The organism is Mesorhizobium sp. M0029 (genome assembly GCF_040323735.1).
Classification (GTDB): Bacteria; Pseudomonadota; Alphaproteobacteria; order Rhizobiales; family Rhizobiaceae; genus Mesorhizobium.
The window spans coordinates 1-57,252 of record NZ_JAMYVF010000025.1 but is presented as its reverse complement, the minus strand read 5'-3'; the positions used below and the strand labels follow the sequence as shown (position 1 = coordinate 57,252).

52 protein-coding genes and 1 pseudogene (1 of these 53 only partly in view) are annotated in these 57,252 nt (G+C 63.7%); 19 read left to right on the top strand and 34 right to left on the bottom strand.

Annotated elements, in window-relative coordinates:
* The 10 genes from NKJ76_RS28810 to exbB all read right to left on the bottom strand — a co-directional run.
* Positions 1-1,596, bottom strand: partial view of an ABC transporter ATP-binding protein gene (locus tag NKJ76_RS28810; RefSeq protein ID WP_023698727.1) — the 5' portion only. Its footprint begins 186 nt before the window's first position; the window shows 1,596 of its 1,782 coding nt (coding positions 1-1,596); the start codon lies at positions 1,594-1,596; its stop codon lies off the left edge, out of view.
* 187 nt (positions 1,597-1,783) lie between these two features.
* Complete coding sequence (locus NKJ76_RS28805; RefSeq protein ID WP_352538945.1) at positions 1,784-2,728, bottom strand: acetamidase/formamidase family protein; 945 nt, start codon at positions 2,726-2,728, stop codon at positions 1,784-1,786.
* Complete coding sequence (locus NKJ76_RS28800) at positions 2,718-4,313, bottom strand: ABC transporter substrate-binding protein (protein WP_444849001.1); 1,596 nt, start codon at positions 4,311-4,313, stop codon at positions 2,718-2,720. Before NKJ76_RS28800 ends, NKJ76_RS28805 begins: the two co-directional genes overlap by 11 nt.
* A 76-nt stretch (positions 4,314-4,389) precedes the next feature.
* Positions 4,390-5,310, bottom strand: a complete 921-nt coding sequence (locus NKJ76_RS28795; RefSeq protein ID WP_023698726.1) for an ABC transporter permease — start codon at positions 5,308-5,310, stop codon at positions 4,390-4,392.
* Between the two features lie 13 nt (positions 5,311-5,323).
* Positions 5,324-6,226, bottom strand: a complete 903-nt coding sequence (locus NKJ76_RS28790; RefSeq protein WP_023693235.1) for an ABC transporter permease — start codon at positions 6,224-6,226, stop codon at positions 5,324-5,326.
* The gene (locus NKJ76_RS28785; RefSeq protein WP_023715884.1) at positions 6,204-6,803 is read right to left on the bottom strand and encodes an ANTAR domain-containing response regulator; all 600 of its coding nucleotides are present in this window, start codon (positions 6,801-6,803) and stop codon (positions 6,204-6,206) included. Before NKJ76_RS28785 ends, NKJ76_RS28790 begins: the two co-directional genes overlap by 23 nt.
* Positions 6,800-7,894 carry a transporter substrate-binding protein gene (locus tag NKJ76_RS28780; RefSeq protein ID WP_023732923.1) on the bottom strand — a complete coding sequence of 365 codons (1,095 nt, stop codon included), beginning with the start codon at positions 7,892-7,894 and terminating at the stop codon, positions 6,800-6,802. The genes NKJ76_RS28785 and NKJ76_RS28780 overlap by 4 nt, the downstream gene beginning before the upstream one ends.
* Positions 7,895-8,065: 171 nt before the next feature.
* On the bottom strand, positions 8,066-9,025 hold the full coding sequence (locus NKJ76_RS28775; protein ID WP_352538944.1) for an energy transducer TonB: 960 nt from the start codon (positions 9,023-9,025) through the stop codon (positions 8,066-8,068).
* Positions 9,022-9,480: a TonB system transport protein ExbD gene (gene exbD / locus NKJ76_RS28770; protein ID WP_352538943.1), complete on the bottom strand. Its 459-nt coding sequence runs from the start codon at positions 9,478-9,480 to the stop codon at positions 9,022-9,024. The genes NKJ76_RS28775 and exbD overlap by 4 nt, the downstream gene beginning before the upstream one ends.
* Before the next feature lie 6 nt (positions 9,481-9,486).
* Positions 9,487-10,476, bottom strand: coding sequence for a tonB-system energizer ExbB (gene exbB, locus NKJ76_RS28765; RefSeq protein ID WP_352538942.1), 990 nt, complete (start codon positions 10,474-10,476; stop codon positions 9,487-9,489).
* A gap of 345 nt (positions 10,477-10,821) precedes the next feature.
* On the opposite strand from exbB, the gene NKJ76_RS28760 reads away from it, so the two are divergent.
* Complete coding sequence (locus NKJ76_RS28760) at positions 10,822-11,490, top strand: cysteine hydrolase family protein (protein WP_023686098.1); 669 nt, start codon at positions 10,822-10,824, stop codon at positions 11,488-11,490.
* An 87-nt stretch (positions 11,491-11,577) separates the two neighbouring features.
* On the opposite strand, the gene NKJ76_RS28755 is transcribed toward NKJ76_RS28760, so the two are convergent.
* Positions 11,578-12,531: an LLM class flavin-dependent oxidoreductase gene (locus tag NKJ76_RS28755; protein WP_352538941.1), complete on the bottom strand. Its 954-nt coding sequence runs from the start codon at positions 12,529-12,531 to the stop codon at positions 11,578-11,580.
* A 158-nt stretch (positions 12,532-12,689) separates the two neighbouring features.
* The gene (locus NKJ76_RS28750) at positions 12,690-12,845 is read right to left on the bottom strand and encodes a hypothetical protein (RefSeq protein WP_023670454.1); all 156 of its coding nucleotides are present in this window, start codon (positions 12,843-12,845) and stop codon (positions 12,690-12,692) included.
* A gap of 233 nt (positions 12,846-13,078) precedes the next feature.
* Between NKJ76_RS28750 and NKJ76_RS28745 the strand changes: the two genes are divergently transcribed.
* Positions 13,079-13,846 (top strand): SDR family NAD(P)-dependent oxidoreductase, encoded by a 768-nt coding sequence (locus NKJ76_RS28745; RefSeq protein WP_352538940.1) that lies wholly within the window; start codon positions 13,079-13,081, stop codon positions 13,844-13,846.
* 210 nt (positions 13,847-14,056) lie between these two features.
* Here NKJ76_RS28745 and NKJ76_RS28740 read toward each other — a convergent pair whose 3' ends face one another.
* From NKJ76_RS28740 to NKJ76_RS28705, 8 genes are all read right to left on the bottom strand, one after another.
* Positions 14,057-15,001 (bottom strand): ABC transporter permease, encoded by a 945-nt coding sequence (locus NKJ76_RS28740; RefSeq protein ID WP_352538939.1) that lies wholly within the window; start codon positions 14,999-15,001, stop codon positions 14,057-14,059.
* Entirely contained in the window at positions 14,998-16,053 is a 1,056-nt protein-coding gene (locus tag NKJ76_RS28735; RefSeq protein ID WP_023831836.1) for an ABC transporter permease, read from the bottom strand. The genes NKJ76_RS28740 and NKJ76_RS28735 overlap by 4 nt, the downstream gene beginning before the upstream one ends.
* 281 nt (positions 16,054-16,334) lie before the next feature.
* Entirely contained in the window at positions 16,335-17,846 is a 1,512-nt protein-coding gene (locus NKJ76_RS28730; RefSeq protein WP_023756509.1) for an ABC transporter ATP-binding protein, read from the bottom strand.
* Positions 17,847-18,020: 174 nt separating this feature from the next.
* Positions 18,021-19,046 (bottom strand): BMP family protein, encoded by a 1,026-nt coding sequence (locus tag NKJ76_RS28725; protein ID WP_023670460.1) that lies wholly within the window; start codon positions 19,044-19,046, stop codon positions 18,021-18,023.
* Positions 19,047-19,172: 126 nt separating this feature from the next.
* Entirely contained in the window at positions 19,173-20,120 is a 948-nt protein-coding gene (locus NKJ76_RS28720; protein WP_352538938.1) for an ABC transporter permease, read from the bottom strand.
* Positions 20,121-20,122: 2 nt separating this feature from the next.
* Complete coding sequence (locus tag NKJ76_RS28715; protein WP_023694460.1) at positions 20,123-21,094, bottom strand: ABC transporter permease; 972 nt, start codon at positions 21,092-21,094, stop codon at positions 20,123-20,125.
* A 1-nt stretch (position 21,095) separates the two neighbouring features.
* A complete protein-coding gene (locus tag NKJ76_RS28710) occupies positions 21,096-22,613 on the bottom strand; it encodes a sugar ABC transporter ATP-binding protein (RefSeq protein WP_352538937.1) in 1,518 nt (505 codons plus the stop codon).
* A 48-nt stretch (positions 22,614-22,661) separates the two neighbouring features.
* Entirely contained in the window at positions 22,662-23,675 is a 1,014-nt protein-coding gene (locus NKJ76_RS28705) for an ABC transporter substrate-binding protein (RefSeq protein WP_023683930.1), read from the bottom strand.
* Between the two features lie 203 nt (positions 23,676-23,878).
* On the opposite strand from NKJ76_RS28705, the gene NKJ76_RS28700 reads away from it, so the two are divergent.
* From NKJ76_RS28700 to NKJ76_RS28660, 9 genes are all read left to right on the top strand, one after another.
* Entirely contained in the window at positions 23,879-26,299 is a 2,421-nt protein-coding gene (locus NKJ76_RS28700; protein WP_352538936.1) for a glucan 1,4-alpha-glucosidase, read from the top strand.
* Between the two features lie 42 nt (positions 26,300-26,341).
* Positions 26,342-27,355 (top strand): phosphogluconate dehydrogenase (NAD(+)-dependent, decarboxylating), encoded by a 1,014-nt coding sequence (gene gnd / locus NKJ76_RS28695; protein WP_352538935.1) that lies wholly within the window; start codon positions 26,342-26,344, stop codon positions 27,353-27,355.
* A 23-nt stretch (positions 27,356-27,378) separates the two neighbouring features.
* Complete coding sequence (gene zwf, locus NKJ76_RS28690) at positions 27,379-28,752, top strand: glucose-6-phosphate dehydrogenase (protein ID WP_352538934.1); 1,374 nt, start codon at positions 27,379-27,381, stop codon at positions 28,750-28,752.
* 117 nt (positions 28,753-28,869) lie between these two features.
* Positions 28,870-29,574, top strand: a complete 705-nt coding sequence (locus NKJ76_RS28685) for an ROK family protein (RefSeq protein WP_352538933.1) — start codon at positions 28,870-28,872, stop codon at positions 29,572-29,574.
* Between the two features lie 214 nt (positions 29,575-29,788).
* Complete coding sequence (locus NKJ76_RS28680) at positions 29,789-30,253, top strand: Ros/MucR family transcriptional regulator (protein WP_023687743.1); 465 nt, start codon at positions 29,789-29,791, stop codon at positions 30,251-30,253.
* 133 nt (positions 30,254-30,386) lie between these two features.
* Positions 30,387-31,487: an aminotransferase class I/II-fold pyridoxal phosphate-dependent enzyme gene (locus tag NKJ76_RS28675; RefSeq protein WP_352538932.1), complete on the top strand. Its 1,101-nt coding sequence runs from the start codon at positions 30,387-30,389 to the stop codon at positions 31,485-31,487.
* Positions 31,488-31,645: 158 nt separating this feature from the next.
* Positions 31,646-32,887 carry an MFS transporter gene (locus NKJ76_RS28670; protein ID WP_023670472.1) on the top strand — a complete coding sequence of 414 codons (1,242 nt, stop codon included), beginning with the start codon at positions 31,646-31,648 and terminating at the stop codon, positions 32,885-32,887.
* A gap of 354 nt (positions 32,888-33,241) precedes the next feature.
* Complete coding sequence (locus NKJ76_RS28665) at positions 33,242-34,348, top strand: efflux RND transporter periplasmic adaptor subunit (protein ID WP_023687741.1); 1,107 nt, start codon at positions 33,242-33,244, stop codon at positions 34,346-34,348.
* Positions 34,345-37,548, top strand: a complete 3,204-nt coding sequence (locus NKJ76_RS28660) for an efflux RND transporter permease subunit (RefSeq protein WP_352538931.1) — start codon at positions 34,345-34,347, stop codon at positions 37,546-37,548. The genes NKJ76_RS28665 and NKJ76_RS28660 overlap by 4 nt, the downstream gene beginning before the upstream one ends.
* A 30-nt stretch (positions 37,549-37,578) precedes the next feature.
* Here NKJ76_RS28660 and NKJ76_RS28655 read toward each other — a convergent pair whose 3' ends face one another.
* From NKJ76_RS28655 to hemC, 8 genes and pseudogenes are all read right to left on the bottom strand, one after another.
* Positions 37,579-38,214 (bottom strand): LolA family protein, encoded by a 636-nt coding sequence (locus NKJ76_RS28655; protein WP_352538930.1) that lies wholly within the window; start codon positions 38,212-38,214, stop codon positions 37,579-37,581.
* 56 nt (positions 38,215-38,270) lie between these two features.
* Positions 38,271-38,534, bottom strand: a complete 264-nt coding sequence (locus NKJ76_RS28650) for a YMGG-like glycine zipper-containing protein (RefSeq protein ID WP_023670477.1) — start codon at positions 38,532-38,534, stop codon at positions 38,271-38,273.
* Positions 38,535-38,726: 192 nt separating this feature from the next.
* A pseudogene (locus NKJ76_RS28645) lies at positions 38,727-39,432 on the bottom strand (glutamine amidotransferase).
* Between the two features lie 14 nt (positions 39,433-39,446).
* Positions 39,447-39,926 carry a tellurite resistance TerB family protein gene (locus NKJ76_RS28640; protein WP_023702389.1) on the bottom strand — a complete coding sequence of 160 codons (480 nt, stop codon included), beginning with the start codon at positions 39,924-39,926 and terminating at the stop codon, positions 39,447-39,449.
* A 76-nt stretch (positions 39,927-40,002) separates the two neighbouring features.
* The gene (locus tag NKJ76_RS28635; protein WP_352538929.1) at positions 40,003-41,604 is read right to left on the bottom strand and encodes a heme biosynthesis protein HemY; all 1,602 of its coding nucleotides are present in this window, start codon (positions 41,602-41,604) and stop codon (positions 40,003-40,005) included.
* Between the two features lie 10 nt (positions 41,605-41,614).
* Positions 41,615-43,105: a COG4223 family protein gene (locus NKJ76_RS28630; RefSeq protein WP_352538928.1), complete on the bottom strand. Its 1,491-nt coding sequence runs from the start codon at positions 43,103-43,105 to the stop codon at positions 41,615-41,617.
* Between the two features lie 112 nt (positions 43,106-43,217).
* The gene (locus NKJ76_RS28625) at positions 43,218-43,931 is read right to left on the bottom strand and encodes a uroporphyrinogen-III synthase (protein WP_352538927.1); all 714 of its coding nucleotides are present in this window, start codon (positions 43,929-43,931) and stop codon (positions 43,218-43,220) included.
* Between the two features lies 1 nt (position 43,932).
* Complete coding sequence (hemC, locus tag NKJ76_RS28620) at positions 43,933-44,856, bottom strand: hydroxymethylbilane synthase (protein ID WP_023736796.1); 924 nt, start codon at positions 44,854-44,856, stop codon at positions 43,933-43,935.
* A gap of 101 nt (positions 44,857-44,957) precedes the next feature.
* On the opposite strand from hemC, the gene tsaD reads away from it, so the two are divergent.
* Positions 44,958-46,043 (top strand): tRNA (adenosine(37)-N6)-threonylcarbamoyltransferase complex transferase subunit TsaD, encoded by a 1,086-nt coding sequence (tsaD, locus tag NKJ76_RS28615; protein WP_352538950.1) that lies wholly within the window; start codon positions 44,958-44,960, stop codon positions 46,041-46,043.
* Complete coding sequence (locus tag NKJ76_RS28610; RefSeq protein ID WP_352538926.1) at positions 46,040-47,056, top strand: NAD(P)H-dependent glycerol-3-phosphate dehydrogenase; 1,017 nt, start codon at positions 46,040-46,042, stop codon at positions 47,054-47,056. The genes tsaD and NKJ76_RS28610 overlap by 4 nt, the downstream gene beginning before the upstream one ends.
* On the opposite strand, the gene NKJ76_RS28605 is transcribed toward NKJ76_RS28610, so the two are convergent.
* Positions 47,053-48,819: a DUF7056 domain-containing protein gene (locus NKJ76_RS28605; protein WP_352538925.1), complete on the bottom strand. Its 1,767-nt coding sequence runs from the start codon at positions 48,817-48,819 to the stop codon at positions 47,053-47,055. The genes NKJ76_RS28610 and NKJ76_RS28605 overlap by 4 nt on opposite strands.
* A 242-nt stretch (positions 48,820-49,061) precedes the next feature.
* On the opposite strand from NKJ76_RS28605, the gene NKJ76_RS28600 reads away from it, so the two are divergent.
* Positions 49,062-49,910, top strand: coding sequence for a class I SAM-dependent methyltransferase (locus NKJ76_RS28600; protein ID WP_156931600.1), 849 nt, complete (start codon positions 49,062-49,064; stop codon positions 49,908-49,910).
* A 178-nt stretch (positions 49,911-50,088) separates the two neighbouring features.
* Here the strand turns inward: NKJ76_RS28600 and NKJ76_RS28595 are convergent, their stop codons facing one another.
* From NKJ76_RS28595 to NKJ76_RS28580, 4 genes are read right to left on the bottom strand one after another with little or no spacing between them, the layout of a single operon-like run.
* Complete coding sequence (locus tag NKJ76_RS28595; protein WP_023705009.1) at positions 50,089-50,718, bottom strand: class I SAM-dependent methyltransferase; 630 nt, start codon at positions 50,716-50,718, stop codon at positions 50,089-50,091.
* On the bottom strand, positions 50,715-51,215 hold the full coding sequence (locus tag NKJ76_RS28590) for a GtrA family protein (RefSeq protein ID WP_352538924.1): 501 nt from the start codon (positions 51,213-51,215) through the stop codon (positions 50,715-50,717). The genes NKJ76_RS28595 and NKJ76_RS28590 overlap by 4 nt, the downstream gene beginning before the upstream one ends.
* 4 nt (positions 51,216-51,219) lie before the next feature.
* Positions 51,220-52,224 carry a glycosyltransferase gene (locus tag NKJ76_RS28585; protein ID WP_245260377.1) on the bottom strand — a complete coding sequence of 335 codons (1,005 nt, stop codon included), beginning with the start codon at positions 52,222-52,224 and terminating at the stop codon, positions 51,220-51,222.
* Entirely contained in the window at positions 52,214-53,443 is a 1,230-nt protein-coding gene (locus tag NKJ76_RS28580) for a glycosyltransferase family 2 protein (RefSeq protein WP_023709450.1), read from the bottom strand. The genes NKJ76_RS28585 and NKJ76_RS28580 overlap by 11 nt, the downstream gene beginning before the upstream one ends.
* A gap of 379 nt (positions 53,444-53,822) precedes the next feature.
* Here NKJ76_RS28580 and NKJ76_RS28575 point away from each other — a divergent pair, with 379 nt between their 5' ends.
* From NKJ76_RS28575 to NKJ76_RS28560, 4 genes are all read left to right on the top strand, one after another.
* The gene (locus NKJ76_RS28575; RefSeq protein ID WP_352538923.1) at positions 53,823-54,119 is read left to right on the top strand and encodes a YciI-like protein; all 297 of its coding nucleotides are present in this window, start codon (positions 53,823-53,825) and stop codon (positions 54,117-54,119) included.
* Between the two features lie 88 nt (positions 54,120-54,207).
* Positions 54,208-54,633, top strand: coding sequence for an EVE domain-containing protein (locus tag NKJ76_RS28570; RefSeq protein WP_023683904.1), 426 nt, complete (start codon positions 54,208-54,210; stop codon positions 54,631-54,633).
* The gene (locus tag NKJ76_RS28565; protein WP_352538922.1) at positions 54,588-55,286 is read left to right on the top strand and encodes a class I SAM-dependent methyltransferase; all 699 of its coding nucleotides are present in this window, start codon (positions 54,588-54,590) and stop codon (positions 55,284-55,286) included. Before NKJ76_RS28570 ends, NKJ76_RS28565 begins: the two co-directional genes overlap by 46 nt.
* A gap of 102 nt (positions 55,287-55,388) precedes the next feature.
* On the top strand, positions 55,389-55,808 hold the full coding sequence (locus NKJ76_RS28560) for a DUF1761 domain-containing protein (protein WP_352538921.1): 420 nt from the start codon (positions 55,389-55,391) through the stop codon (positions 55,806-55,808).
* 15 nt (positions 55,809-55,823) lie between these two features.
* Here the strand turns inward: NKJ76_RS28560 and gcvA are convergent, their stop codons facing one another.
* The gene (gene gcvA, locus NKJ76_RS28555) at positions 55,824-56,744 is read right to left on the bottom strand and encodes a transcriptional regulator GcvA (RefSeq protein ID WP_023683901.1); all 921 of its coding nucleotides are present in this window, start codon (positions 56,742-56,744) and stop codon (positions 55,824-55,826) included.
* Positions 56,745-56,878: 134 nt separating this feature from the next.
* On the opposite strand from gcvA, the gene NKJ76_RS28550 reads away from it, so the two are divergent.
* Complete coding sequence (locus tag NKJ76_RS28550) at positions 56,879-57,118, top strand: hypothetical protein (protein ID WP_023670491.1); 240 nt, start codon at positions 56,879-56,881, stop codon at positions 57,116-57,118.
* Positions 57,119-57,252: the final 134 nt, after the last annotated feature.

Sequence of the window (57,252 nt, the reverse complement as noted above, 5' to 3'; positions counted from 1 at the left end):
GTTGGAAAACACCTGGTCGCGCGTGCCCATCTCGACGATCTGGCCGAGATACATGACGGCAACGCGGTCGGAAATGTTCTCGACCACCGCCATGTCGTGCGAGATGAAGAGATAGGCGACGCCGAATTCGCGCTGCAATTCCTTCAGCAAATCGAGCACACGCGCCTGCACCGAGACGTCGAGCGCGGAGACGCTTTCGTCAGCGATGATCAGTTTTGGTCGTAGCGCCAGCGCTCGGGCGATGCAGACGCGCTGGCGCTGGCCACCGGAGAATTCGTGCGGGTAAAGCTCCATCTGGTCGGCCGACAGGCCGACGCGCTCGAACAGCGCCCCCACCCGTTCGCGGCGCTCGTCCTTGGAGGCGATGCCATGGATCACCAGCGGCTCGGCGACGAGCTCGCCGACGCGCATGCGCGGATCGAGCGAAGCGAAGGGATCCTGGAAAATCATCTGGACGTCACGGCGCACCGCCTTGCGCTCGTCGCGGCCAAGACCGGAGAGATTGCGCCCGCCAATGACGATGTCGCCGCTATACGGCGCCAGTCCGGCCAGCGCCTTGGCGGTCGTCGACTTGCCGCAGCCGGATTCGCCGACCAGAGCAAGCGTTTCGTTGGGCGCGATCGAGAAGCTGACGCCCTCGACGGCGTGGACGCGGCGGGTGACCCGGCCAAAGATGCCGCCACGCAGATCGAAGCGGACATGCAGGTCGTTGACCTCGGCGACATTGGCCGGTTTCAAGACGTCAATCGCATCCCTGGATTTCTGTCGACCGACACCACTGCCGATGCGCGGCACGGCAGCCAGCAGTTCGCGCGTATAGTCGGCCTGCGGGCGGGCAAAAATATCCGATGTCGTGCCTTCTTCGACCATGCGGCCGTCGCGCATGACGATGACCCGGTCGGCCATTTCGGCAACCACGCCCATATCGTGGGTGATCAGGATGACGCTGGTGCCATGCTGGCGCTGCAGGTCGCGCAACAGCTCCAGCACTTCGCCTTGCACGGTGACGTCGAGCGCCGTCGTCGGCTCATCGGCGATCAGCACGTCGGGCTCGAGCGCCAGCGCCATGGCGATCATCACCCGCTGGCGCATGCCGCCGGAGAGTTCGTGCGGAAACTGCTTTAGCCGGCTTTCCGCCTCCGAAATGCGCACCGCCTTCAACGCCTCGATCGCGCGCTGGCGGGCTTGCGCCGACGACAGGCTGGTATGCGCTTCGATGGATTCGGTCAGTTGCCGGCCGATCGACAGCACCGGATTGAGCGAGGTCATCGGCTCCTGGAAGATCATGGCGATGCGGTCGCCGCGAATGCGCCGCATCTGGCGTTCGTCGAGGGTTGCTAGGTCGGTGTCGCCCCGATTCCCATCCCGAAGACGGATCATGCCTGACGATATGCGCGCCGCCGGCTGCGGCAAAAGCTGCATGATCGCCAGCGCGGTCATCGACTTGCCGGAGCCGGATTCGCCGGCAATGCAAAGCGTCTCACCGCGCGCCAGCGTCAGCGACAGGTTGGAGACTACATTGCGCTCGCCGTCCTCGCCGCGCACGCTGACGGAGAGGTTGGCGATGGAGAGGACGGGGGTGTCGGCGAGGGTCATTGTGGGTGGAGCCCTGCGACGGATTGGTTCCGTCGCACCATTCGCACAAACCTTGGCGCTGCCCCCCACCCGGACCTCCGGTCCGACCTCCCCACAAGGGGGAGGTAGGGTGGCAGCGCTTTACCCTCCCCCTTGTGGGGAGGGTCGCTGCGAAGCAGCGGGGTGGGGGTGCGGCGCCGACGTACCGTCATTCAAACACGCAACGCGGAAAATAGAACGACACCACCCAGTTCGGCATGTCGACGATCTCGCTGATGCGCAGGTCCCCGCACACCGAGGCCAGCATATAGGCCTCGACCGGATCGATCTGGTAACGCCCAGCGAGCAGATCGACCATCTGCGCCACCGCCTCCTTCGCGCCCGCCATCAGATCCGGCCCAATCCCCGTCGTCACCTCGTAACCCTTGGCGTCGAGATGGCGCGTCACCGGGCCCGGCGTGGTGAAGCGCGGCGTCTTCAGCCTGGCGTCCTTGACAAGGTCGAGCTTGAGCACGACGTCCATCGGGCTCTCGATCGCCGTGCCGCAGACCTCGCCATCGCCTTGTGCGGCGTGCGTATCGCCGACCGAGAACAGCGCGCCGGCCACCTCAACCGGCAGATAGAGCGTCGTGCCGGCAGCGAGATCGCGGATGTCGAGATTGCCGCCGACCCGCCGTGGCGGCACCACCGAGTGAAGCCCCATCTCAGCCGGCGCATTGCCGATGGTGCCGGCGAACGGCTTCAGTGGCACGCGCGCGTTTTTCCCGAACAGCGCCGGTTCGAGCGCGGCTGCATCGTATTTCCAGATGTTCAGCGCCGGTTCCGTGAAGTCGTCGGCGAGCAGGCCGAAACCGGGAATGTTCGCCGTCCAACCGAAGCCGGACGGTTTGAACATCTCGATCGTCACCCTGAGCGCGTCACCCGGCTCGGCGCCCTCGACGAAGATCGGCCCGGTCACCGGGTTGACCCCGGCGAAGTCGAGCTTGACGATTTCGGCGACCGTGCTGTCGGCGTTCAGCTGGCCGCCGGCGGCATCGAGGCACTGGAACTCGATGGTCGCGCCGGGCGCCACCCGCTCGGCCGGGATAAAGGAATTGTCCCAGCCGAAATGGTGATGGCGCCCATGGATGGTGTAGTCGCAGCTATTGCACATCTTTTACGTACACATTGTCATAGTTGATCGGGATATGGACCGGGTCGACATAGAGGTTGTCGGCGCCGCCCATTCGGGCGGATTTCATGGTGAAGCGCTGTTCGTTGAAGACCGGCGCCCAGGGCGCGTCTTCCATCACCTTGTCGTAGATGGCGCTCCACATCTTGTCGCGTTCGCCGGCCTTTGCCGGGTCGACCACAGAATCCGCCTCGGCCGCCTTGGCGTCGAGGTCCTTATTGCAGTACCACGACCAGTTCCAGCCGCCCGGCACCGCGCCGGCGCAGCCGAGGATCGGGCCGTAGAAATTCGACGGATCGGGGAAGTCGGCGATCCAGGCCATGCCGCCCGACCAGATCATCGGCGCGCCGGCCTTGTCACCGCCGGCGGCGATGACATTGGCCTGCGCCAGCGACTGGATGCTGGCCTTGATGCCGATGGCCGCCAGGTCCTGCTGGATCGCCTGGGCAATGCGCGGGTTGGGATCGGTGTTCATGGCGAACAGCTGCGTGTCGAAACCATCGGGATGACCGGCCTCGGCCAGCAGCGCCTTGGCCTTGGCTACGTCATAGGGATAACCTTTGTATTCCTTGTCGTAGCCCGGCATCGACGGCGGCAGCGGCTGGTTGGCCGGCACGGCGCGGCCGTTGATGATCTGGATGATGCGCGCCTTGTTGAGCGCCATGTTGACGGCCTGACGCACCTTCACATTGTCGAACGGCGCCATGGTAGTGTTCATGGTGACGTAGCCGGTGTGCAGCTGACCGCCTTCGACGACGCGCGCCTTCTGCTCGGGATCGGCCATCACCTCCTGGAATTTTGCCGGCGGAATGCCGTCGCCGGGCACATCGATCTCGCCCTTCTGCAAGCGCAGCAGCGCCACGATCGGTTCCTGGCCGATCTCGAAGGTGATCTTGTCGAGATGCGGCAGGCCCTTGTGCCAGTAATCCGCATTGCGCTCGAAGACGATGCGTTGGCCGAGTGTCCACTCGGCGAGCTTGAAGGCGCCGGTGCCCACCGGATGCTTGCCGAAATCGGCGCCATATTTCTCGACCTCTTCCTTCGGCACGACATGGGCGAAATTGATGGCCATGACATGCAGGAAGGTGGCGTCGGGCCGGGTCAGCTCGAACTTCACCGTGTAGGGATCGACGACGGTGACGCCGGAAAGGCCTTCGGCCTTGCCGGCGGCGACATCGTCATAGCCCTTGATCGAGCCGAAGAAGCCAGCGCCGGGGCTCTGCGTCTTCGGATTGGTGACGCGGTCAAGCGAATATTTCACGTCGTCGGCCGTCATCTCGCGGCCATTGTGGAATTTCACGCCATGGCGCAGCTTGAAGGTGAAGGTCTGGCCGTCGGGCGAAATCTCGTAGCTTTCGGCGAGGTCGGGCTTCAAATTGGTGGTGCCCGGCTCGTAATCCATCAGCCCATCGAACAGGCTCTTGATCATCGACCAGTTCTGCCAGTCATAGCCGATCGCCGGATCGAGGGTCGCAACATCGTCCTTGTAGGTGATGGTGATGGCGCCGCCTTGCTTGGCGTTGGGATCGACCGTGTCTTCGGCGCGGACGCTTGTCATGCCGAGCATGAGGGCCAAGGCGGATGCCGCGACTGTGGATGCGAGAAACTTTTTCATTGTTGTGTTCCCTTTCTCTGTTTCATTTTCATCTGAGCTTGATGCGGGGATCGATGAACGGCGCGATGATGTCGGCGAGCAGATTGCCGAGCACGATGGCGAAGGCCGACACCAGCGTGACGCCCATGATGATCGGAATGTCGACGCGCTGGATCGCCTGCCACGCCAGCTGACCGATGCCGGGCCAGCCGAACACGCTTTCGACGACGACGATGCCGCCCATGAAGATGCCGATGTCGATGCCGATCATGGCGATGACCGGCAGGATGGCATTCGGCAGTGCGTGGCGGAATATGATGGCGCTGCGCGCCAGGCCCTTGGCCCGCGCCGTGCGGACATAATCCTGGCGCAGGACGTCTATCATCGACGAGCGCATCATGCGCGCATACCAGCCGGCGCCGAGTACGCCCATGGTCAACGACGGCAGCACCAGATGGCGCCATGTGCCGTAGCCGCCGATCGGAAACCAGCTTAGCCGCACGGCAAAGACGTAGAGCAGCAACAGGCCAACCACGAATTGCGGCGCCGAGACGCCGACGAAGGAGGCGACCATCAGCGTCTGGTCGGTGGCGGTGCCGCGCTTGACGGCCGCGATCAGGCCCATCGAGAGCCCGATCAGCAATTCGCAAAGGATGGCGCCGACCATCAAAAGCAGGCTGGCCGGCAGCCGCGAGACGATGAGTTCGGTGACCTCCGAGCGCTGGATGTAGGAGCGGCCGAGATCGCCGCTGAGTAGCTTCGTCAGATAGTGCCAGTACTGGACCACGAAAGGCTGGTCGAGGCCGAGTTGCTGGCGGATGTTTTCCACCGTCTGCGGCGTGGCACTGCGGCCGGCGATCTGCCGCACCGGGTCGGCCGGCAAGAGGTAGAGCAGCGCAAAAGTGATCAGCGAGACGCCAAGCAGGATGAGCAGCGACTGGATCAGCCGGCGGCCGAGATAGGCGATCATGACCGGCCCCCCATTATTCCCGGCCCCTTTGCGTCGGATCGAGGATGTCGCGCAACGCGTCGCCGATCAGATTGAAGGCCAGCGCCAACGCGAGGATTGCGGCGCCGGGGAAGAACACCAGCCAGGGCGCGGCCTGGAAATAGGTCTGGTTCTCGAAAATGATGTTGCCCCACGACGCGGTCGGCGGCTGCACACCGATGCCGAGGAAGGAAAGCGTCGCCTCGAGCAGAACCGTGGTCGAGATGCCGAGCGTGCCCCAGACGATGATGGTCGGCAGCAGATGCGGCAGGATGTGGCGAAATAGGATGCGCGGCGCACTCGCCCCGATGCTGCGCTCGGCATCGATGAACTCGCGCTCGGCCAGCGATGAGGTCTCGGTGTAGATGACACGCGCCGTCTGCACCCAGTTGACCAGCGCGATGACCATGGCGACGATCCACAGACTCGGCTGAAACACTGCCGCCAGGCAGATGGCGAGCAGCAGCGCCGGGAACGCCATCATCAGATCGGTGAAGCGCATCAGCGCACTGCCGATCCAGCCGCGGAAATAGCCTGCGGTGACGCCCACCAAAGTGCCGATCAAAAGCGCCACGCCATTGGCGACGATGCCGATGATCAGCGAGGTGCGGGCGCCGTAGAGGATGCGGGTCAAGAGGTCACGTCCGAGCAGGTCGGTGCCGAGCCAATACTGGGCGCTGGGCGGCAGCGGCGAGCCCTCGATGGTCAGGCCGTCGAACATCTGCTCGTTGGGATCGTAGCCGGTCAGCCGGGGCGCCAGCACAGCGCCGGCGACAACAATGGCGACGATGACCAGCCCGAGCAGCGCCAGGCGGCGTTTGACCAGCCGACGCCAGACGCCGGCGCGCGGTTTTGCCGGCATGCGTACCGGGAGATCAGGCGCGATGGGACTGGTCATCGCCGCCTTCCTCATCCGTCATTGCCACGATCCTGCGCGCGGCATCCTCGACGCTGATCTGCCAGCTCATCGCCAGCGATCGCAGTTGTGCATAGGCACGCTCGTCATCGCTGCCTTTCGACAGCGCCGTCACCGCGCGCACAATGGTCTGGCGCTCGGCGACGCGCTGGCGCAGCGACGCTATCTCGCCGGCTAAATGCTTGCGTGCCTCGAAGCTCTGCCTTGCGATCAGCAATGCGCTGTACACACCGGCATTGCCGACCGGCTTCAGCAGCTGCGCATCGGCCTTGTGCGACAGCGCCCATTCGATACGCCCCGGCGCCTCGGAACCGATCAGCGCCACCAGCGGCATCGGCGCCTCGCCCGGCTTCCACGGGAATTGCTCGTCAAAGCCGAGATCGGCATCGAAGAAAACGAAATCGGCGGCGAGAGCTTCCGGCGGCAATTCCGGCCAGCAGTCGATCGTAGCCAGGCCGATGGCCGACAATTGCCTGGTGATGGCCTGCACCGTCGGATGCGGGCGATGCAGGATGAAAGCCCGCGCGCCGCCGAGATTGGGGATGCGCGTCCGGGTCATGACACCACCCTCAGGCGCGGACGGCCGAATGTCTTGGCGGGGTCGTAGCGCGACAGATAGGGATCCGGCGCGACCTCATCCTCCTGGCTGACGACCTCGAAGAAGCCATCGGCGATCCGGCCGATGATCACCGGCAGCGTCGCGTGCTGGGAGTGGGCGTCGATGGCGATCGGCCCGAGCCGGGTGGAGAAGCGTCGCTCGGCGAAGGCTTTGGAAAATTCCGCCGGGCCGGCATCAGTGTCGCGCGACAGCACGTCGGCCATCACCTGCACCGAGGCATAGGCGGAGGCCTCGAAGGACGAAGCGAAGGCAGCCGGCCGGGGCGCGAAATAGGGCCCGACCGACAGATGCCCTTTCCCTGTCTCGCCGATCGCCGGCAACTCGCCTTCGGTGAGGTTGCAGGAGATGACGGGGCAGTTTTCCGGCCTGAATGCCGCATCCTCATCGCCCAGCTCGCGGTAAGCCGCCAGGAAGGCGTAGGATGAGGTGCCGATCAGATTGTTGAGGATGAAGCTCGGCCGCGTCGCCCGGACCTCGGCGATCAGCCGCGACACGTCGGTCTCGCCGATGCGCAGATAGCGCTCGCCCAGCACTTTGCCGCCGGCATCCGCGATCAGGTCGCGCGCCACGCGGTTCATCTCCCAGCCCCAAATGTAGTTCGAGCCGAGCAGGAAGCCGTTGGCGCCGAAACGCGGCACGACATGCGCCATCAGCGGAACCAGATGCTGGTTGGGGCAGGCGTGCATGTAGACGACATGCTCGTTGGCCTCGAACCCTTCATAGGGGCAGGCATACCAGAGCATGCCGCCGGCCTTCTCCAGCACCGGGATGGTTTCCTTGCGGCTCCACGAGGTGACGCAACCGACGACATGGCGCGCGCTGCTGGTCCTGAAAATGTCCTCGCACAAAGTCGCGTAGCGATCGGCATTACTTTGCGGATCGCGCTCGACCGGAACCACTTCGATGCCATAGCTCCGATCGGCATTGATGTCGGCGATGGCGCGCATGGCGCCCATCCGGCACGCATCGGAGACCAGCTGGTAGCTGCCCGAGCGGGAATACAGGATGCCGATCTCGATACGCCGTTTCAAACCGATCCTCAGAAATGACAATGCCCCGCAGCCAGCGCCGGAGGGCGAGGCATACGAGGCATATTTGCCGCCCGGCGACCAAGGCCGGTATTTTGCGCTAGCGTATTCGGTCCGGCGGGTCAGTCAAGCGGGAAAGTACGTGGTCATGGGATCGGCCTTGTCCGGCTGCTTCTAGTTCCGCAGCGTGAACATCAAAGGCGCCACGACAGCCGTACCGGCCTTCTCAGGCGGTGGCGCGGGCACCGTCGCACCCTGCAGAATGCCGAGCGCGGCGCGATCGAGATCGGCGTCCCCCGAAGATCGTGTCAGCCGGACGGAGGTCACCTTGCCCGAAGCGCTGACGACGAAGGTCACATTTGCGGTACCCACGGCGCGCCGCGACCTTGCCGCGCTCGGGTAGCGCTTGTGCCGATTGATCCATCCGATCAGCTGGGAGTTCCATTTGCTTGCATTGACTGATGATCCACTCGATTGCGAAGCCTTCGGCGCCGACGCCTTCGCCGCTGCCTTTTGATCGACACTGGCGGTCACGACCGCTTTCGCCGGCGCGGCCTTTTCCTTCTTCTCTTTCTTTGCTTTCGGCTTGGGTTTTTCGGCAGCCTTCTTTGCCTTCTCGATCGGCTTGGCCTCCACCGGCTTGGTCTCCGCCGGCTTGGTCTGGGGCAGCGGAATGACCACATCCGGCGCTATGGTCGGGACGATGTCGGGCACCACCTCATCCAGCGGCGGCGCTTGATCGGGCTGCTCGGCCGCTGCCGTCTCGATCGGAGCGGCGGGTTGAACCGCTTCCGTCTTCTCGGTGACCGGCTCCGGCTGACCGGGCTCGGGCTCTACGACGGGCTTCAGTTCGGCAACCGCCTCCTCGATCTGGTTCGGCGGCTCGGGCGTCACCACGTCGGCCGCTGAGTCCACCCGCACCGCCGGCGCCACCATCATCGGCGACAGCTCGATAGCCACAGCCGGCGGCGGGCCGCCATCGGCCATGTTGGCCAGGCTGAAGCTCTGGACGGCATAGGCGATCGCGACATGCGCGCCGACAATGACAATGACCGCAGCCGCCCACAAACCGATCTCGCGCGCGCCGGCGCGCGGCGGGTCGGCCGCGGGGGCGGCGGCGGCCAGTTGCGTCACGGGGCGGCGCCCGGGTGCGGCGGGGATGCGTCCGCTGGCACCCTCTCCAGCCCGACCAGCGCGATCTTCAGATAACCGGCGCCGCGCAGCAGGTTCATCACCTCCATCAACTCGCCATAGCCGACCGCCTTGTCGGCACGCAGGAAGATGCGGGTCTGCTTATCGCCCTTGGTTCTGCCGTCGAGCACGGAGGCAAAAGCCTGGCGCGGCACGCTGTCATTGCCGATCGCGAGCGTCAGATCGTCCTTCAGCGTCAGGAACAGCGGCGTTTCCGGCCGCGGCGCCGGTGTCGCGGTCGAACCCGGCAGATCGACATTGACGTCGACTGTCGCCAACGGGGCAGCGACCATGAAGATGATCAGCAGCACCAGGATGACGTCGATGAACGGCGTCACGTTGATCTCGTGGCTTTCCTCGAGATCGCCGTCGACAGTCTCGCGAATTCTAGCCGCCATGGCCCATCACTCCGCCGCCAGCGCGGGCGCCTGCGGCACCGTGCGGAAATCGAGATCGCGGCTGACCAGCCGTTCGACCCCGGCCGAGGCATCGGCAAGGAGCTGCCGGTAGCCGGCTATCGACCGCGCAAAGACGTTGTAGATGACCACCGCGGGAATGGCCGCGACCAGGCCCATCGCCGTGGCGAGCAGCGCTTCGGCGATGCCGGGCGCGACGACCGCGAGGTTGGTGGTCTGCGCCTGCGAGATGCCGATGAAGGCGTTCATGATGCCCCAGACGGTGCCGAACAAGCCCACGAAGGGCGCCGTCGAGCCGATCGTCGCCAGCACGCCGGTTCCGCGCGACATGCGCCGCGCCGCCGCCGCTTCGATGCGCGACAGGCGCGACGTCACGCGTTCCTTCAGCCCGTCGCCGGTGACATGGCCGAGCGCACCGGCCGAAAGGGCAGTCTCTTCCTCGGCCGCCCGCACCAAAAGCGCACCGGGGCCGCCACTGTTGCCAAGCGCGCGCCCGGCCTGGCGCAGCGTGGCGGCATTGCCGACGGCGCGCGCAGCGCGACGGGCGCCGAGCTTGCCGAAGAGAATCTCCAGCGATTTGGCCAGCCACACCGTCCAGGTGACCAGCGAGGCGAAGGCCAACCCGATCATCACCGCCTTGACGATGATGTCGGCGGCCATGAACATGCCCCAGGGCGACAGATCGTGCGGCAGCGTCAGCGATATTGCCGAAGGCTCGGCCTGCGCGGATGCACCGGGCTGGGTTGCCGGCTGTGGCGCGGTCGGCGCCGCCTGCCCGGCAGTTGGCGAAGCCGGCGCGACAGGCGCAGCCGGTGCGGGCCGCTCGACTGCGACCGGGGAAGGCTGGGCCGCCGACCGGGCAGCTGCAGCGGGTTCCGTCGTCACCCTGGGCTGCGTGTTTGGCTGCTCTTGCGCAGCAGCGCTGCCGGCCGACAGCATGACCGCGGCCAGCGCCGCCAACAAACCATTTCTGGACACGCTTCGTCCTCGCTTCGTCATTGCACGTTACCGATCGGCTGGTCGGTGACGGGATGCGGGAACACCCCCATCTCGACCCCGAAAACTCCAGCCACGGATTCTGGCTTCTCTCAAACGCGGCACCGCCGCTGGAAAACAATTCAGGCGGCCGAGTGCCCCTGCTTGACTATAAAACATGAGCTTTGTAGTCAACAAACAAGATGGCTTTTTGGCCGACGATTGTGGGCGCGATGTCTCAACGGCACATCGTCCTGGCATCGGTCTACCTGGTGTCGTCGCACTGAGGGATGGACGGCCGCAGGGTTGCTGGGCCACGATACCGGGCAGCAATTGAGGCAGGCTGCGATGATCAAGGCGATACCGTTCGATTTCCCCTATGACGGCCGGCTGGTGCCGGCAAACACCGCGCTGCTGGTCATCGACCTGCAGGAGGATTTCCTCTCGCCGACCGGCTATTTCGCCAGGAAGGGTTATGACCCCGCGCCGCTGCGCGCCATCCTGCCGACAGTCAACCGACTGATATCAGCGGCACGCGCGGCCGGCCTCACCATCATTCACACCAGGCAGGGATATCGCGGCGACATGGCCGACATGACGCCGTACGAGAGATGGCGCCGCAAGCGGGCGGGTCTCGAAGGCACCGACGTGCTGCTGCGCTCCGGCCCCGGCTTTCAGATCGTCGCCGACATCGACGTCGCGCCGCACGACATCATCGTCGACAAGACCTGCAACAGCGCCTTCACCTACACCGACCTGGAACTTGTGCTGCGCGCACGCGGCATCACCCATCTGATCTTTTCCGGCTGCACGACCGATGTCTGCGTGCACACGACGCTGCGCGAGGCCTGCGACCGCAATTTCCAGTGCCTGACCATCGCCGATGCCTGCGCCAGCGGCGACCAATACGCGCATGACGCGGCGCTGCATATGGTGACGGTGGAGGACGGGGTATTTGGTACGCTGACGGAATCTGACGCGGTGCTGGAGGCGCTGGCAGTGCTGAGTGGTGATTAGACGCTGGCGGGACAGCCCCCTCTGCCCTGCCGGGCAGAGGGGGGTGTGACGGAACGCTACGAAATAGCTTTCATTCCACCCGCAAATTCACCCTGCGTGAATGTCCCCACCCGCCCGCGCAAACGCGCCGGGCTGCGGCACCTCAGCCTCACGGCGTGCCAGCGAGTTGCGCAAGAGCGCGATCGTCTCGCGGCCGACGCTGGCGATCTCGCGCGGCCGGTCGACACCGACGATCATGAACTCGCTGATGCCCAGCGCTGCATAGGGCAGCAGCGACAGGGCGATCTGCGCCGGTGGTCCGGAAAGTTCGACCGCCTTGTGTCCGACGGTAGAGCCGCCACCCTCCGAGCGGACCCGGACCGGAAGCGCAAAACGCAGCTTGCCGGCGCGGCCATGCTCGGCGGCGGCGCTGCGCGCCCGTTCCATCAGCTGGCGGATCTCGTCGAGCGAACCAGCCGTGAGTTCAAACACGTCGGCATGGCGGCCGGCGACCTTGAGCGCGGTGCCGGACTGGCCACCCATGCGGATGATCACGTCGACGCCATGCGGCCCCTTGCGCGGTACGTAGCCGCCCTTGATGCTGTAGAAAGCACCTTCATGGTCGAAGGGCCGGTCGTTCGACCACAGCCGCTTCAGCAGCACCAGATATTCGTCGATGCGCTGCCAGACCACGGTGTGGCCGACCGGACGCGTCTCGGCATCGTCGTCATCCAGCGGCTCGCTCAGCATCCTCAGCGCCAGCCGGCCGCCGCTCCTGGCGTCGAGCGCCGCCAGTTGCCGCGCCGCAACGGCTGGCGCGATCACGCCGGCCCAGTGCGTCAGCACCACTTCCAGCGACGAGGTGCGGTCCAGCGCCTGGGCGGCGATGTCCATATTGGTCAACAGCCCGGCCGGGTCGTCGACGACGATGTTCTGGAAGCCGGAATCCTCGATCAGCGACAGCTTGGTCGCCGTCTCGACGAAATCATAGAAGAACGGTACGGCCGAACCGGCATCGGCGGCGTGCGTTTTACCGGGAACATGCGTGAACTCGATCGGCATTGCCATCGCCTCCATCACGTTGGATGTATGTCGCCCCCGGTTTTGAGACGACGACATGCGTAAAAACAAGCATCAGCGCCAAAGCGCGTCCGCGTTCGGTTCATCAACTCCGGTCACTCACTGAAAGCGCTAGGTCGCCACCCCTTCGGCCTGATCGGTCAGGGAATCAAGCCGAGCACGACTGCCCCGGTGAACACGAACGCAAGGGCAAAGACGAGATAGGCGAAAGCGCCGGCATAGGCCGGGCGAAAAGCCTGGCTATTGGCCAGCCTCTGGCTGGTGCGGTCCGTCTCGGCGTTCTGGATATAGGACATATCGACCTCCGTCTTGCGGATTAATCTATAAAATCAGTAGACTTTGTCGAGTGCTATTTTTTGGGGATATGTAGAACGATTTTCTCAGTATTCCTTATTATTTGGTTTGGCATTGCTGGGAGCCCCCTGTTGGCGACAAGCGAGCGACAAGCTTGGCCGACGTCTGCATAGGCGATAGCATCGCCATTCCGGCGTAAATGCGGATCATTTCGATCGGGAACGGGGAACAGAACATGGGTACAAGACTAGCCGGCAAGATTGCAATCATCTCGGGCGGCGCGACCGGAATGGGCGGAGCGGCCTCGGAATTGTTCGCCGCCGAAGGCGCCAAGGTGGCGATCATCGACCGCAATGGCGAGGCGGCGGGAGCCACTGCGGCGGCGATACGCGCGCGGGGACATATCGCCGAACACTGGGTGGCCGACGTCTCGGACGAGGCGCAGGTCGAGGCCGCAGTGAAGGCGGCGACTGCCAGGCTCGGCCCGGCCACGGTGTTGTTCAACCATGCCGGCACCATCGTGATAAAGCCGTTCCTGGAGACGACAGTGCAGGAATGGGACTGGCTGCATGCGGTCAATGTCCGCTCGATGTTCCTGATGACGCGCGCCGTGTTGCCGGGCATGATCGCTGCCGGTGGCGGTTCGATCGTCTGCACCTCGTCGATCTCGGCTGTGGCGGCCACACCCATGGAGGTGCTCTACGACACCACCAAGGGCGCCTGCCACATGTTCGCGCGCGCCATCGCAGTCGAATTCCGCGACCGCAACATACGCTGCAACGCCGTCTGTCCCGGCTTCATCCGCACGCCGCACGGCCTGCGCGAGGTCGCCGATCTCGGCAAGCTCGGCGTCGACGTGTCGGACGCCGCATTGGCCGCACAGCAGGGCCGCATCGGTGAGCCGGAGGAAGTGGCCAAGGCAGCGCTGTACCTCGCCAGCGATGAGTCCAGCTTCGTCAATGGCACGCATCTGTTTGTCGATAATGGTTTTACGGCGATGTGAGTATCCCAGGCTTGGCGCCCTTCCTCTCCCCCGTCGATCGGGGGAGAGGTGTCGAGCGCAGCTCGCCGGGGGGGGGGCCGACCCTTGGCGCAAGGAAGATTCATGCGCACCCGTTGGCAACAGTGGCGAGGTGGTTCCCCGCTCCGTCGCTGCTTCGCAGCGCCACCTCTTCCCCCGGAGGGAGAGGAAGGGCGCCAAGTCCTACTCGCCTTACCGCTCTTCTCGTCGAAACGGCTTCAGCAGCGCCGACGGCGCAACCGCGTTGCGTGACATCACGGCCATCGCGACGATGGTGAAAATGAACGGCAGCATCAAGAACGCCTCATAGGGAATATGCCCGAGGCCGCTCGCCTGCATGCGCAATTGTAGCGCATCGACGAAGGCGAACAGCAGCGCCGCGCCCGCAGAGCGCCACGGGTCCCAGCGGCCGAACACGACCAGCGCGATCGCCACCCAGCCACGGCCCGACACCACACCAAAGGTGAAGGCGTTGAACTGTGCCATGGTGAGGAAGGCGCCCGCAAGCCCCATCAGCGCACCGCCGAGGATGACCGCCTGGAAGCGCGTGGCGATGACGCTGACCCCAGCGGAATCAGCGGCGCGCGGGTTCTCGCCGACCATCCGCACCGACAGCCCCCAAGGCGTGCGGTAGAGCACGAAAGCAGCGAGCGGGATGGCAATGATTGCCAAGTAGACCAGCGCAAACTGGTTGAAAACCGCTGACCCCAGAACCGGAATATCCGACAGCAGCGGGATCGGCAGCGTCTGAAAACCCTTGATGCTGGGCGGCACCGATTGCTGGCCGAAGGTCAGACGGTAGAGGAAATAGGCAAGGCCGGACGAGAACAAAGTAACGCCGATGCCGCAGACATGCTGGCTGAGGCCGAGCGCCACCGTGAACAGCGCATGCAGCGCGCTCATCGCCATGCCGGTCAACACCGCGGCCAGCACCCCGAGCCACAGGCTGCCGCTGAGGCTGGCGGCGGTGAAGCCGGTCATCGCGCAGAGCAGTATGATGCCTTCGATACCTAGATTGAGCACGCCGGCCCGCTCGGAGAACATCTCGCCCAGCGTGGCAAATGCCAGCGGCGTGGCGATGCGGATAATGGCGGCGAGGAAGCCGACCTGAAAAATTTGTTCGAACACCGCGCTCATAAGGCGGCACCGACGCGGCGGATGCGATAGGCCGTGAACAGCAGCGCCACCAGCATGGCGAGCAGCGCCGTGCCCTGGATGACATCGCTGAGGAACGCCGGCACGCCGGTGGCGCGCGACATCGCTTCGGCGCCGGTCATCACGGCGGCCAGGAAGATCGCCGCCGGTACGACGCCGAGCGGATTGAGCCTGGCCAGCATGGCAACGACGATGCCGGAATAGCCATAGCCCGGCGAAATGTCGCTCATCACCTGGAAATGCACGCCGCCGACCTCGCCGACGCCGGCAAGCCCGGCCAGCGCGCCCGACAGCAGCGCCGTCGAGATCAGCACCCGCTCGACATGTATGCCGCCATAGCGGGCGGCTTCCGGGCTTTCGCCGGTGACCCTGATCCGGAAGCCGAGCGTGGTGCGCACGATCAGGAACCAGATCAACGGGGCCCCGATCAACGCGGCGATGACACCCAGATGCAGCCTTGTGCCTTCGAGCAGCACCGGAAAATTCGCCGAATCCTCGATCGGCGGCGAGATCGGATAGCCGCTGAACGAGTCCTTCCACGGCCCCTCGATCAGCGCCATCAGCGCATAGTAGATGACCGAGTTGAGCAGCAGCGAGCTGACGACGTCATCCACCTTGAATTTGACCCTGAGCGTCGCGGGCACCAGCGCTACCGCGGCACCGGCAGCAGCGCCCGCCAGCGCCATCGACAGGATCGCCAGCGCGCCCGGCATCGGGATGGCGCCGACGAAGCAGCTGGCCACGGCGCCGGCCAGCAATTGGCCCTCGGCGCCGATGTTCCAGAATTTGGCCCGGAAGGCGACGGCCACAGCCAGCCCGGTGAAGATCATCGGGGCGGCGCGCACCAGCGTTTCGGTGATGGCATAGCTGTCGCCGAACGAGGCCGACAGCATCACGCCATAGGCCTCAAGCACGCCGGCGCCGGCCAGCGCGATGAGGCCGCTGCACAGGACCAGCGCTGCGCCGATGGCCAGCAGCGGCAAAGCGAGATTGAACCAGGCGGGGGTGGAACTGCGGGCTTCGAGGCGGAACATCAGCTATGCCCCTCCGCCGCCCAGACGGTCGCGCCGCCCTTCATCCGCCTGCCGGCACCTTCTCCCCGTATAGACACGGGGAGAAGGGATCTGGGCCCTATGCAACTCCCCTCTTGCAGCTGTGGTGATTGGCGAAACCATGGGTGAGAGCCCCTCTCCCCGTCTCTATACGGGGAGAGGATGCCGGCAGGCAGGTGAGGGGCAGCGCTGACGCTTAAAGTCAGCCAAAAGCGGGCAGTATTATTTGAGGTTTCTGCGAGGAACCGAGTGAGAAAGTCCATCTAGGCTCTGCCCTCCGCCCCGGTCATCAGCAGCCCAAGCCGCGCGATGTTCGCATCGGCGCTGTCCAGCGTGCCGGCGATGCGGCCCTCATACATCACCGCGATGCGGTCGCAGAGCACCAGCAGCTCTTCGAGATCCTCGCCGATGACGATGATCCCGCAGCCCTTCGCGCGCATGTCGAGGAATTTTTCGTGGATGAAGCGGGCGGCGCCGATGTCGAGGCCGCGCGTCGGCTGCGAGACGATCAGCACCTTCGGGTCGAAAGCCAGTTCGCGCGCCAGCAGCGCCTTCTGCAGATTGCCGCCCGACAGCGCGCCGGCGCGGGTCATCGGCCCGGGGCACCTGATGTCATAGGCCTTGATCTGTTCTTCGGCGAAGGCGCGGATCGCATCTGGCTTGAGCAGGCCCCGGCTGCTGAAAGCCGCAGTACCAATGCGCGGCAACACCATGGAATCGGCGAGCGGCAGATTGGTGACCAGCCCGGTCGTCATACGGTCTTCCGGGATGCGGCCAAGGCCGAGCGCCTGCACCTCGCGCGGCGAGAACCGCGTAGCAGGTTTGCCGGCTATCGTCATCGCGCCGGCGTCGGGCGCGCGCGTGCCGGAAATCACCTCGGCCAGCGCCCGCTGGCCATTGCCGGAGACCCCGGCAATGCCGAGGATTTCGCCCGCGCGAACGGCAAGCGATACGTCGCGCAGCGGCGTCCCCGAATGCCGTGAGGTGGAAATACCGTCGAGCGTCAGCACCGCCGCGCCTGGGGTCGAAGGTCCTCTTGCCGGCGGCACGATCTCATGGCCGCACATCAGCTGCGCCATTTCTGCCGATGTCGTGTTCGCCGGATCGTCGACACGGCCGGCGACGCGGCCGTGCCGCAATACGGTGCAGCGATGGGTGAGCGCCCGCACCTCGTTCAATTTATGCGAGATGAAGATGATGCCGAGCCCCTGCGCCGCCATCGAGCGCAGCGCCGAAAACAGCCCGTCGACCTCGCCCGGCGCCAACACCGCCGTCGGCTCGTCGAGGATTAACAGCCTGGCGCCGCGAAACAGCGCCTTGACGATTTCGAGCCGCTGCTGCTCGCCGACCGACAGCGCGGAGACAGGCAGGTTGGGGTCCAGCGTCAGCCCATGCTGACGGCTGATGTCGGACAACCGGGCAAGTCCGCCGGCGCGGTCGATGCGGCCGGATTTGCCGGGAATGCCAATCAGAAGGTTTTCCAGGACCGTCAGCCTTGGCGCCAAATGAAAATGCTGGTGCACCATGCCGATGCCGGCGGCCAGCGCATCGGCCGAACTGGTGATCCGCACGGTCTTGCCCTGGATAAGAATTTCGCCGGCATCCGGCGCATAGGCGCCGAACAGCACATTCATCAGCGTCGTCTTGCCGGCGCCGTTTTCGCCCAGCAGGCCGAGGATCTCACCTGGGGCGACGCTTAGATCGACAGCCTCATTCGCCTTGACGGCGCCGAAGCTCTTGGTGATGCCGCGCATTTCGATGAGAGGGGCGGACAAGGATGCTCCTGCGGAGATACCCCTCCCCCTCGAGGGGAGGGTGCCGAGCGAAGCGAGGCGGGTGGGGTCACCTCAACTGCCTCAACCCATGACTTAGCAGGATGGAGCACTTCGCGGAGGACCCCACCCGGCCCTGCGGGCCACCCCCCCTCAAGGGGGAGGGGGTGCGCCGAGCTAATCCGAAACCGGCGTGTTCTCATCCACATCCACCCGGAAATTGCCTTCCAGGATCTCGGCCTTCTTCTTCTCGACCAGATCCTTCACATCCGCCGGCAGCGTCTTGTCGAATTTATGGTAGGGCGCCAGGAACGACCCGCCCTTGGCCATGCGCGAGAAATCGCCATAGTCCTGCGCGGTGAAGACACCGGCCTTGACCAGCTTGATCGCCTGCTCGACCGTCGGATACATGTCCCAGACCGGCCCGGTTATGACCGTGTCGGGGCCGAGGCTCGACTGGTCGGACATGTTGGAGATGGCGAGGATCTTCTTGTCCACCGCCGCCTCGATGACGCCGAAGCGCTCCGCATAGATGACATCGACGCCGGCATCGATCTGGGCGACCGCCGCTTCCTTGGCCTTGGGCGGATCGAAGAACGAGCCAATGAAGGCGACCTTCTTCTTGATGTTGGGATTGACCTCCTTGGCGCCGGCAAAGAAGGCGTTGACCAGCCGGTTCACTTCCGGAATGCCCATGGCCGCCACCGCGCCGATCGTGCCCGACTTCGACATCTTGCCGGCGATCATGCCGGACAGGTAGGCCGGCTCGTGGATCCAGTTGTCGAAGACGCCGAAATTGGGCTCGGCCGGCCCGGCGCCCGAGCCGAACAGCCATGCCGTCTTCGGGAACTGCTTTGCCGTGCGGCGCGATTCACGCTCGGCGGCGAAGGCGTCGCCCAGCACCAGCTGATACCCGCCTTGCGCATATTCGCGCATGACGCGGCTGAAATCGGCGGTCTGCACCTTTTCCGACCATTTGTATTCAATGCCGAGTTCCTTCTCGGCCTTCTGCAGGGCGACGTGGATCTGGTTGTCCCACGGCTCCTCGATCGGCGTGGCGAAGATCGCCGCCACCTTCAGCTTCTTGTCCTTGGCGAAGGCTGCACCCGGCAGCATGGCTGCGGCCAGGCCAAGTGCGCCGAGTTCCAGCACGTCGCGCCGCGACAGGCCGGTCGATTGCGATTTGTTTTTCCGGTTTTCCATCTAGTGCCCCTCTGTTTGACAGCCGTGTCGAGCCGGCTGTTCCGAAATCAGACGCGGAACTATGGAACGGGTGCGGACTTTTGTCCACATGGTCAAATTTGGCCGTGTCGCTGGCAGGAGCCGGCGCTAGCGTACCGCTTTCTCGCCGCCGGCTACGGTGATGACGCCGACGATGATCAGCCCGGTCAGCAACAGCCGAACGCCGGCGCTGACGCCGAACGTGTTGAGCATGGTCAGAAGCAGCACCAGGAACAGCGCCGCGCCCCAGACACCGGGAACATTGGCCTTGCCACCGGCGACCGAGGTGCCGCCGATGACGACGACGGCGATCGAGGCCAGCAGGTACTCGTTGCCGATATCGACATTGGCGCCGCGGAAATAGCCGGCGAGCAGCGCCCCGTCCATGCCGCCGAGCGCGCCCGACAGCGTGTAAGTCAGGAAGCGGGTGCGGCCGACATTGACGCCGGCAAGCCACGCGGCGCGGATGTTCTGGCCGATCGCCAGCACCGAGCGGCCATAGATCATGCGCTGCAAGGCGATGGCCGCACCGATGCTGAACAATACGGTAAGGATCGCCAGCACTGGAATGCCCAGGATTTGCCAGTTCGCAAAATCGGCAAAGCCGGGCGGCGGCTTGATCTGCAGGCCACGCCCATAGCTGATGTCGATCGACTGGATGATGAAGCTGGCCGACAGAGTGGCGATGATCGGCGGGATCCTCAGCGCCCAGATCAGGAGATAGTTGACGGCACCGATGGCGGCGCCGCAGGCGAGCGCGGCGAGCAGCCCGACCACGATCATGGAATCGCTGCCGCCCATGACCTTCATGGCGACGGCACTGGCGAGCCCGATATTGGCCGGCAGCGACAGGTCGACATTGCCTGGCCCGAGCGTGATGACGAACATTTGGCCGACTCCGACGATGACGGTGAACACCGCCAGCGACAGTGCCGCCGTGACCATGCCACCGCCGCCATAGCCGCCGGTGAAAGCGATGGTCGCCAGCCAGACGAACATCGCGCCGATGAACGACCATATCCAGGGTTTGGCGGCCAGCGATTTAACCAGCGTCATCGCTACCTCTCCCTGCGGCTGATCAGGACGCGGGCTGCCAGCACGATGATCAGGATGGCGCCGTTGGCGGCGACCTGCCAATCCGGCGGAATGTGCATGAAGGTGAGCAGAGGCGATGCCGCCAGCGCCAGTGTCAGCGCGCCGAGCACGGCGCCGATCGGCGACACCCGGCCGCCGACGAACTCGCCGCCGCCGAGAATGACGCCGGCGATCGCCAGCAGCGTGTAGCCATTGCCGATATTGGCGTCGGCCGAGGTGGTGATGCCGATCAGCGCCATGCCGGACAGAACGCCGAATAGGCCGGTCAGCGCAAACAGCACGATCTTGGTTCGAAGCAGCGACCAGCCAGCGCGCCTGAGCGCCGCCGGATTGCCGCCGGATCCCCGCAGGATGACGCCATAGGAGGTGCGCATCAGCCCAAAATGCACCACCGCTGCGATCGCCAGCGCGGCGATGATAGGGAACGGAATGAAGGGCGGCTTGAAGGCCATCAGCGACAAGAGCCAGTCCGGCGCCTTGCCACCGGGCTTGGGCAGCACCAGAATGGCAAGCCCCTGCCAGACGAAGCTCATGCCCAGCGTCACCACGATCGACGGCAGATTGCGCAGATGGATCAGTGCGCCGAGCAGCGCATAAACGCCTATGGAGCCGAGCAGGATGATCACGCCGAGCAGCGGCGCGTCCTTCAGCCAGGTCGCGGTGACGCAGCCGACAAAGCCGACAAAGGTGCCGATCGACAGATCGAGCTCATTGCCGGCGATGACGAACATCTGGGCGATCGTCGCCAGCGCGATCGGAATAGCGAGGTTCAACATCAGGCTGAAGCCGAAATAGCTGATGGCGCGTGGGTTGAGCCAGGCGATGGCGATAACCACCAGCGCCAGCGACAGCGCCGGCAACAGGCTGCGCAGCAGGCGCGCGCGGGCCGCGCTGCTGCGCGGCGAGGACGTAGGGCCGGGAGCGACTGCCGTCATCTCAGGCCGCGTCGCCGAATGAGGACTGGATGATCTTTTCCTCGGTCAGCTCGTCGCGCGTGAGATTGGCGACGATGCGGCCGTTCTTGAAGACATGGATGTGGTCGCAATTGTCGAGCTCTTCGGTCTCGGTGGTGTACCAGAGGAAGGTCCGGCCCTTGGCCGCCTCCTCGCGCACGAGATCGTAGACCTCAAGCTTGGTGCCGATGTCCACGCCGCGCATCGGATCGTCCATCAGCACGATCTGCGCATCGGAACCCAGTGCGCGGGCAAACAGCGCCTTCTGCTGGTTGCCGCCGGACAGCGAGAAGATGTTGTTGGTCATATCAGGCGTGCGGATGCCAATCTTCTGCTTCCAGAACTCGGCAAGCTCGGCCTCGCGCTGCGGCGAGATCAGCAGCCCTTTGCGCAGCTGCGCCAGCGAGCGGATGCCGATGTTTTCGGCAATAGACCATTGCGGGAAAATGCCGTCCGATTGGCGGTCTCCGGCCACCAGCGCCACCGGGGCGGTCACCTCGATATCAAGCCTTCTACGCGTCGCGGCGGCAAAGATCGCCAGCAACAGGTCGGTCTGGCCATGGCCGGCAAGCCCGGCAAGCCCGATGATCTCGCCGGCGCGGGCGACAAGCTCCTTGCCGTCCTGCTGCCGCTCGGGCCGCGCCCGCACCCTGAGCGGGCCCGCCGCCGGCCTGGCGGCGATCTCCGCCGCGATCTTCTCGCGCGCTTCCGCGCCGCCCATGGTGGCCACCAGCCGGTCGCGGTCGAACGCTTTTGCAACGTCCGTGGCGACCACCTTGCCGTCGCGCATGACCACGATGCGGTCGGCATTCTGCAGCACCTCGCCCAGCACATGCGAGATCAGGATGCAGCTGCCCCCGGTGGCTACGAAACGGCGCACGAAGGCAAGCAGCTGGCCCGCAGTATGCGCGTCCAGCGAAGAGGTCGGCTCGTCGAGAATGACCAAGTCGAGCGGATCGCGCGTCACCGTGAAGGCGCGCGCCACCTCGACCATCTGCCGCCGGCCGATGGAGAGATCGCCGGCAATGTCGTCTGCCGAGATGCCGTGATCCGGAAAGATTTCGTCCAGCTTGGCGGCAATGAGAGCAGCCGCCTTGCGTCGCCAGCCGAAGCCGGTGAGCGCCGGATGGTTGATGCGCGTATTCTCCGCGATACTGAGGTTAGGGCAGAGCGACAGTTCCTGGAACACGCAGCGTATGCCGAGTTTCAGCGCGCGCGCCACCGAGTAGTCGGTTTCGGCATTGCCACGCACCGCGATCTCACCGCCATCGGGCTGCAGCGTACCGGCCACCATATGCATCAGCGTCGATTTGCCGGCTCCGTTGTGGCCGACCAGCCCGACGCATTCGCCTGATACAACATGGAAGTCGACGCCGTTAAGCGCCCGAACGGCGCCGAAATGTTTTTCGGCGCCGTTCAGCCTGATGATGTCCAAATGGGCGGCGCCGAAATGTTTTTCGGCGCCGCCCAGTCTGATGATGTCCGTATTGGCCTCAGGCATGCTCAACGATATCCGGTCGGTCATGCTGCTGGCAATGAATGCAATGCATCACTTGATATTGGCTTTGATCGCCGCGATTGCGTCTTCCTGGCTGTATTCGTGGGTGGCGACGCCGCCCTCCTTGATTTTCGGCAGCTCGGTCTCGAAATTGTCCTGGGTAAAGGCGAGATACGGCACCAAAAGGTCATGCGGAATGTCGGTGCGGCCGTCGAGCACCTGCTGCGCCACCCAGAAGGCCAGCGACGACACGCCGGGCGCGATCGAGGCCGACCAGGTCTGGTAGCCATCCTTGTCCTTCTGCTCCTTCCACCATTTCAGCTCGTCCTGGCGGTTGCCCATGATGATGGTCGGACGCGGCTTGCCTGCGGCGGCAAAGGCTTGTGCCGCGCCATAACCGTCACCGCCCTGGTCGACGATGCCGACGATGTCGGGCAACGACGGCAGGATCGTCGCGACCGCCTTCTGCGCCGTCGTCTGGTCCCAGTCGCCGGTCACCGAACCGACGATCTTGAACTCGGGATGGGCGGCGACGCCTTCGAGGATGCCGGCATGGATGGCATCGTCGATCGAGGTGCCGGCAAGGCCGCGGATTTCCAGGAGATTGCCGCCCTTGGGCTGGAATTTGGCCATCTGCTCGACTTCCTGCTTGCCCATGTCCTTGAAGTCGACGACGACGCGGTAGGCGCAAGGTTCGGTGACGGTCCCGTCGAAGGAGACGACGACGATGCCGGCATCGCAGGCCTGCTTGATGGCGCCGTTCAGCGCATCCGGCGATGCGGCATTGATGACGATGGCGTCATAACCCTGCAGGATCAGGTTCTGCACCTGGGCAGCCTGGGTCGGCACTTCCTTGTCGGCGGTGGTGAAGATGTCGGCGGCGCCGACGATCTTATCCTCAACCGCCTTCTTGGTGACGATGCCGTAGCTGTCGAGCATCGCCTGACGCCACGAATTGCCGGCGTAATTGTTGGAGAAGGCGATCTTCTTGCCGCTGGTGTCGGCAAGCGCCGTGCCCGAGGCGAGCATCGCCGCCAGAGCGCTCAGGACGAGCAGTTTCTTCATGTCATAATCCTCCCATGGATTGTCGGCCCCGCCGACTGTTGCTGATGGTTTTGGCGTTGGCTGCCTGTTTTTTATCTATTGTCAGACAAATGCAGATGAGCTCGCTTGTCAACTGCGATCGGTTACACCTTGGCGATCAACTTCAGGTGCGGCGGTTGAAAAGCCTTCGCCTGCTGGTCTAGGGAAGGGCCAGGAGACCATGCATGGCAGCGACGCCGCCGACCCTTCCCCCCAGTGCACCCAAAAGAATGGGCCCGCCCGGAATTCCGGCGCGCTGGACGTCAAGCGCCAAGAGCGGCGTAGGTGCCGCGCTTTCGCCGGCGAGCCGCGTCTGGTTCACGCTCAGCCATGGCATCGTCAATGAAGTCTACTATCCTGGTCTCGACAGCGCCTGCACGCGCGACATGGGACTGCTGGTCACCGGCCCCGGCGGCTGGTTCTCCGAGGAGAAGCGCGACGCCACGCATGCCATCGAGACATTCGAGGACGGCGTGCCCGCCTACCGGCTGGTCAACGCGACGGCGCGTTACCGGATCGAAAAGCGCATCCTGGCGGATGCGGCGCGCCCGGCCCTGCTGCAGGAAATCAGCTTCACGGCACTCGAGGGCGTGGCCACGGACTACCGCGTCTACGCCCTGCTGGCGCCGCATCTGGTCAATGCCGGCATGGGCAACACCGCCTGGATCGGCGAGCACAAGGGCAAGCCGATGCTGTTTGCGTCCGGGCGCGGCACCTGCCTGGCGCTTGCCTCCTCGCTGCCCTGGGGTGATTGCTCGGCCGGCTATGCAGGCTTTTCCGACGGCTGGCAGCAACTCAGCCGCGCCGGCCGGCTCGATCCGGCCTGCCAAAGGGCGGAGGACGGCAATGTCGCGCTGACCGGCGAGATCGGCTTTTCCTTGGCTAACAGCAAAGCCTTGCTTGCGCTTGGGTTTGGGGCAACGCCGGATGAAGCGGCGGAAAACGCCGCCGCCAGCCTGAAACGCGGTTTTGAGCCGGCGGCAAAGGCCTATGTCGCGAAATGGCGGAAATGGCAGGCAGGCCTGACGCCGCTCGACCACCATGATGCATCCGGCCTCAACACCTACCGCGTCAGCACAGCGGTGCTGGCGACGCACCTGTCGCTGGCGAGGCCCGGTGCGGCCGTTGCCAGCCTGTCGATCCCGTGGGGAGCGAGCAAGGGCGACGACGACCTTGGCGGCTATCATCTGGTCTGGCCGCGCGACCTCGTGGAAACCGCGGGCGGCTTCGTCGCCGCCGGCGATCCGGCGCAGGCGCTTGAGATCCTCGCCTATCTTCGTTCCATCCAGCAGCCGGACGGCCACTGGCCACAAAATGTGTGGCTCGACGGCTCGCTCTATTGGCCGGGCATCCAGATGGACGAATGCGCCTTCCCGCTGCTGCTTGCCGATGCGCTGCACCGCGCCGGCCACCTGCCGCGCGCCAAGCTCGCCGCCTTCATGCCGATGATCGAGAAGGCCGTGTCCTATGTCGTGCGCAATGGTCCCGTCACCGGGCAGGACCGCTGGGAAGAGGATGCCGGCTACAGCCCATTCACGCTCGCCGTCGAAATATCGGCACTGCTTGGCGCCGCCGATCTGTTCGACGTTGACGGCAAACCGGAGGCGGCTAACTATTTGCGCGAGGTCGCAGATTGCTGGAACGACCAGATCGAGCGCTGGACCTATGTCAGCGGCACACCGGAGTGCCACGAGGCTGGCGTCGACGGCTACTACATCCGCATCGCGCCGGCCGACGGTTCAGGCGCCGCATCGCCGAAGGACGGCTTCGTACCGATCAAGAACCGTCCGCCGGGCGATACCGACAAGCCGGCCGAAGCGATTGTCAGCCCGGACGCGCTGGCGCTGGTCCGCTTCGGCCTCAGGGCCGCGGACGATCCGCGCATCGTCGGCACGGTCAAGATCATAGACGCGCAACTGCGCTGCGACCTGCCGCAAGGGCCTCTCTGGTATCGCTACACCAGCGACGGTTATGGCGAACACGCCGACGGCGCGCCCTTCGACGGCAACGGCCAGGGCCGGCCCTGGCCGTTGCTGGCCGGCGAACGCGCCCACTACGAGCTGGCCGCCGGTAACAAGGACAAGGCGGCAAGCCTGCTCAGGACATTCGAGGCTTCGGCTGGCGTGGGCGGTCTGCTGCCGGAACAGGTCTGGGACGGCGCCGACATACCGGAGCGCGAATTGTGGCTGGGCAGGCCGTCGGGCAGCGCCATGCCGCTGGTCTGGGCGCATTCGGAACACATCAAGCTGTTGCGCTCGCTCCGCGACGGCGCCGTCTTCGATATGCCGCCGCAAGGCGTCAAGCGCTATGTCAGGGACAAGACCGGCTCGCCGCTGAGGATATGGCGCTTCAACAACAGGCTGCGCACCATGGAAGCCGGCAAGACGCTGCGGGTTGAACTGCTGCAGCCGGCACTGATCCGCTGGAGCGGCGACCAGTGGCAGACCAGCCATGAAATCAACACTTCCGTGAATGTCTTTTGCGTCCATCTGGCGGATCTGCCGGTGGCCGATATTCCGCGAGGTAATACGATCGTCTTCACTTTTTTCTGGCCCGACGGCGACCGTTGGGAGAATGTCGACTTCACCGTCGGCATTGAGAACTAACTCGCCAGCAATTTTCTTTCCTCAAGCGACTAGGACAAGACCATGCAGATCGGAATGATGGGACTAGGCAGGATGGGCGCCAACATGGTGCGCCGCCTGATGCGCGACGGCCATGAATGCGTCGTCTACGACATCAACCCGGCAAGCGTTGCCGGCCTGGTTGCCGATGGCGCCATCGGCGCCGCATCGATGGAGGAGTTCGTCGGCAAGCTTTCCAAGCCGCGCAGCGCCTGGCTGATGCTGCCAGCGGCGATCACCGGCAGGATCGCCGACCAGGTGGCGGCGCTGATGGAACCCGGCGACATCATCATCGACGGCGGCAATTCCTATTATCACGACGCGGTCGACCAGGCGGCCGAACTCGCGGCCAAGGGCCTGCACTATGTCGATGTCGGCACCAGCGGCGGCGTTTGGGGCTTGGAGCGCGGCTACTGCCTGATGATCGGCGGCCCCGATACGGCGGTCAAACACCTCGATCCGATCTTCGCCACGCTGGCGCCCGGCGCCGATGCCGGCGCCACGCCCGACAAGGCGGGCGGGACCGCACCCTTTGGCTACCTGCATTGCGGACCGAGCGGCGCCGGCCATTTCGTCAAGATGATCCACAACGGCATCGAATATGGCGTCATGGCCGCCTACGCCGAAGGCATGAACATCCTGAAATCGGCCAATGCCGGCAAAAGACAGCGCACTGCCGACGCCGAGACCAGCCCTTTGGAAAACCCGCAATACTATCAGTTCGACATCGACCTGCCGCAGGTGGCCGAGGTCTGGCGCCATGGCAGTGTGATCGGCTCCTGGCTGCTCGACCTCACCGCCGGCGCTCTGAAGAGCGACCCGGCATTGGCCCAGTTCGGCGGCCGCGTCTCCGATTCCGGTGAAGGCCGCTGGACGCTGAAGGCGGCGATCGACACCGGCGTGCCGGCGCCGGTTCTGTCCTCGGCTTTGTTCGACCGCTTCTCCTCGCAGGGCGAATCCGAATTCGCCGACAAGCTGCTGTCGGCCATGCGCTATGCCTTTGGCGGCCATGTCGAAAAGCCGAAGGCCGGCAAGTGAAGGCCGCAGGGGAGACTCGCAAGATGAGCCCGGAACGGTCCGACACGCTGGTGCTCTTCGGAGCAACCGGCGACCTTGCCCACAAGAAGATATTTCCGGCCCTCTACCAGATGGTAGCCAACGGGACGCTGACCGAGCCGGTGATCGGCGTCGCCTTCGATGCCTGGGACATCAACCAATTGCAGGCGAGGGCCCGCGACGGCATCGTCAACGCTCTCGGCAAGATCGACGAAAAGATCTTCGCCAAATTCGCCAGTCTGCTGCGCTATGTCAGCGGCGACTACCGCGACGGCGCGACCTTCGAGAAGCTGAAGACGGCGCTCGGCTCGGCGCAGCGGCCGCTTCACTATATGGCGGTGCCGCCGACCATGTTCGAGACCGTCGTCCAGGGGCTGGAGCAATCCGGTACCGCGCATGGCGCGCGGCTGATGGTGGAAAAGCCGTTCGGCCACGATCTCCAATCGGCGCGCTGGCTGAACCGCGTGCTGCATCTGGTGTTCGAAGAGCAGTCGATCTTCCGCATCGACCACTATCTCGGCAAGGAGGCGATCCAGAACCTGCTCTATTTCCGCTTTGCCAATTCCTTTCTCGAGCCGATCTGGAACCGCAACTTCGTCGAAAGCGTACAGATCACCATGGCCGAGGACTTCGGCGTTGAAGGCCGTGGCAAATTCTATGACGATGTCGGCGCTATCCGCGACGTGATCGAGAACCATCTGCTCAACATCCTTTTGCTGCTCGCCATGGAACCGCCGGTCGGCCGCTCGGCCGACGATCTGATCGACGAGAAGGTGCAGGTGCTGCGCGCCATCCGCACGCTGACCAAGGACGACGTCGTGCGCGGCCAGTTCACCGGCTACCTCGCTGAACCCGGCGTGAAGCCGAACTCGCCGGTCGAAACCTTTGCCGCGGTGCGCTTCATGGTCGACACCTGGCGCTGGCAGGACGTGCCCTTCTTCATCCGCACCGGCAAGAACATGCCGGTGCATGTGACCGAAGTGATCGTGCGGCTGAAGCGGCCGCCGCTCGACGTCTTCGATCCGATCAAGCCCAGCGACGCCAATTACGTGCGCTTCCGCATCGACCCGCAGGTGGCGATCTCGATCGGCGCGCAGCGCAAGGCGCCCGGCGACGACATGGTCGGCGAGCAGGTCGAGCTCACCGCGCTCGACGATTCGAAGGGCGACATGCCGCCCTATGAGCGGCTGATCGGCGATGCCATGAACGGCAATGGCCAATTGTTCACCCGCCAGGATGCTAGCGAGCTTGCCTGGCGCATTGTCGGCCCGGTGCTCGGCGACACCACGCCGCCGCATATGTATGAGCCGAAGACCTGGGGGCCGGCCGACGCCATGGCCAGCTTCGGGCCGCCCAACGGCTGGATCAATCCGAGTTGAGCAATTCCAGGAAAGTGCGAGCGGTTTTTCCGTCCGGAATTGCGTAAAAACAAAGACTTGGAGCATTCCCCCGTTTCCCTGAAACGGGGAACGCGCCAAGTGAGCGGAGGAAACGACATGGCCAAGGCAGCCAGGCCCGCGAAGGCCAAGGCGGAACCGATCGTGCTGACGATCGATGTCGGCGGCTCGCACGTAAAAATCCTCACCAGCGCAGGCGGCGAGATGCGCCGGGCCGATTCCGGACCGGATCTGACGCCGCAGCAGATGGTCGCCACGGTGAAGACGCTGGCCGAAGGGCTGCCCTATGACGTGATCTCGATGGGCTATCCCGGCCCGGTCAGGCACAACAGGCCTTCGCTCGATCCCGCCAATCTCGGCAAGGGCTGGGACGGCTACGATTTTGCCGCCGCCTTCGGCAAGCCGGTCAAGGTCGTCAACGACGCGCTGCTGCAGGCGATCGGCAGCTACGATGGCGGGCGCATGCTGTTCCTCGGCCTCGGCACCGGCCTGGGCGCGGCGATGATCCTCAACAATGTCGGCCAGCCGATGGAGCTGGCGCATCTGCCGTACCGCAAGGGCGGCAGTTTCGAAGATTATGTCGGCGAGCGCGGCCTGGAGAAATACGGCAAGAAGAAATGGCGCAAATACGTTTTCGACGTCGTCGGGCGGCTGCGTGCGGCGCTGCAGCCGGATTATGTCGTCATCGGCGGCGGCAATGTCGACAGACTGGATGAATTGCCCGCCATATCCAGGCGTGGCGACAATACGCGCGCCTTCGAGGGCGGTTTTCGACTATGGCGCGACAAGGCGCTGATCGTCTGATAGTATTAAAATTCAGTATAGTTGTTCAAAATGACGTGTGGCGCGATACGAAGTCATTGCGTTACGCAGATTTGGCGATTAGATCGGTGGCACCGGATGGAATCATCTGGCGCAACCGCACATATGCGGCAAGACAAATGACTAGAGCGGATTTCCGGCTCCGCTGGGACCGCTCTGGGAGTTTCCGCCACCCCCCTAGCGACGGAGAGATAAATTGGCCGACGACAGCAACGACTCTGACAAGGACATCGACCTGCTCGAGCTTACCGCCCATATCGTGTCCGCTTACGTCGAGAAGAACCGCTTGCCCGTTGCCGGCCTGAGCGATCTCATCGCCAGCGTTGCGGCGTCGATCGGCGGGCTCAGCCAGCCGCCGGCCCCAGTGGCGGCGCCGCAGATCCCGGCCGTCAATCCCAAGCGGTCGGTGACGCCGGATTACATCATCTGCCTCGAGGACGGCAAAAAATTCAAATCGCTGAAGCGCCATCTCGGCGTCCATTTCAACCTGACGCCGGAAGCCTATCGTACCAAATGGGGCCTGCCGGCCGACTATCCGATGGTTGCCCCCAACTACGCGGCGTCGCGCTCCGAGCTGGCCAAGTCGATCGGCCTCGGCCGCAAGGCTGCAGTGGCCGCGCCGGCGAAAGCCAAGGGTCGGAAGGCCAAAGTTCCGGCCTGAGTGGGATCAGCGCCTCGGCCCTGAGCCAATCGTTTGGACGACTGGAACAGAAGCCTGCCGGCGAATGAGCCTTGGCAGGCTTCGTGCTTTTATGGCTTGTACCTCTGAGTGTCAGGACTTTGGGGGAGCAGCCATGAACTACGCCAGAATGGTGATCGAGAAAGAGGCGCCGGAGGAATACGGCTACGATCGCATTCGGTTCAATCTCTCCGAAAGCTCGATCGCCGATCAGAAACTCTCCGACGTCGGCCTGTCGCTGCCGGATCTCACGCTGTTCTACGGCGAGCATCGCGGCGACAAGGAGTTGCGGGCGCTGATCGCGGCGCAGGATTCCGGCATTTCGCCTGACGATGTTCTTGTGACCGCCGGTGCGGCGGGCGCGCTCTTCATCATTTCGACCTCGCTTCTGTCGGAGCGCGACCACCTTGTCGTCGTCCGGCCGAACTACGCCACCAACATCGAGACCCCCAAGGCGATCGGCTGCGCCATCTCCTATGTCGATCTCGATTTCGACGCAGGCTTTGCCATCGATTTCGGCCGCGTCGCCACCAGCATGCAACCGAACACCAAGCTGATCAGCGTCACCTGCCCGCACAACCCGACCGGCACGATGATGGGCCGGGCCGATCTCGACGCGCTGATTGCGCTGGCCGAAGCGAGCGGCTGCCATCTGCTGGTCGACGAGACCTATCGCGACCTCTCCTATGGACAGCGCCTGCCGGCGGCGGCTTCTCTCAGCCCCAAAGCGATCAGCGTCTCGTCGCTGTCGAAAGCCTTCGGCATTCCCGGCATCCGCATTGGCTGGCTGATCACCAGCGATGCCGAACTGCAGGAGCGCTTCCTCGCCGCCAAGGAGCAGATCGGCATTTGCGGCAGCGTCATCGACGAAGGCATTGCGCGCGGCATGCTGGGGCGCCGCGACGCTTTCTTGGGCGCGCTGCTGCCCGAGATGGCGAAACGCCGCGACATCGTGCAAGCCTGGATCGACCGCGAGCCGCTGGTCGACTGGGTGCGGCCACAAGGCGGCGTCGTCGGATTTCCAAGGCTCGTTGTCAGTCCAGACTTCGACCTCGACCGTTTCTACGTCAATCTCTTGGAAAACCACGGCACCTATGTCGGTCCCGGCCACTGGTTTGATATGCCCAAGCGCTTCTTCCGCGTCGGTTTCGGCTGGCCGAAAGAGGCGGAATTACAGGGCGGCCTCGACGCCATTTCCGCCGCGCTGAGGCAGTAACGTCCGCGTGCAATCGGGCGAGCGGCTTGAAAACCGCTTGATCCGGGCCCGATTTTCACGCATACGCGCCCCGAACTTTGATAAGTTTCATTGGCCGGAACAGCGCCCATTTCCGGGAAGTGCCCCGCCGGCCAATGCAAGCAACGGGGCCTGTATCCATGACATCCCATTCCCATACACCGCCTGACCGGCGTTACGCCGCCTTCCGCCATCGCTCCTTCCTGAGCTATTGGGCGGCGCGTTTCCTGACCACCTTCGCCACCATGATCGTGTCCGTCGCCGTCGGCTGGCAGATCTATGATCTGACGCGCGATCCCTTCGATCTCGGCATTGTCGGCATCGTCCAGTTCCTGCCGTCGCTGCTGCTGGTGCTGGTCACCGGCGTTGTCGCCGACCGTTTCGGCCGCCGCCTGATCATGGCGCTGGCGACGGTAGTCGAGGCAGGTTGTGCCCTTGTCCTGTTGTACTTCACGCTGCGCGGTCTCGTCAGCCCGCTGCCGATCTTCATCGTGCTGGCTATGTTCGGCCTGGCGCGCGCTTTTTATGGGCCGGCCTCGTCGTCGCTGTTCGCCAACCTTGTTCCGCCGGAAGATTTCGGCAATGCGATCGCCTGGAACTCGTCCGCCTGGCAAACGGCGACCATTGTCGGCCCGGTCGCCGGCGGCCTGCTCTATGGCGTCTCGGCCGAAGCCGCTTACGCCGTTGCCTCCGTGCTGATGCTGGTGGCCGGTCTGCTGATCTTCACCATTCCGAAACCGGCCCAGCAGAGCGCCACCGACAAGCCGACGATGGAGACGCTGTTTGCCGGCTTCCGATACATCTGGAGCGAGAAGATCGTCCTGGGCGCCATCTCGCTCGACCTCTTCGCCGTGCTTCTGTCCGGTGCCTCGGCGCTGCTGCCGGTCTATGCCCGCGATATTCTGGAACTCGGCCCGTGGGGCCTCGGCCTGCTGCGCTCGGCGCCCGGCATCGGCGCCATCTGTGTCGCGGTCTGGCTTGCCGGGCATCCGCTGCGCGACAGTGCCGGCAAGATCATGCTCGGCTTCGTCGCCGGGTTCGGCGCCTTCACCGTGCTGTTCGGCGTCTCGACCATCACCTGGCTGTCGATCCTGGCCCTTGCCGGCCTCGGCGCCACCGACATGTTCAGCGTCTATATCAGGGAGACGCTGATCCAGCTGTGGACACCCGACGAGGTGCGCGGCCGCGTCAACGCCGTCAACCAGGTCTTCGTCGGCGCCTCCAACGAAGTCGGCGAGTTCCGCGCCGGCACCATGGCGGCGCTGATCGGCACCGTGCCGGCGGTGGTGATCGGCGGCGTCGGTGCGATTGCCGTCGCCGGACTGTGGGCGGTGCTGTTTCCGCAACTCCGAAGGGTGCGGCATCTCAACAGCCGCAACTGATCGAGTAAGCCGCTGGATCCGGTCCAAATCAGCTTGCGCCGATGACGGCTGAGATGGGTCGGAAGCGGACGGGCCGGTACTGGGCGAACTAGCCAGATGGCGGGGCAGCCACAGGGTGGACATTTCAGTCCATATGGAAAATGATCATGTTGCCATGCACAATACTGCAGTGCTCTGGTCTCGACGAGAAACCTTAAATATAGAAGAGAACCACCCGACCTCCGGGTCCAGCGAGCGGGGACGCAAATGGACACTTCAGGGAATCGGCAATCGCATCGCGACGCAAGCGGGCGACCCAGCCGATGGGCCGGCTGGCTGGCCCGCGCCGCCGTCCCAGTGGCATTCCTGCTCGGTATGGCTTTCAGCAGCAACGCGTTTGCGCAGGACCAGCAGCTGCCCGTGGTGACGGCGGCCAAGCCGGTGGTGCGTGAAATCGTCGAAGACGACGAGTTCGTCGGGCGCTTCGAAGCCGTCGACGAGGTCGCCATCCGTTCGCGCGTCAGCGGCTATCTGGACAAGATCAGCTTCCAGGACGGCGCACTGGTCAACAAGGGCGACCTGCTCTTCACCATCGACCAGCGTCCGTACCAGGCGGCCTACGATGCCGCCAAGTCGCAAGTGGACGTCGCCAAGTCCCTGCTCGAATTCTCCAAGATGCAGCTGGATCGCGCCGATGAGCTCGCCAAGACCGGCAATATCTCGGCCGCGACGGTCGACGACCGTCGGCGGGAATACCTTTCGGCGCAGGCGCAGATGCAAGGCGCGACGGCTGCGCTGACGACGGCCAACCTGAACCTGGAGTTCACCGAGATCAAGGCGCCCTTGTCCGGCCGCATCGACCGCCGGCTGGTGTCGGTCGGCAACCTCGTGCAGCCGGATTCCACCTTGCTGACGACTATCGTCACGCGCGATCCGATCGACTTCTATTTCGACGTCGATGAGCGCCTGTATTTCAGCTACGCCCGCGACGCGAAGGAGCGCGGCGGCAGCATGCAGGAAGGCGCCGGCGGGCTCGAGGTGGTGGTTCGCGTCGCCGACCGCGCGGAGGCGGTATTCAAGGGCAAGCTCGATTTTGCCGAGAACCGGATCGACAACGCGACCGGCACCATGCGGGTGCGTGCAAGGTTTGCCAACGCCGACGGCGTTCTCCAGCCAGGCATGTTCGGGCGCATCAACGTGCCGGGGTCGCTGCCGCATAGCGGCGTCCTGGTGCCCGACGAGGCGGTCGGCGCCGATCAGGATCGCCGCATCGTGTACCTGGTGGATGAGGCCGGGATGGTGTCGGCGAAGCCCGTGCGCACCGGCCCGCTTCTCGACGGCTACCGGGTGATCCGCGCGGGCCTGACCGGCGACGAGACGATCATCGTCAACGGGCTGATGCACGCCAGGCCCGGCACCAAGGTGAAAGTCGAGATGGTGACGTTGCCGCCCAAGGTCGAGACCGCCGGGTTGCAGCAATGAGGTTCGCCCATTTCTTCGTCGACCGTCCGATCTTCGCATCGGTGGTTTCGATCGTCCTCCTGATCCTCGGCGGGATTGCTTATACCCAGCTGCCGATCGCGCAATATCCCGAGATCGCGCCGCCGACCATCGTCGTTCGCGCCCAGTACCCGGGCGCCGACGCCGAGACGGTCGCAGCGACGGTGGCAACGCCGATCGAGCAGGAGATCAACGGCGTCGAGGGCATGCTTTACATGTCGTCCTATTCGTCCGGCGACGGGGCGATGGCGCTGACCATCACCTTCAAGCTAGGCACCGATCTCGACCAGGCGCAGGTGCTGGTACAGAACCGCGTGTCGGTCGCCGAGCCGCGCCTGCCCGAAGAAGTCCGCCGCCTCGGCATCACCACCATCAAGAGCTCGCCCGACCTGATGATGGTCGTGCACATGCTGTCGCCCGACAATACCTACGACCAGCTCTACGTCTCGAACTACGCCCGCTCGCGGGTGCGCGACATACTGCTCAGGTTGGACGGCGTCGGCGACCTCATCATCTTTGGCGAACGCGAATATTCGCTGCGCATCTGGCTCGATCCGGAAAAACTGTCCGCCCTGGGGATGACCTCGGGCGATGTGGTGCAGGCGCTGCGCGACCAGAACGTCCAGGTGTCGGGCGGCTCCATCGGCGCGCCGCCGACCAATACCGGCACGGCGTTCCAGTACACGGTCACCACGCAAGGCCGCTTCAACGACGCACGCGACTTCCGATACGTGATCGTCAAATCGGCCGAAGACGGCCGCCTGATCCAGCTGCAGGACGTGGCGCGCATCGAGCTCGGCGCCAAGGATTACGTCACCAACTCCTATCTCAACGGCAAACCGGCGGTGGCGCTCGCCATCTTCCAGCGGCCAGGCACCAATGCGCTCGCCGCAGCCGCGGAGATCCAGGACAAGATGAAGGAGCTTTCCCAGGACTTCCCGAAGGGATTGAGCTACGACATCGTCTACAATCCGACCGAGTTCGTCGCCGAGTCGATCCAGGAGGTCTACAAGACGATCCTCGAGGCGATGGTTCTGGTCATCATCGTCATCATCGTCTTCCTGCAATCGTGGCGCATGGCGATCGTGCCGATCGTGGCGATCCCCGTGTCGCTGATCGGCACGCTGGCGGTGCTTTACGCCGCCGGCTTCTCCCTCAACATGCTGACGCTGTTCGGCCTCGTGCTGGCCATCGGCATCGTCGTCGACGATGCGATCGTCGTGGTCGAGAACGTCGAGCGAAATATCGCCAGCGGGCTGGCGCCCAATCCGGCGTCGCATCTGACCATGGACGAAGTCGGAACGGCGGTCATCGCGATCTCGCTGGTGCTGATAGCGGTGTTCGTGCCGACAGCCTTCATTCCCGGCATTTCCGGGCAGTTCTACCTGCAGTTTGCGATCACCATCGCGGTGTCGACGGCGATCTCGGCATTCAATTCGCTGACGCTCTCGCCGGCCTTGGCCGCGCTGCTGTTCAAGCCGCACCACACTGCTGCGGCGCCGCCGCGCTTTTTCCTGGCGCGGTTCGGACGGGCGCTCGCCGACGGCTTCAATGGCGGCTTCGACAAGGTCGCCCATTGGTATTCGAGCATCGTGCGCGTGCTGGTCGGCTCGCGAATAGCGATCGCCGCCACGCTGGCCGTTTTCGCGGCCCTCATCTACGCCACGGTCTATATGGTGCAGACGGTGCCGCGCGGTTTCATTCCGTCGCTCGACCAGGGCTATGCGATCGTCGTCGTCCAGTTGCCGGACGGCGCCTCGCTATCGCGGACCGATGCGGTCATCCAGCAGGCGTCGCAGATCATCCAGAAAACGCCGGGCGTCGACTACGCGGTCGCCTTCGCCGGCTTCTCCGGCGCCACCTTTACCAATGCCAGCAACGCGGGCGTGATCTTCGCCAGGTTCAAGCCGTTTGACGAGCGACTGGAAGCCGGCCAATCGGCGACCCAGGTCATCGGCAATCTGTTCGGCAGCCTGCAAAGCATCAAGGAAGCCTTCATTATCGCACTGCCGCCGCCGCCGATCCGCGGCGTCGGCAATGCCGGCGGCTTCAAGCTGCAGATCCAGGAGCGCAACAGCGCCGACATGCGGCAGATCCTGGCGCTTGCCTATGAAATTGCCGGCAAGGCCAACAAGACGGCGGGGCTGACCGGCGTGTTCACCACCTTCTCCGCGTCCAGCCCGCAATTCTTCCTGGCGATCGATCGCGACAAGGCGCGCATCCTGAACGTGCCGATCCCCAACATCTTCGAGACGCTGTCTATCAATCTGGGCACCGCGTACGTCAACGACTTCAACGCTTTCGGGCGCGTCTACCAGGTGCGCGCGCAGGCCGACCAGGCGTTCCGCCTCGATCGCGCCGACATCTTGAAACTGAAGGTGCGCTCGGCGACCGGCGCGCTGGTTCCGCTGGGCACGTTGATCGAGATCCGCGACGTCACCGGCCCGGCGCTGGTCCAGCGCTACAACATGTACGTCTCGGTGCCGCTGCAGGGCAACGCCGCGCCCGGCGTTTCCACCGGCGATGCGCTTGCCAAGATGGAAGCGATCACGGCACAGACGTTGCCGGCCGGTACCTCCTACGAATGGACCGAACTCGCCTATCAGGAGCGTAACACCGGCAATGCCGCTGTCTATATCTTCGGACTTTCGGTGCTGTTCGTGTTCCTGGCGCTGGCGGCGCAATATGAAAGCTGGGTGCTGCCGTTCGCCATCGTGCTGGTGGTGCCGCTCGGCGTGCTCGCGGCGTTGCTCGGCGTGTCGTTCCGAGGGCTGGACAACAACATCCTCGTGCAGATCGGCCTCATCGTGCTGATCGGACTTGCCGCCAAGAACGCGATCCTCATCGTCGAGTTCGCGCGGCAGGCCCAGGAACGCGGCCTGTCGGCGGCCGAGGCTGCCGTCGAAGCCTGCCGGCTCAGGCTGCGGCCGATCCTGATGACCGCCTTCTCGTTCATCCTCGGCGTCGTGCCACTGATGATCGCGACGGGCCCGGGCGCGGAAATGCGCCAGTCGCTTGGCACCGCGGTGTTCTCCGGCATGCTGGGCGTCACTTTCGTCGGCCTGTTCCTGACGCCGGTGTTCTACGTCACGCTCAGGTCGCTGTTCTCACGGCGCAAGCCGCACGCCGAGGCCGAGTCTTCGGCACCGGCAGAGGTGCCGTCCGAGACGGCCGCCGAGTAGTGTTACACGGGCAGTTCGTGGCGCTGCCGACTATTTCGTTTTGGTGTTGAATTCACGGTTTGCAGCATAGTCGATAGTGAAGGTGCCCGCAGGAGCGCGAACGCCCTGCTTCACGTTGGATATGGTGACTGTCGAGGTAAGGCCCCTCTCGTCAGTCAGGGTCCATCTGCGTAGATCGAGCGATTCCCTGTCAAACACCATAGTGATATTCGAATTGCCGAAGGCCGACTTGTCGGCCAGCCTGATGATCACCTGGGCGCCATCGTCCTTGATACTTTTGAGGCGATTGCCGGAAAAGTTGACCTGATTGTCGAGGAGCAGCTTGAGCGGCGTCTTCGAGAGAGCATAAAGCCGCGATGTCTTGAGCTTCTTGTTATAGACCACCAAGGATTTTCCATCTGCAATTACGCTGACCCCTGATTGGCCTGCATAGTTGAACCGGATCTTGCCCGGCCGCTGGAGGAAAAATTTCCCTTTGGTCCTTTCCGCTCTTGGGCCCGACTGGACAAAGTCCCCGGACATGGACTTTACCGATGAGAAGTGATCGGCAATCGTCTTCGCTTCTATAGGTGCGGCCAAGGCCGCGGTCGAAAGTTCGGCGTTTATCGCGACAGCGCTGACAACGGCTAACCAGAAAGCCAGCAGTCTTTTGCTGTTATATGCCATTCAGTTATCCTACCCCGAGCAGGCGCGTGATCGAAAGAGATCACGCGCCTCTGAGATCAGTAGCCGTCCGGGCACTGAGCAACGTAAACTCGACCGTTCCGACCGCGATATCTGCACTGGCCGGCTTCGCTGGCGTGCCCGATGACCGCCCCGGCCAGCGCTCCGACCGCCCCGCCAACAACCGCCCCTTTTACCGGGTCGCCGGCCACTGCTGCGCCTACAGCTGCGCCACCCAAACCACCGACGGCAGCGCCTTGTTCGGTGCGGGAGCATGCCGCGAGCGGAATGAGTAGGCTCAAAATGAGCAGTGTCTTCTTCATTGGTTCTCTCCTGGGGCCGTTATTAGCCGAAGCTTAAATGCGCCACGGAGTTTTTCGATCCATCGGAGTGTTTGGGGCGCAATCCATCTGCGGGAACGGGCTAAGGTCCCGGATCCATCGTACACGCCTCCCAGAGGTAAGTCGTCTTTGGGCAAGCTCGGCCGTTCAGAGTAGTTGGATTTTGCTCTATCCCTAAGTAGGCTTGCCGAAGATCAGGCTCAAAAATTCGCTCAGCCAGCGCTTGAGGTGCATATCCCAGATCAGCCGGCCGCCGAGATGGTCGCGGCCGGGCTGCGCGCCCGGCAATTCGAAACGGTGTGCGCCGCGCACCACCCAGCGCTGCATCATCATCCTGGTCAGTTCGCCATGGAACTGGATGCCCCAGGCATTGTCGCCATAGCGAAACGCCTGGTTGGGGTAGGTTTCCGCCGTCGCCAGCAGCGTCGCATCCCTGGGCAGCGAAAAGCCTTCGCGGTGAAACTGGTAGACCATGTCAGGCCAGGGCAGCAGCTTCTTGCCGGCTTCGGTCGGCTTCAGCGGATACCAGCCGATCTCGACCAGCCCCTCGCCATGCCCCTCGACCTTGCCGCCGAGATGGTTGGCCAGCATCTGCGCGCCAAGGCAGATGCCGAGGAAGGGCCGGTTCTCCTTTAGCGGAACATTGAGCCACTTGGTCTCGCGGCGGACGAACTCATCTTCGTCATTGGCGCTCATCGGCACGCCGAACGGCGCCGGCGTGTCCCTCGAGCGTCTCCGGCAGGCTGTCGCCGAGAGGCGGCCGGCGGATGTCGAGGTCGAAACCTTCCTCGAGCAGCATGTGGCCAACCCGGCCGGGGCTCGAGGTCTCCTGATGCAGCACGATCAGGATTTTTGGTTTCGAGCTCGGTCTGGGCGGCATGGAAAGGCGGAATCCTATTCGTCGCTCGACGTCCCGCTGGCGCCGGGCGCGGCGGCCGCCGCCTTGCGGCGCGCCTCGACGCGATCCTGGCGCTCGACGCCGATCAGTTCGGCGACGCGCCAGACGGTGTTGTCCTCCAACTCATGCAGTTCGCCGTCGGCATAGACGATTTCCCACATCAGGCCGATGAAAGCCTTGCGCGCCTCGGCGTCGAGATGGCGCTTCAAGACGCTGGTGAAGGCATAGAGGTCGATCGCCTCATTGTCGGCGCGCTCGCCGGCGGCAGCCAGTGCATCGAGCTCGTCGCCGCTGATCGAATAGCTCTGCGCCAGCACCTGCTTGAACCGCTCCCACTCGACATCCTGGCGCACGCCGTCGGCATTCATCACGTGATAGAGCAAAGCCGACGCCGCAACGCGCGGATCGTCCGCATTGGCGCGAGCCCCAGCCCCGGAGGGCAGGTCTTTCAGAAAGGCCAGGACGCGTTCGAACATGGTGCTCACTTCACATTATTGGAGCATGATCTTTTCCAAAAACCGGTATCCACTTTTTGGGATCATGCTTCAGGGATCAAAACAGGCGGAAGCGGCGCGGTGACTTCTCCGCTTCGTCATCGGGGTCGACGCCGGGGTCGTCGGGCAGCCGCGCCAGTTCCTCGGCAGGTTCGACGGGTTCGGCGTCGTTTGGTATTGCGGCGAAAGCGGCGGCGGTGACCGGCGTGACCTGGTCGTCGCCCACAGCGGGCTTCGGCTCGGTCGGCGCCTCGCTGATCGTCTTGGCAACGGCGGGATGATCGATCACTTCGGCTTCCTTTGTCGGCTTGGCGGGTGCCGCAAGCACCGGCACATCGGCTTCGTCTTCATGGCTGTCGATGAGCTGGCCCAGCCGCTCCATCGGTGCGCGCCAGGCGAAAGCGTCGAGCTTGCCGCTGACCGGCGATACCGGCGCCCAGCGTTCGGAGACGACGCCGTCGGCGACCCAGGCCGGATCGCGCGGCGCCCTGACCGCCTTGGACAGCAATTGCCTGATCTTGCCCTGGTCGCCGGTCTCTGCCTCCTCGATATCGGCCAGCAGCAGGTAAGCGCCTTCCCGGCGATCCATGCGGATCGCCGCTTCCGCCTCGCGGCGGGCGGTGGAAAAATCCTGCGCATCGAGCGCGGCGCGCGCCACCGTCATCGACGATTCGGCATTGTTGCGCTTCAGCTCCTGCAGCTTCTTCGCCCGGTTGAGACGATCGACCACGGCATCTCCCGGCCTTGCATGGGTGTAGAGCTCGGCGATCTCGGGATGCGGCTCCGCCTTCCAGACTGCCTCAAGGATCTTCGAGCCTTTGCGCACATCGTTCTGTTTGAACAGAAGATTGGCGGCTGCAACCGCGGCCGGCGCGAAATCGGGCGCGAGCTTGTTTGCCTCGAGAGCGGCTGCCTTGGCTGCATTGGGGTCGCTGTCGGTCAGCGCCTGCGCCTTGGCGGTCAACAGCACGGCGCGGCGGCGATTGGCGGCGTCGCGTTCGATCTGCCTGGTCGACTTCTGCGCCTCCACCAGCTTCAGCGCGCCGTCCCAGTCGCCGCGTCCGGTCAGATCCTCCAGCGTCGATTCGGCGGCCCAAGCCAGTTGCGGCGCGACGGAAGCGGCGCGGCCGGCATAGTGACGCGCCGCGTTGCGGTCGCCGAGCCGTTCGGCTTCGAGATAGAGCCCGCGCAGGCCAAGCAGCCGCATTTCGGGGTCGTCGAGCATGGCCTCGAATTTTTCGCGCGCGCCCTCATGGTCGCCTTCGAGCAGCGAGGCTTGCGCTTCGAGCAGCTGGATCAGCGGCTCCTGGTCGGAGCGGATCAGTTTGGCGGCTTCCTTGGACTTCTTGCGGGCCAGCGCGCCGTCGCCGGCGCCGGCTGCGATCATGCCGGTCGACAGCGCCTGGTAGCCGCGGTCGCGGCGGCGCACGCGGAAATAGCGCGAGATCGTGTATGGGCTGTTCCACAGCGACTTGATCAGCCACCAGACGATCATCACCGCTGCGACGACGGCAACGATCGCCACCGCCGCCACCATCAGGCTGACCTGGTATTGGTAACCGTTGAAGGTAACGACCATCTCGCCGGGACGATCGGCCAGCCAGGCAAAGCCCAGACCGAGGGCGAAGACGGCGGCGAGAAAGATGAGAATGCGGATCATCGTGTCGTCCTCATGCCTTCATCGCACCTGCAATCAGCGCGTCGACCTGCGTCTCGACGTCGATGCGCGCCTTCAGTTTGCCGGCAAAGTCGACGCCGGCAGCCTTGACCGCATCCGGCAGCGTTGCGTATTCGCTGAGCGCCTTGGCGTAGTCGCCCTGATTGACCGCCACTTCGATGCGCGCCACGGTTTCCGGCGCGCCGGCGCCTTCGACGGCGCCGATCGGCCGGACCTTGACCAGCGATTCGGCGCTCGACAAAAGGTTCTGGAAGAAGCCGGCATTTTCATCGACCGGCGTCGCCGCCGCGACCATCGCATTGGCCGCGGCGTCGGCCTCGCCGGCGATCTCGGTGCGGGTCGGGACGCCCTTTTCAGCGTAGGGGCGCAGCGCTGCAATCTGCGGTGCATCGGGCGAGATCGCCGCGAAGGTCTCCAACTCGGCGGCGAACGGCGCGCCGCGGTCAAGCGCCGCCTTCAAGGCCGAAGCGGCGATGGCCATCGCGATCTTTGGCTGCGAGGCCTGCGCATCGACCTTGCCGGCGAGCTGCGTCACCGACTGCTCCAGCGCGGCGATCTTGCCTTCCTGCGTCTTGGCTGCCTCACCGGCCGATTTCACCAGTGCGTCGAGGCCCGCCAGTCTTTCATTGAGCGGCGCGAGATCGACGGGCGCTGCACCACCGGCCTGGCCAAGGGCGGCGACCGCCGTCTCTATCTGCTTGACCTTGTCGCCAAGCGCTGCAAGCCCGGCATTGTCGCCGGCGCCGCCCTTTTCGACCGCCGATTTCAGCGATGCGACATCGGCCTTGACCTGATCCAGCGCCGAAGACAGCCCGTCGACCTTGGCCGTTGCGGCGCCATTGCCGCTGGCTTCCCTGAGGTCGGCGATTTCGCGCTTCAGCGAAGCGATCTCGCCATTGACGCCGTCGAGCGAGACCGTGCCCGCCCCTGAGCCCGGAGCGCCAAGCACGCCGGCAAACTGCAGCCCCCCGGCGGCAGCCAGCGCGATGACACCGCCGATGATGCCGGCGGCGATGCCGTTCGTGCGCTTCGGTTGCGCGGCCATGGGCTGGTTCCCGGCTGTCCTTGGGGTTTCCTTGGGTGCACCCGGCTTGGGCGAGGCATCCTCGAAACTGTAGTCGGAGGTTCTGGCGCGCGGTGGCGCATCCGAAGCGGTGGGGTAAGGCTGCTCCGCCTGGGTGGACGCCTTGGCATCGGCGCTTTCGGGAGCGGCCTGCGCCGCGGCATCGGAGTGCTCCCACGGCTCGAGATCGGCCTGATCGGCATGAACGGGCTCGTCAGGCGTCTCCGGCTGCGCATTTGCCATGGCAGCGGCATCCTCAGCCGCAACCGACCCTGCCGGGGCCTCGACGTCGTCCGAGTTGGCGACATCCGTCTTGGCGGCATCCGCATCGGCAATGCGCGAGACAGCCCCGGGTTCGAGTTCGATGGTCACCGGCTCGCGGTGGCTTTTCGAATGTCGCATCTTCGGCGTCTTGACCATGCCTGGGCTCCGCAATCCTGCTTCGTCTGGGCGCCCGACGGCGCGTGATGGTTTGAAAAATGGTCTAGCACATCATCATCAGGTGAAAAGGGGCGGCGTGATGACACGGGGCTTAGTCGCCGCGGTGCAACAGCTCAAGCAGCGCCTCCTCCTGCGGTTCCCGCGCAATGCGTATTTTTTTGCCGGCGGCATTGTCAAACGCCGCTGCCACGCGCTCGGAGAGCGCAAAAGCCTGCATGTTTTCAAAGAGATCGCGCAGTTCCGCCCGGCTGGCCAAGGCCTGCAACGCTGCCGCCGCCTTGGCTGAATAGAGCAGCACCGCGTCGACCGCCTGATCGGACAGGCGTGTACGGATTTCAGCATCGGAATAATCGAGCGAAATCGTGTCGTAGGTTTCGACGGTGCGGACCTCGACGCCGACCTTTCGCAGCCGCGCCTCGAAGGCCGGAAACCGCACGCGCCCTGTGAGATAGACGACCGCCTTGCCGGAAAGGCCGGCAGCAATCGCCTCGGCCAGCCGCTCGGCGTCGCCCGCCCCTTCGCTGACCGACAAGAACCCTGCCGAACGTGCCGCTTCAGCCGTCCTGCGTCCGACGGCATGGCAAGGCAAGGCGGCGAGCGCACGAATGAGTTCTTTCGGCGCATGCCGCACGGCATTGGCGCTGGTCACAGCGACGGCCACGGCATTGTCGCTCGCAGCATCGGCGCCAACCCGCAGTGTCACCGTTCCGGTCAGCGGCAGAAGGAGCGGCTCAAATCCCAATTCCTGCAGCCGCCGCATGGTTCGCGACGCCCCAGGTTGCGGCCGCGTCACCAGGGCACGCATATCAGACCCAGCCGTCGAAGAAGGTTTCGCCCGCTTTGACCCGCACCATCCTGGCCGCGTCCGTGCCGATGTCAGCGGCATCCAGTGCCAGGCCTTCGGCCTTGACCTCATGCGATTGCGTGCCATCGGGCGAAATGATCAGTCCGGCGAAAACCAGCCTGCCGCCCGATATCGTCGCATAGCCGGCGATCGGCGTGCGGCAGGAGCCATCGAGCGCCGCCAGGAAGGCGCGCTCACAGGCCAGCGCCTGGCCTGTCGGCACATCATGGATGGCCACCAGCATCTTTTCGACCTCGCTGTCGCCGATGCGGGTTTCGATGCCGATTGCGCCTTGTCCCGGCGCCGGCGGAAAAGCATCGAGCGGCATCAGATCGGTGACGACATGGCCGAGCCCGAGCCGCTTCAGCCCGGCATAAGCGAGGATCGTGCCTTCGGCGACGCCTTCCTCCAGTTTGCGCAGCCTGGTCTGCACATTGCCGCGGAACATGACCACGTCTAGGTCCGGCCGCATGCGCCGGATCAGCGCCTGGCGCCTGAGCGAAGACGACCCGACCTTGGCGCCTTGCGGCAAATCAACAATGCGCTTCACCGCCTTTCCGATGAAGGCGTCCCGCGCATCCTCGCGCGGCAGGAAGGCGGACAGCTCCAGCCCGTCCGGCAGCACTGTCGGCATATCCTTGGAGGAATGCACGGCGATATCGATCGTGCCGGCCAGCAGCGCCTCTTCGATTTCCTTGGTGAACAGGCCCTTGCCGCCGGCTTCCGACAGCGGCCGGTCCTGGATGCGGTCGCCGCTGGTCGAAATGACGACGACCTCGAAGGCTTCCGCCGGCATGCCGTGCGCTTCCATCAGCCGCGCCTGCGTTTCATGCGCCTGGGCGAGCGCCAGCGGGCTGCCGCGTGTTCCGATTTTCAAAGTTTGCATGGCGCGCGGTCCGTGATAACCCCCGGCTGGCTTTGCGTTTCCGGCACTCCCTCTAACTAGGAAAGTCCGGCGACACAATCTCTGGAGACAGCGACGAATTGATCCGCGTTCTGGGCATTGAGACGAGTTGCGACGAGACCGCCGCCAGCGTGGTGACGCTGGAAGGCGATTCCGTGCCGGTGATTGCGTCCAACATCGTGCTCAGCCAGATCGAGGAGCACGCCGCCTTCGGCGGCGTGGTGCCGGAGATCGCCGCGCGTGCCCATGTCGAGGCGCTGGACGGCATTGTCGAGGCCGCTCTTGCGGATTCGGGCGTAGCCCTGGCCGACATCGACGCCATTGCCGCCACTGCCGGCCCCGGCCTGGTCGGCGGGCTGATCGTCGGCCTGATGATGGCCAAGGCGATTGCAGCGGCCGCCGGCAAGCCGCTGATCGCCATCAACCATCTCGAAGGCCACGCACTGACCGCAAGGCTGACCGACGGGCTCGACTTCCCCTATTTGCTGCTGCTGGTCTCCGGTGGCCACACCCAGATCGTGGCCGTGCGCGACGTCGGCGACTACCAACGCTGGGCGACGACCATCGACGACGCGCTCGGCGAAGCTTTCGACAAGACGGCCAAAATGCTCGGCCTGCCCTATCCCGGCGGCCCGAACGTCGAAAAGGCGGCAATGTCGGGCGATGCGACGCGCTTTGCCTTTCCGCGGCCGATGAGGGGCTCGGCGCAGCCCGATTTCTCCTTCTCCGGCCTCAAGACCGCTGTGCGCCAGGCGGCGACCGCCATCCAGCCGCTGAGTGAGCAGGATGTCGCCGACATCTGCGCCTCGTTCCAGGCGGCGGTAGCCGACGCACTTGGCGACCGCGTGGCCCGCGCGCTGGCCCGCTTCCGCGACGAATTTCCGGACAAGGCCGAGCCGGCGCTGGTCGTTGCCGGTGGCGTCGCCGCCAACAGAGCGATCAAGGCGACGCTGCAGAAGCAGTGCGCCGAGGCCGGCTTCGCCTTTGTCGCGCCGCCGCTCAAACTGTGCACCGACAACGCGGCGATGATCGCCTGGGCCGGCATCGAGCGGTTGCGGGCAGGCCTGTCGCAAGAGAACGGCTTCGATTTCGTGCCGCGTTCGCGCTGGCCGCTGGACAGCATTTCGGCCCCGATGGTCGGCTCCGGCCGGCGCGGAGCAAAAGCATGAGCGCCGGCAACACAAGCGGCAGGGACAGAACCGGCTGGCGCGTCGCCGTGCTTGTCGGCGGCGCCTGGGGCACGGCGCTAGCGCTGGCGATGCTGCGCGCCGGTCACGATGTCCGGCTCTACGCCCGCGACGAAGAGACGGTTTCCGCGATCCGCCGCGGCGAGAACCCGCGTTATCTCCCCGGCATCGCCATTGAAACAGGCATTGCGGCGACGAGCGATATCGGCACGGCCCTGACCGATGCCGATTGCGCGCTGGCCGTGGCGCCGGCACAGGCGCTGCGCGCCATGCTGACGACGGCAAAGCCCCATATGCCGAAAGGCATCCCGCTGGTTCTCTGCGCCAAAGGCATTGAGCGCGACACCGGCGCGCTGCTGTCGGCGATCGTTGATGAGATTCTGCCCGAAACTCCGGTTTCGGCCCTGTCCGGTCCCAGCTTTGCCGCCGACGTCGCCAGGGGTCTGCCGACCGCTGTCGTGGTTGCTGCACGCGACGACGCCTTGGCGGCCGAGCTTGCCGCGCGCTTTTCGGCGCAGAATCTGCGCTGCTATTCCAGCGACGATTTGATCGGCGTCGAGATCGGCGGTGCTTTGAAGAATGTGTTCGCCATTGCCGCTGGCGCCGTCACCGGCGCTGGGCTCGGCGCCAGCGCGCAGGCCGCCATGGTGACACGCGGCTTCGTCGAACTGCGCCGCATCGGCGCGTCCTTCGGCGCCAAGCCGGAGACGCTGATGGGGCTTTCCGGCCTCGGCGACCTTTTGCTCACCTGCTCTTCGGCCCAGTCGCGCAATTTCGCCTATGGGCTGGCGCTGGGGCAAGGTAAGCCCTTGTCCGGACTGCCGCTCGCCGAAGGCGTGCCGACGGCGGCGATCGCCGCCCGCATCGCCACCGAGCGCCACATCGACGCGCCGATCATCGCTGCGGTGTCGGCGATACTGGACGGCACGATCACCATTCGGCAGGCTGTCACGGCATTGATGACCCGGCCGCTGAAGACCGAAACCGGTATTTAATTGTAAACTCCCGTGAACAGCTCGGTATTGTCCCCGCCAGGCACGATGCGGTTTTCATAGTGACCTTCCGGCAGCAGCAGTGCCTCGGCTGGACCGTTGCGCAGGACAACGTCGCTGGTACCTGCCTCCAAGGATAGGGGCGAAGAATGCGAGGTGCCGTTTATCTCGACCTCGCCGTCTGCAAGCTCCCCGCTGGTCGTGTACAGGCTGTATCGTCCGGCGACAGGCACCTTGAAAACGACCGGACGACCGGAATAGAGGCGACGACCAGCCATTCTGATGTTGGGAGCGATCTGGACGTAGCTGTCGCGGATGAGAGGCGCGATCACGGTATCGATCAAATCCATGCGATATGACCAGAGGACCATCTTGGGCGGGGAATCCGAGAGAACTTTGTAGGCTTCCGATTGCCTGCCTTCCTGCAATGTTTTCAAGACATAATGCTGGTCGAGCCAGAGTGTGGAGGGCTCCTGTCGATTGGGCAGCATGGCGATGCCGTCGAAATACTTCTCATCCGGTGCGAGCAAAGATTCCGCGCGCGAGACCAGTTCAAGCTGGGCCTGATTGTTGAGGCGTAGGTAAACGACATTGCTCGCGTAGCTCATTGCGATGGCTGTGATCAGCACCGCGAGGACAGGAACCCGGTAGCGCGCGTGGGTTGCGGTGCTGTCGAGAAGCTCCAACGACCAGAGCGCAACGAACGGCAACGCCATGATGAAGACATAAGGCCAGGGCTGGTCGTGCGTGAATACCAGCACCGTGATGACGAGTGAAAAGATCAGCGCAATTCGCCTTCGACCATCGAGTTTCATGATCCGCATCAGTGACAGGGCCATACCGGAGAAACAGATCCCGTAAAGAAGGGCGTTCCGCGCCAGTGTCTGTAACACGAACTGCCTCAGTCCCCCGTAGTCACCGCCTCCACGCGTCGCAATCTCGACCGGGCCAAGTAAAAGGTTTTTGGCCGCGAGAACAGGGGCGCCTCCACCGAAGATCAAGCAATAGACCATTATCGGAACGGCCCATCCAAGCACGAGCCACCCTCCGCGAACCGCCCCTGTTGCGTAGCGTCTCATCAAGGCTGCGTCAGCAACAAGGCCGATGCCGAGCGCAACGTTGAAGTAGACCGATTTCTGAGTGATGACGAAGGCAAGGCCACTTAGCATGCCGGCGGCAACAAGCTGCCTTGCCCTCAACCCAGGTGCGCGCAGGACAACCAGCAACGCCGCCACGGCGAAGAACACTGCCGGCGGTTCGGCGATGGTACGAAAGATGCGCTCCATGAAATTCGAAAAGCACAGGAGAACGAGGACGATCGTCAAAGCGCGCACGCGATCCTCGCCCAGAGCGCGAGCGCATGCGTAGATCAAAGAGATCGTCCCGCAGGCCAGCAACGCAGTCTGCATGCGGCCAGCAAGCAGAATCGACGTGGCATTCCAGCCGATCAGATGAGCAATCTCATAAAAAGCCGCATAGCCGACCGCCTTGGGATGCCAGATCGTATCGAACAGGCCGTTGGAGAAATATTTCGCCCATCCGAGTTGGACGAATTCATCCATGACGAAGCGGATGTTCCAAGCCAGAACGAACAGCAAGATGATCTTGAGTGCGATCAGGATATGCAGAAAAGTTGTTGTTGGGCGCTGCCCGAGAGCGAACAGCTTGTTTGGTCCCGGCTCCTGCGTATTCAAGACAACCCCCTCGATCGTGCCCAGGCAGACCAACGCCAGGCGTGCTGCCTCGCTGGGCGCAACGCCCTTCATCCTCAGACAACAACTTCGAGGCCGGCAGCTCCGCTTGGCGAAGCATGGTTCCACCGCGGTTAATTTTCCGAGACTGTGCGGAACTGAAGCCGTCGCGCTTCGGATTCTTGCAGCGCTCCGCTCCAGCCTGTCTATACGCAGCGGACTTTAGCCGCTGTTAGCCTTTTGCTTGTTAAGAAGGGTTATGTTCAAACACGGCAGCCAGCCTTCTGCGACAATGCGGAGGCTTGAAAGGACATCGCGTGCTACAACCCAAGATGGCATCGGGCCTCGTCTGCCCAGTCTGCTATTCCAGGCTTGGCACAAGCCCGGTTGCCCTGACCTGCGAATCTTGCCCTGCCCCCTATCCCGTGCACAAAGGCATTCCGTTCTTTGTGGAGTCGCCGGTGAGGGAGGGCTTCGACGCGAGCTTCCATGAAGAGGCGTATGCCGGTACCAGTACGCGCGCCCGTCTCTACAATTCGCTCAAGCAGGTCATCACCAGCGAATATTCACCGCACGACACGCTGAATTCGTTTCTTGCCTCGATACCTCAGGACTCAATGATCGTTGAGTTCGGCTCCGGCGCACGGCGCGTCCGCCCCGATGTTCTCAACATTGACCTGTTCCCCACCCCGAACGTCGATCTGGTCGCGAATATCGAGCACACGCCGCTTGCGAGCGATTCCGTCGACGTCGTCATTCTGGACAGCGTGATCGAGCATGTTCCCAATCCGGTAGCGGTCGTCGATGAAGTGTTCCGTGTCCTGAAGCCGGGTGGGAAGCTGCTCTGCATCAACCCTTTCCTGTTCCCCTATCACGGCTATCCCGCCCACTACTGCAACTTCACAAAGGACGGGATCGAGCAGCTTCTCCAGCGGTTCGCAAGGGTAGAGGTCCAGACGCATCAAGGGCCGACAAGCGCGATCGTCAACATCCTGTCCGAATACATCGGCGTCGTTGTCGGTCGAGAGAACCGAACCCGCTACATGGTAGCGAAAGCCGCGATCCTGACGCTGACATTCCCGTTGAAGTTTATCGACAAATTTCTGGTCGATCGCCCGGAGAGTCACCGGATCGCCAGCATGCTCGGCACCATCGCGACCAAATAGCGTGTCGCTGACCAGCGCTTATTGCCAAGAGCAATTCCAGGAAAGTGTGATCGGTTTTCCCAGGAAAAGCGCGTAGCGCTTTCCCTTGGGAATTGCGCAAAAACAAAGAGATAGAGCGGTTCGCCGTTTCCGTGAAACGGTGAAACGTTCTAGCGACCCGCCAGGATCTACCCATCTGCTACCAGCTGAGCAGTTCACAATAATTCGGCCGGTCCGGTAACGCCGATGCTCTTTTTGCTGTGGGGAAATGCCGTCTTGCCATGGCCGTGAAGTCCGAGCGTGAAAATAGCACGACATGCTTGTCTCCGGTAATGTGCCGGTCCGCAAGAAGCGACAAGGTGGCGCGTATTCCACCAGGCTCGATGTCCTTCAAGATGATCTTCCGGCAGGCCCAGCGTTCGCAACTGTCGGCCAGCGATTTGAAGAATGCGTCGCGCCCATCGACCGGCACATGATGAATGACGTCGGAAATCGTCACAACATCAAAAGATCCCTGCACGCTGGAAAGGTCCGTGGCGGGCAGAAGTTCGACCTTCGCCCGATTTGCGTTGCTTAGAAAGGCACCGATTGAAGGTGCGAGATCGCACATCGTAACCGTTAGGTCGGGGCGCCGATCAAGCAACCGGTCGACGAGCGCTCCATCCCCGCCGCCGATATCCAAAACCCTCGCGCCGTTCGGCAATTCGCGATCGAGAAAATCCGCAATTACATTGAGATTGACGAAAACACGCCGGTAGATGTCTCCGACCGGCTTGAAATGACGGCCAAGAGCCCTGCGCATGATCTGTCCTGGCGGCAACATTCTCATTCCTCGTTTCCCGTGGTTGAGCGAGAGGATGTCGCCGGCAAGGTGATGGGCTTTAGATTGAACCGTGACAAGATAGCAAAATGCGCAACGACAACGTTCCAGATGAGCAACGCAACTGTGGCGATCGGAGACGCAATCGCAACGCCAAGGCCGAGGCATGAACAGAGAAGCACCATCATGGCTACCGAGATCGGATAGGCCGCAGCCACACCTGCCGCAAAACGCGCAAACGCTTTCAAGCGAAGTGGCTTGCCGAAGGTGAACCAGCTGTGCAGAGCGTATCCCGTAGGCATCACAGCCAGGAATGAAATCATGATGCCCAGCAGGTAATGCCCACCCAGCTGATCAACCGCAATCATGATGGCATTGTGCGCAATTGCGCATATCGCTCCCACCACAGTGTACCGCCATCCACGTTCCAAAAGCGGTCTTTCGTGAGCTCCGGCATGGTTGCTCTTGTCCACTTGGTCGTCGGCGATCCTGGCAGAGCTGAACATTGCCTCAGAACGCTCCTGTCAGTTTCGCGCGAAGCCGGCACATGACGCGCTCCAGCAATCGCGAATCGCGCAAGTAGCGCCTTAATCCCGTCGGCCCGAGCGACAGCATGGTGCGAGCCGCTCGAACCAAGGCCTTCAAGTCGCCGCCCGACGCAGCCGCCAGCGACACATTGACGCTGATCGATGCCCGAGCAGCAGATTCAATCTGGCGTCGGCTGCGCGCCGAAAGCCGGTACAGATGGCGCTCTAGGACAGTCTGCATTTGCGAACGGAATTCGTTCGCATCGCGCGATCCGGTTACGGTCAGCGAATCGCCATGAACCCGGAAGGCTGTGGTTATCTCTTTGTGATAAACGACAGATCCGGCAACAGCGAGCTTCGCCCACATATCCCAATCCGCCGTATACCAAAGCATCTCATCCATGCCCCCGCATGCCAGCCAAGCACTCCGACGAAAAATCGGAGCAGGCACAGACACGAAATTCTGTACGAGAAGCCGTTCCAGCAAGAATTCAGATTCGAGCACCTTTTCGGTTGGCAAGGGACAGTTCCAGCATCCCATTCGCCGGCCGTGGCGGTCAACGATCGCAGTCGGGGCTAAATGAAGCGCTGCTTCGGGTGCGTCCGCGAGCCAGCGTCGAGCGGCCTCAATGCGCCCGGGCAACCACAGGTCGTCTTGGTGGAGTATGCAGACATAATCGGCGGCGGCTAGCTCAACGCCCAGGTTGGTCTTCGACTGCCAAGGCCCGAGATCTTTTCGCCGAAGCAGCCGGAACGCCGGCCGGTAGAGGAATCGCTCGACAATGGCAGCTGTGGCGTTCGTCGGGCTGCTGTCGATAATGATTATCTGCAGGTCGCCAGTCAGCTCCGCAGCAAGTGAATCAAGTGTCGCTCCAATCCATGCCGCCCCGTCATGGACAGGCATGACGACCGACAGAAAAGGCTTTTCGGCTGCGCGGCTTACGGCTTGAATTTCCGCTCGCGAGGCTGCTGAAGGGTTAGAACTCATGTCTGGCGCTCAATGTATCAAGCAGCAACTTGAGCACGAAGCCAGATAGCACCATGGACATGCCGGCCACGCAGATAGTGGTGACCACAAAGGTCAGATGCACTGATTGCTCCATGGGGCCACCGACAAAAATCCAATGTAGCGCCAGTGCCACGTCCGCCGCGAAGCCAGCTGCCGCGAGTACGCCACCGGAAAAAACCAGCCATTCCAAAGGGCGACCGCGCGTCAGCCATGACACAATTCGACCGCTGTAGACCGGATGGTAGATGGCGATTGCCACCTTTGCCAGCATACCGAACAGGATCGCTGAAAGGCCAATCAACGTCGCCATAGCCGAGAGCGCGACGAAGTGAATTCCGAAGTACCATCCACCGATGCGAACAGGTCCGGCAGCGAGAACTGCAAGGCCGGCAATGCCAGTGATCAGCAAGGTCAGCCCAGGCACGAGATACATGGTGTCCGGCGCGTGAGCAATAATGAGCCGCAAATGGCGCCAACCGTCGCGGAAGGAACGCAGATGCGGGGCGCGGTTTCGCTTGTCGGGGTAGAGCTTGATCGGCACTTCACGAATGGTGAGCCCAGCGCGATGCGCATTGATGATCATTTCCGAGGCGAATTCCATTCCCGGCGAGCGTGCGCCGATTTTCTGAAATGCCTCTCGAGTGAAGCCGCGCATGCCGCAATGGAAGTCGCGGATCGGAGATTTGTGCAGCCAGCGAGCGATGGTGGACAGGACGGGATTGCCCAGGTAGCGATGCAGTAGCGGCATGGCGCCCGGCTCGATACCGCCGGCGAACCGATTGCCCATGACAAAGTCCGCACCCAATTCCAACGCATCGATGAAATCGCCCAATTGGCTCCAGTCGTAGGAATCATCGGCATCGGCCATGATGAGATATTTGCCCTCGGCCGCTTCAACTGCAGCGCTGATTGCCGCGCCATAGCCCTTTACCGGCTGATGGACGACCCGCGCTCCCAACTGTTGCGCAATCTCCACCGACCTGTCCGTGGAGCCATTATCGCCGACGACGACTTCCCCCTTGACGCCGCGCCTCAAGAAGGCATCGAAGGCTTTGCGAATGCAAATGCCAATCGTCAATTCTTCGTTCAGGCAAGGAATAATTGCAGAGACGAGAACGCGCTCGGTCTCCATGCTGACCGTGAAAGCAGGCGTGGCGTCGTCGATCCTGACTGTCGTGTCCCCCGCGATGCTCTCCATTGCGTCCTCTATTCAGGCGTTCTGGAAGAACCAGCCCATCCCCACAACTGACCCGCTGGGAGCGTATCATATCGAAAATTGATTATCTTTGACTTACGAAATATCCAGTGGCGTCTTTATAAGCAGCAATCGCAAAGGCCAGGCGCTTCGCAATGCAGCGCTGTTGCCTGTGTCTGCTCTTTCGGGCGAAGCGATATCGTCTGTGACTTTCATCAAACTCATGTGGATCCATCATTTCAATGCCTTGGCCTTGAGCCGGGCGGAGATCCATCGCGACAGATCATTTGGCATTGACCCGAAGGCACCATAAAAGCAAAAACGCGGTTTCGGCAGTTCAAGGCGAACTTTAGTCGCAATCCCAACCCGGAGTTTCGAAAGCATGCTGTTTGCGTTGATTTGCAAGGACCAGCCCGGCAGCCTGCAGGTGCGCGTCGACACGCGACCCGCCCACGTCGCCTTTCTCGAGGGCCTGAACGCCGACAGGACACTGGCCTTTGCCGGTCCGTTCCTCGATGCCGACGGCAAGCCGAACGGCACCCTCGCCGTGGTCGAGGCGCCGGATCTCGCCGGTGCGCAGGCGCTGTCGGCTGCCGACCCCTATGCCAAGGCCGGGCTGTTCGAAAGTGTCGAAATCCGCCAGTGGAACTGGACCTTCAACAAGCCGGCGGCTAGTTAGTTCCGGCGGCGCCTAGAGCGATCCCAGGAAAAGTGTGTAACGGTTTTCCGTCCGGAATTGCGCAAAAAATAGTAGTTGGAGCAAAGACATGAACTACTGGCTGTTCAAATCCGAACCTTCGGTCTTCTCCTTCGAGGCGCTGAAGGCCAAGGGCAAGGCCGGCACGCAGTGGGACGGCGTGCGCAACTATGCAGCGCGCAACAACATGAAGGCGATGCAGATCGGCGATCTCGGCTTCTTCTATCACTCCAATGAAGGGCTGAACGTCGTCGGCATTGCCGAGGTCTGCGGGCTTGCCCACCCCGACAGCACCACCGACGATCCGCGCTGGGAATGCGTCGACATCCGCGCCTTCAAGGACGTGCCGAACCCGCCGACGCTGGAGCAGGTCAAGGCCAATCCGAAGCTTGCCGAGATGGCGCTGGTGCGGCTTGGACGGCTTTCCGTACAGCCGGTGACGCCGGCCGAATGGAAGGAAGTCTGCCGCATGGGCGGCCTGACGCCGGCTCCGTGACGGTCCTCACGCCGAACAGCGCGAAAAAGTTCATTCTCGACAACACGGCGCTTATGTCGCCGCCGCATGTGCCGGAGATTGTCCTCAATCTGGCCGACGAAGCGCATGACCTCTGGCAGCGCACGGAGAACGAGCTGATCGAAATCGGCCTGCCGCCACCGTTCTGGGCCTTTGCCTGGGCCGGCGGTCAGGGCCTTGCCCGCTACGTGCTGGACAATCCGTCGGATGTGCGGGGCAAACGCGTGCTCGACTTCGCCTCCGGCTCCGGCCTTGTCGCCATCGCCGCCGCCAAGGCGGGTGCGGCGCACGTGATCGCCGCCGACAACGACCCGTTCTGCGAAACGGCGATCCGCCTCAACGCAGAGGCCAATGGCGTTGCCATCGACTTTTGCGGCACGGACTGCATCGGCACCGACGCCGGCTTGGACGTGGTGCTGGCCGGCGACGTCTTCTACGACAAAGCCTTCGCCGACACGCTGATGCCGTGGTTTTCGACACTGAAGGCGCGCGGCGCTGACATCCTCGTCGGCGATCCGGGCCGCTCCTACATGCCGAAGGCGGGACTGGAGCCGCTCGCCGTCTACGAAGTGGCGGTGACGCGGGCGCTGGAGGACGCCCTGGTCAAGCGCACCACGGTGTGGCGCTTCGCTTGACGGCATTGCCGAACAGGCGTTCCATCGCGCATTTTGAAGAATACGCATGTTGTTATCCCAGAACCGTCAGGCTTTGGGCGGCATGCTTGAGGGGAGGACTTTATGGATTTTTCAGTGGTGAACTGGCTGGCGGTGGTTGTCGCGGCCGTCGCGGCGTGGCTGTTTGGCGCGGTCTGGTACACGGCCCTCAGCAGGCCTTGGATAAGGGCGGCCAGGATCGATCCGTCAACGTCAAAGAAATCTATATTGCCCTTCATCATCTCCTTCATCGCCGAGCTGATCATGGCGCTGGTCTTAGCCTTGGTCGTCGGCGCGATGACCGGCGGCGAGCCGGTCCTTGTCGCAGGGCTGGTCTTCGGCTTCGTCCTCTGGCTGGGTTTCGTCGCCACGACGCTGACGGCCAACCATCGCTATGAGAATTTCGGCTGGGACCTGACCCTGATCGACGGCGGCCACTGGCTCGGCGTGCTGTTGATCATCGGCGCGGTGATCGGCTGGTTCGGGGCGCCGGTCGCCGGCTGAGGCCTGCAGAAGTCGTCAGGTCTGCGTCCTGGCGACTTCGTCGAGGATCCATTCACGGAAAGCGATGATGCGCGGATCGTTGGCAGTGCTCTCGGGATAGACCAGGAAGTAGCCGAACTCCGGCCCCACGCGCAGACCGAGTTCAAAGGGCTGCACCAGCCTTCCCTGGGAAAGGTCGTTTGCCACCATGGCGAACTCGGCGAGCGCCACGGCATTGCCGTCGAGCGCCGCCTGCACGGCATCGGTAGAGGTTCCAAACACGATAGTCCGGCTGTCGTCGAAATCGTTGATGCCGGCCGCCGCCATCCACATGCGCCAGTTCGGCCATGTCACGCCTTGGCGCGACCATTCGATATGGGCCAGCGTGTGGTTGAAGAGGTCGCGCGGTTCGCGCAGCGGCGGGCCGGAGGTCAGCAGGCTCGGGCTGCACACCGGAATGAGGATGTTGTCGAACAGGCGATGGGCGCGAAGCCCCGGATACTTGCCGACCCCGAACCGGATGCCGACATCGACGTCGTCGAGTTCGAAATCGCGCACTTCGTAGCCGATGTCGAACCTCAGTTCGATACTGGGCTGAAGTTTGCGAAAATCGTCGACGCGCCGCATCAGCCATTTTGACGCGAACTGCGCGTCGAGCGTTACCTTCAGCAATGCCGTGCCGCGCGTCAGCTTGCGCGCCCGCGACACCGCCCGGTTGAGCAGGTCGAGCGCATCGATCGAGGCCTCGAACAGCACCGTACCTGCCTCGGTCAACCGGATGGTACGACTGGTTCGCGTGAACAGCACCAGCCCGAGCTGATCCTCGATTTCCTTGATCTGGTGGCTGACCGCCGCCGGCGTCAGCCCGAGCTCGTCGGCAGCGCGGGTGAAATTGAGGTGGCGGGCGGCGGCTTCCAGAGTCCTCAGCGCGCGCGTTCCGGGCAACAGACGGGACATCACCGTATCCTCAAATAAAACTTGACGATCCGAAAAGAACTACTCGTTTCTCTTATGGATTTCAATGCGGCATGATGCATCCTTCGAAACACCATCAAGCCGGATTTGATATCCGGCGGAACACGGAGCGCATCATGTCCATCTTCGTTTTGAACTCGCCAGCAGCTCGCTCGAACTGGTTGCATGCCGTAACGGACTGGCTTCGCCAGGCGAAAGTCGCCATCAACCTGCCGCGCCAGGACGTGGAGGACCTTTCGGATCGCCAACTGCGCGATGTCGGCGCGCAGCGCAAGGACGTGACGCGGGCCGTGGACCGGGAACTCGGCCGGCTTGGATTGCTGGACACTGGGTGGCAGAAGCCGAGAAGGCGTTAGGCAATGGTGAGTAGTGAGTAGTGAAGGATTGAAACGACGCCGAGACCATCCTACTCCCTACTCCCTACTCCCTACTCCCTACTCCCTACTCCCTACTCCCTACTCCCTACTCCCTACTCCCTACTCCCTACTCC

Coding starts and splice junctions, on each gene's coding strand:
- NKJ76_RS28805 (WP_352538945.1), bottom strand. CDS start 2,728: ATGTGCAATAGCTGCGACTACACCATCCATGGGCGCCATCACCATTTC.
- NKJ76_RS28800 (WP_444849001.1), bottom strand. CDS start 4,313: ATGCTCGGCATGACAAGCGTCCGCGCCGAAGACACGGTCGATCCCAAC.
- NKJ76_RS28795 (WP_023698726.1), bottom strand. CDS start 5,310: ATGATCGCCTATCTCGGCCGCCGGCTGATCCAGTCGCTGCTCATCCTG.
- NKJ76_RS28790 (WP_023693235.1), bottom strand. CDS start 6,226: ATGACCAGTCCCATCGCGCCTGATCTCCCGGTACGCATGCCGGCAAAA.
- NKJ76_RS28785 (WP_023715884.1), bottom strand. CDS start 6,803: ATGACCCGGACGCGCATCCCCAATCTCGGCGGCGCGCGGGCTTTCATC.
- exbD (WP_352538943.1), bottom strand. CDS start 9,480: ATGGCGGCTAGAATTCGCGAGACTGTCGACGGCGATCTCGAGGAAAGC.
- NKJ76_RS28760 (WP_023686098.1), top strand. CDS start 10,822: ATGATCAAGGCGATACCGTTCGATTTCCCCTATGACGGCCGGCTGGTG.
- NKJ76_RS28755 (WP_352538941.1), bottom strand. CDS start 12,531: ATGCCGATCGAGTTCACGCATGTTCCCGGTAAAACGCACGCCGCCGAT.
- NKJ76_RS28750 (WP_023670454.1), bottom strand. CDS start 12,845: ATGTCCTATATCCAGAACGCCGAGACGGACCGCACCAGCCAGAGGCTG.
- NKJ76_RS28745 (WP_352538940.1), top strand. CDS start 13,079: ATGGGTACAAGACTAGCCGGCAAGATTGCAATCATCTCGGGCGGCGCG.
- NKJ76_RS28740 (WP_352538939.1), bottom strand. CDS start 15,001: ATGAGCGCGGTGTTCGAACAAATTTTTCAGGTCGGCTTCCTCGCCGCC.
- NKJ76_RS28735 (WP_023831836.1), bottom strand. CDS start 16,053: ATGTTCCGCCTCGAAGCCCGCAGTTCCACCCCCGCCTGGTTCAATCTC.
- NKJ76_RS28725 (WP_023670460.1), bottom strand. CDS start 19,046: ATGGAAAACCGGAAAAACAAATCGCAATCGACCGGCCTGTCGCGGCGC.
- NKJ76_RS28720 (WP_352538938.1), bottom strand. CDS start 20,120: ATGACGCTGGTTAAATCGCTGGCCGCCAAACCCTGGATATGGTCGTTC.
- NKJ76_RS28715 (WP_023694460.1), bottom strand. CDS start 21,094: ATGACGGCAGTCGCTCCCGGCCCTACGTCCTCGCCGCGCAGCAGCGCG.
- NKJ76_RS28710 (WP_352538937.1), bottom strand. CDS start 22,613: ATGCCTGAGGCCAATACGGACATCATCAGACTGGGCGGCGCCGAAAAA.
- NKJ76_RS28705 (WP_023683930.1), bottom strand. CDS start 23,675: ATGAAGAAACTGCTCGTCCTGAGCGCTCTGGCGGCGATGCTCGCCTCG.
- NKJ76_RS28700 (WP_352538936.1), top strand. CDS start 23,879: ATGGCAGCGACGCCGCCGACCCTTCCCCCCAGTGCACCCAAAAGAATG.
- gnd (WP_352538935.1), top strand. CDS start 26,342: ATGCAGATCGGAATGATGGGACTAGGCAGGATGGGCGCCAACATGGTG.
- zwf (WP_352538934.1), top strand. CDS start 27,379: ATGAGCCCGGAACGGTCCGACACGCTGGTGCTCTTCGGAGCAACCGGC.
- NKJ76_RS28685 (WP_352538933.1), top strand. CDS start 28,870: ATGGCCAAGGCAGCCAGGCCCGCGAAGGCCAAGGCGGAACCGATCGTG.
- NKJ76_RS28675 (WP_352538932.1), top strand. CDS start 30,387: ATGAACTACGCCAGAATGGTGATCGAGAAAGAGGCGCCGGAGGAATAC.
- NKJ76_RS28670 (WP_023670472.1), top strand. CDS start 31,646: ATGACATCCCATTCCCATACACCGCCTGACCGGCGTTACGCCGCCTTC.
- NKJ76_RS28665 (WP_023687741.1), top strand. CDS start 33,242: ATGGCTTTCAGCAGCAACGCGTTTGCGCAGGACCAGCAGCTGCCCGTG.
- NKJ76_RS28660 (WP_352538931.1), top strand. CDS start 34,345: ATGAGGTTCGCCCATTTCTTCGTCGACCGTCCGATCTTCGCATCGGTG.
- NKJ76_RS28655 (WP_352538930.1), bottom strand. CDS start 38,214: ATGGCATATAACAGCAAAAGACTGCTGGCTTTCTGGTTAGCCGTTGTC.
- NKJ76_RS28650 (WP_023670477.1), bottom strand. CDS start 38,534: ATGAAGAAGACACTGCTCATTTTGAGCCTACTCATTCCGCTCGCGGCA.
- NKJ76_RS28640 (WP_023702389.1), bottom strand. CDS start 39,926: ATGTTCGAACGCGTCCTGGCCTTTCTGAAAGACCTGCCCTCCGGGGCT.
- NKJ76_RS28635 (WP_352538929.1), bottom strand. CDS start 41,604: ATGATCCGCATTCTCATCTTTCTCGCCGCCGTCTTCGCCCTCGGTCTG.
- NKJ76_RS28630 (WP_352538928.1), bottom strand. CDS start 43,105: ATGGTCAAGACGCCGAAGATGCGACATTCGAAAAGCCACCGCGAGCCG.
- NKJ76_RS28625 (WP_352538927.1), bottom strand. CDS start 43,931: ATGCGTGCCCTGGTGACGCGGCCGCAACCTGGGGCGTCGCGAACCATG.
- hemC (WP_023736796.1), bottom strand. CDS start 44,856: ATGCAAACTTTGAAAATCGGAACACGCGGCAGCCCGCTGGCGCTCGCC.
- NKJ76_RS28610 (WP_352538926.1), top strand. CDS start 46,040: ATGAGCGCCGGCAACACAAGCGGCAGGGACAGAACCGGCTGGCGCGTC.
- NKJ76_RS28605 (WP_352538925.1), bottom strand. CDS start 48,819: ATGAAGGGCGTTGCGCCCAGCGAGGCAGCACGCCTGGCGTTGGTCTGC.
- NKJ76_RS28595 (WP_023705009.1), bottom strand. CDS start 50,718: ATGAGAATGTTGCCGCCAGGACAGATCATGCGCAGGGCTCTTGGCCGT.
- NKJ76_RS28590 (WP_352538924.1), bottom strand. CDS start 51,215: ATGTTCAGCTCTGCCAGGATCGCCGACGACCAAGTGGACAAGAGCAAC.
- NKJ76_RS28585 (WP_245260377.1), bottom strand. CDS start 52,224: ATGAGTTCTAACCCTTCAGCAGCCTCGCGAGCGGAAATTCAAGCCGTA.
- NKJ76_RS28580 (WP_023709450.1), bottom strand. CDS start 53,443: ATGGAGAGCATCGCGGGGGACACGACAGTCAGGATCGACGACGCCACG.
- NKJ76_RS28575 (WP_352538923.1), top strand. CDS start 53,823: ATGCTGTTTGCGTTGATTTGCAAGGACCAGCCCGGCAGCCTGCAGGTG.
- NKJ76_RS28570 (WP_023683904.1), top strand. CDS start 54,208: ATGAACTACTGGCTGTTCAAATCCGAACCTTCGGTCTTCTCCTTCGAG.
- NKJ76_RS28565 (WP_352538922.1), top strand. CDS start 54,588: ATGGAAGGAAGTCTGCCGCATGGGCGGCCTGACGCCGGCTCCGTGACG.
- NKJ76_RS28560 (WP_352538921.1), top strand. CDS start 55,389: ATGGATTTTTCAGTGGTGAACTGGCTGGCGGTGGTTGTCGCGGCCGTC.
- gcvA (WP_023683901.1), bottom strand. CDS start 56,744: ATGTCCCGTCTGTTGCCCGGAACGCGCGCGCTGAGGACTCTGGAAGCC.
- NKJ76_RS28550 (WP_023670491.1), top strand. CDS start 56,879: ATGTCCATCTTCGTTTTGAACTCGCCAGCAGCTCGCTCGAACTGGTTG.